This window comes from Streptomyces sp. UC4497 (assembly GCF_054871485.1).
The window spans coordinates 1-57,005 of record NZ_JBTYHB010000041.1 but is presented as its reverse complement, the minus strand read 5'-3'; the positions used below and the strand labels follow the sequence as shown (position 1 = coordinate 57,005).

Annotated in this window: 52 protein-coding genes and 1 tRNA gene (1 of these 53 running past the window's edge); 16 read left to right on the top strand and 37 right to left on the bottom strand. The window is 70.1% G+C overall.

Annotation, left to right across the window (positions count from 1 at the left end; translation table 11 throughout):
* The 23 genes from atpD to ACYSUO_RS35990 all read right to left on the bottom strand — a co-directional run.
* Window positions 1-599, bottom strand: partial view of a F0F1 ATP synthase subunit beta gene (atpD, locus tag ACYSUO_RS36100; RefSeq protein WP_461780428.1) — the 5' end (the start) only. It extends 838 nt beyond the left edge of the window; the window shows 599 of its 1,437 coding nt (coding positions 1-599); the start codon lies at window positions 597-599; its stop codon lies beyond the left edge, outside the window.
* Entirely contained in the window at window positions 599-1,525 is a 927-nt protein-coding gene (locus ACYSUO_RS36095; RefSeq protein WP_426900965.1) for a F0F1 ATP synthase subunit gamma, read from the bottom strand. Before ACYSUO_RS36095 ends, atpD begins: the two co-directional genes overlap by 1 nt.
* A 21-nt stretch (window positions 1,526-1,546) precedes the next feature.
* Window positions 1,547-3,136 carry a F0F1 ATP synthase subunit alpha gene (gene atpA / locus ACYSUO_RS36090; RefSeq protein ID WP_461780427.1) on the bottom strand — a complete coding sequence of 530 codons (1,590 nt, stop codon included), beginning with the start codon at window positions 3,134-3,136 and terminating at the stop codon, window positions 1,547-1,549.
* 120 nt (window positions 3,137-3,256) lie between these two features.
* Complete coding sequence (locus ACYSUO_RS36085; protein WP_266714121.1) at window positions 3,257-4,078, bottom strand: F0F1 ATP synthase subunit delta; 822 nt, start codon at window positions 4,076-4,078, stop codon at window positions 3,257-3,259.
* Window positions 4,075-4,623, bottom strand: a complete 549-nt coding sequence (locus ACYSUO_RS36080) for a F0F1 ATP synthase subunit B (protein ID WP_461780426.1) — start codon at window positions 4,621-4,623, stop codon at window positions 4,075-4,077. The genes ACYSUO_RS36085 and ACYSUO_RS36080 overlap by 4 nt, the downstream gene beginning before the upstream one ends.
* Window positions 4,624-4,664: 41 nt before the next feature.
* Window positions 4,665-4,904: an ATP synthase F0 subunit C gene (atpE, locus tag ACYSUO_RS36075; RefSeq protein ID WP_385762526.1), complete on the bottom strand. Its 240-nt coding sequence runs from the start codon at window positions 4,902-4,904 to the stop codon at window positions 4,665-4,667.
* 76 nt (window positions 4,905-4,980) lie between these two features.
* A complete protein-coding gene (atpB, locus tag ACYSUO_RS36070; RefSeq protein WP_461780448.1) occupies window positions 4,981-5,751 on the bottom strand; it encodes a F0F1 ATP synthase subunit A in 771 nt (256 codons plus the stop codon).
* A gap of 273 nt (window positions 5,752-6,024) precedes the next feature.
* The gene (locus ACYSUO_RS36065; protein WP_426900973.1) at window positions 6,025-6,483 is read right to left on the bottom strand and encodes a hypothetical protein; all 459 of its coding nucleotides are present in this window, start codon (window positions 6,481-6,483) and stop codon (window positions 6,025-6,027) included.
* Between the two features lie 273 nt (window positions 6,484-6,756).
* On the bottom strand, window positions 6,757-8,094 hold the full coding sequence (locus tag ACYSUO_RS36060; RefSeq protein WP_461780425.1) for an MraY family glycosyltransferase: 1,338 nt from the start codon (window positions 8,092-8,094) through the stop codon (window positions 6,757-6,759).
* A gap of 139 nt (window positions 8,095-8,233) precedes the next feature.
* Window positions 8,234-9,520: a serine hydroxymethyltransferase gene (locus ACYSUO_RS36055; protein ID WP_461780424.1), complete on the bottom strand. Its 1,287-nt coding sequence runs from the start codon at window positions 9,518-9,520 to the stop codon at window positions 8,234-8,236.
* Window positions 9,521-9,635: 115 nt separating this feature from the next.
* Entirely contained in the window at window positions 9,636-10,298 is a 663-nt protein-coding gene (locus ACYSUO_RS36050) for an arsenate reductase/protein-tyrosine-phosphatase family protein (RefSeq protein WP_266714094.1), read from the bottom strand.
* Window positions 10,295-10,942, bottom strand: a complete 648-nt coding sequence (locus tag ACYSUO_RS36045) for an L-threonylcarbamoyladenylate synthase (RefSeq protein ID WP_461780423.1) — start codon at window positions 10,940-10,942, stop codon at window positions 10,295-10,297. Before ACYSUO_RS36045 ends, ACYSUO_RS36050 begins: the two co-directional genes overlap by 4 nt.
* Before the next feature lie 74 nt (window positions 10,943-11,016).
* Window positions 11,017-11,856 carry a peptide chain release factor N(5)-glutamine methyltransferase gene (gene prmC, locus ACYSUO_RS36040; protein WP_426900981.1) on the bottom strand — a complete coding sequence of 280 codons (840 nt, stop codon included), beginning with the start codon at window positions 11,854-11,856 and terminating at the stop codon, window positions 11,017-11,019.
* 88 nt (window positions 11,857-11,944) lie between these two features.
* A complete protein-coding gene (prfA, locus tag ACYSUO_RS36035; RefSeq protein WP_426900982.1) occupies window positions 11,945-13,021 on the bottom strand; it encodes a peptide chain release factor 1 in 1,077 nt (358 codons plus the stop codon).
* Window positions 13,022-13,128: 107 nt separating this feature from the next.
* Window positions 13,129-13,350: a 50S ribosomal protein L31 gene (gene rpmE, locus ACYSUO_RS36030; protein WP_100595864.1), complete on the bottom strand. Its 222-nt coding sequence runs from the start codon at window positions 13,348-13,350 to the stop codon at window positions 13,129-13,131.
* A 165-nt stretch (window positions 13,351-13,515) separates the two neighbouring features.
* Complete coding sequence (locus ACYSUO_RS36025; protein WP_461780422.1) at window positions 13,516-14,619, bottom strand: LCP family protein; 1,104 nt, start codon at window positions 14,617-14,619, stop codon at window positions 13,516-13,518.
* Between the two features lie 331 nt (window positions 14,620-14,950).
* Window positions 14,951-17,056 carry a transcription termination factor Rho gene (gene rho, locus ACYSUO_RS36020; protein ID WP_461780421.1) on the bottom strand — a complete coding sequence of 702 codons (2,106 nt, stop codon included), beginning with the start codon at window positions 17,054-17,056 and terminating at the stop codon, window positions 14,951-14,953.
* 400 nt (window positions 17,057-17,456) lie between these two features.
* Window positions 17,457-18,374 carry a homoserine kinase gene (gene thrB, locus ACYSUO_RS36015; protein ID WP_422409827.1) on the bottom strand — a complete coding sequence of 306 codons (918 nt, stop codon included), beginning with the start codon at window positions 18,372-18,374 and terminating at the stop codon, window positions 17,457-17,459.
* A gap of 302 nt (window positions 18,375-18,676) precedes the next feature.
* A complete protein-coding gene (gene thrC / locus ACYSUO_RS36010) occupies window positions 18,677-19,744 on the bottom strand; it encodes a threonine synthase (protein WP_461780420.1) in 1,068 nt (355 codons plus the stop codon).
* A 6-nt stretch (window positions 19,745-19,750) separates the two neighbouring features.
* A complete protein-coding gene (locus tag ACYSUO_RS36005; RefSeq protein WP_327661590.1) occupies window positions 19,751-21,043 on the bottom strand; it encodes a homoserine dehydrogenase in 1,293 nt (430 codons plus the stop codon).
* A gap of 139 nt (window positions 21,044-21,182) precedes the next feature.
* On the bottom strand, window positions 21,183-22,574 hold the full coding sequence (gene lysA, locus ACYSUO_RS36000; protein ID WP_461780419.1) for a diaminopimelate decarboxylase: 1,392 nt from the start codon (window positions 22,572-22,574) through the stop codon (window positions 21,183-21,185).
* A gap of 32 nt (window positions 22,575-22,606) precedes the next feature.
* Window positions 22,607-23,689: an ArgS-related anticodon-binding protein NrtL gene (gene nrtL / locus ACYSUO_RS35995; protein WP_461780418.1), complete on the bottom strand. Its 1,083-nt coding sequence runs from the start codon at window positions 23,687-23,689 to the stop codon at window positions 22,607-22,609.
* A gap of 91 nt (window positions 23,690-23,780) precedes the next feature.
* Window positions 23,781-24,305 carry a response regulator gene (locus tag ACYSUO_RS35990; protein ID WP_461780417.1) on the bottom strand — a complete coding sequence of 175 codons (525 nt, stop codon included), beginning with the start codon at window positions 24,303-24,305 and terminating at the stop codon, window positions 23,781-23,783.
* A gap of 114 nt (window positions 24,306-24,419) precedes the next feature.
* Between ACYSUO_RS35990 and ACYSUO_RS35985 the strand changes: the two genes are divergently transcribed.
* Window positions 24,420-24,491, top strand: a tRNA-Arg gene (locus tag ACYSUO_RS35985).
* A 76-nt stretch (window positions 24,492-24,567) separates the two neighbouring features.
* On the opposite strand, the gene ACYSUO_RS35980 is transcribed toward ACYSUO_RS35985, so the two are convergent.
* Genes ACYSUO_RS35980 through ACYSUO_RS35965 form a run of 4 tightly spaced genes read right to left on the bottom strand, consistent with a single transcriptional unit; the run spans window position 24,568 to window position 28,356 of the window.
* Window positions 24,568-25,029, bottom strand: coding sequence for a MaoC family dehydratase (locus ACYSUO_RS35980; RefSeq protein WP_461780416.1), 462 nt, complete (start codon window positions 25,027-25,029; stop codon window positions 24,568-24,570).
* 5 nt (window positions 25,030-25,034) lie between these two features.
* Window positions 25,035-26,531: an o-succinylbenzoate--CoA ligase gene (menE, locus tag ACYSUO_RS35975; protein WP_461780415.1), complete on the bottom strand. Its 1,497-nt coding sequence runs from the start codon at window positions 26,529-26,531 to the stop codon at window positions 25,035-25,037.
* Window positions 26,532-26,551: 20 nt separating this feature from the next.
* Window positions 26,552-27,427 (bottom strand): amidohydrolase family protein, encoded by an 876-nt coding sequence (locus ACYSUO_RS35970; protein WP_327666120.1) that lies wholly within the window; start codon window positions 27,425-27,427, stop codon window positions 26,552-26,554.
* Between the two features lie 5 nt (window positions 27,428-27,432).
* Window positions 27,433-28,356 (bottom strand): SDR family NAD(P)-dependent oxidoreductase, encoded by a 924-nt coding sequence (locus ACYSUO_RS35965; RefSeq protein ID WP_461780414.1) that lies wholly within the window; start codon window positions 28,354-28,356, stop codon window positions 27,433-27,435.
* Window positions 28,357-28,509: 153 nt separating this feature from the next.
* Between ACYSUO_RS35965 and ACYSUO_RS35960 the strand changes: the two genes are divergently transcribed.
* Together ACYSUO_RS35960 and ACYSUO_RS35955 are read left to right on the top strand one after the other, a co-directional pair.
* Complete coding sequence (locus tag ACYSUO_RS35960; RefSeq protein ID WP_461780413.1) at window positions 28,510-28,971, top strand: MarR family winged helix-turn-helix transcriptional regulator; 462 nt, start codon at window positions 28,510-28,512, stop codon at window positions 28,969-28,971.
* A gap of 228 nt (window positions 28,972-29,199) precedes the next feature.
* On the top strand, window positions 29,200-30,354 hold the full coding sequence (locus ACYSUO_RS35955) for an acyltransferase family protein (protein WP_461780412.1): 1,155 nt from the start codon (window positions 29,200-29,202) through the stop codon (window positions 30,352-30,354).
* 23 nt (window positions 30,355-30,377) lie between these two features.
* On the opposite strand, the gene ku is transcribed toward ACYSUO_RS35955, so the two are convergent.
* Window positions 30,378-31,415, bottom strand: a complete 1,038-nt coding sequence (ku, locus tag ACYSUO_RS35950) for a non-homologous end joining protein Ku (protein ID WP_461780411.1) — start codon at window positions 31,413-31,415, stop codon at window positions 30,378-30,380.
* 83 nt (window positions 31,416-31,498) lie between these two features.
* Here ku and ligD point away from each other — a divergent pair, with 83 nt between their 5' ends.
* Complete coding sequence (gene ligD, locus ACYSUO_RS35945) at window positions 31,499-32,380, top strand: non-homologous end-joining DNA ligase (protein WP_461780410.1); 882 nt, start codon at window positions 31,499-31,501, stop codon at window positions 32,378-32,380.
* Between the two features lie 111 nt (window positions 32,381-32,491).
* Here the strand turns inward: ligD and ACYSUO_RS35940 are convergent, their stop codons facing one another.
* Window positions 32,492-33,295 carry a nuclease-related domain-containing protein gene (locus tag ACYSUO_RS35940; protein WP_461780409.1) on the bottom strand — a complete coding sequence of 268 codons (804 nt, stop codon included), beginning with the start codon at window positions 33,293-33,295 and terminating at the stop codon, window positions 32,492-32,494.
* A gap of 236 nt (window positions 33,296-33,531) precedes the next feature.
* Here ACYSUO_RS35940 and ACYSUO_RS35935 point away from each other — a divergent pair, with 236 nt between their 5' ends.
* From ACYSUO_RS35935 to ACYSUO_RS35915, 5 genes are all read left to right on the top strand, one after another.
* On the top strand, window positions 33,532-34,275 hold the full coding sequence (locus ACYSUO_RS35935; protein WP_461780408.1) for a hypothetical protein: 744 nt from the start codon (window positions 33,532-33,534) through the stop codon (window positions 34,273-34,275).
* Window positions 34,272-35,555, top strand: coding sequence for an ATP-binding protein (locus tag ACYSUO_RS35930; RefSeq protein ID WP_461780407.1), 1,284 nt, complete (start codon window positions 34,272-34,274; stop codon window positions 35,553-35,555). Before ACYSUO_RS35935 ends, ACYSUO_RS35930 begins: the two co-directional genes overlap by 4 nt.
* Before the next feature lie 111 nt (window positions 35,556-35,666).
* Complete coding sequence (locus ACYSUO_RS35925) at window positions 35,667-36,017, top strand: SH3 domain-containing protein (protein WP_461780406.1); 351 nt, start codon at window positions 35,667-35,669, stop codon at window positions 36,015-36,017.
* A gap of 40 nt (window positions 36,018-36,057) precedes the next feature.
* Window positions 36,058-37,470, top strand: coding sequence for an FtsW/RodA/SpoVE family cell cycle protein (locus ACYSUO_RS35920; protein WP_461780405.1), 1,413 nt, complete (start codon window positions 36,058-36,060; stop codon window positions 37,468-37,470).
* Window positions 37,467-38,933 (top strand): penicillin-binding transpeptidase domain-containing protein, encoded by a 1,467-nt coding sequence (locus ACYSUO_RS35915; RefSeq protein ID WP_461780404.1) that lies wholly within the window; start codon window positions 37,467-37,469, stop codon window positions 38,931-38,933. The genes ACYSUO_RS35920 and ACYSUO_RS35915 overlap by 4 nt, the downstream gene beginning before the upstream one ends.
* On the opposite strand, the gene ACYSUO_RS35910 is transcribed toward ACYSUO_RS35915, so the two are convergent.
* Window positions 38,925-40,031: a ferritin-like domain-containing protein gene (locus ACYSUO_RS35910; protein ID WP_461780403.1), complete on the bottom strand. Its 1,107-nt coding sequence runs from the start codon at window positions 40,029-40,031 to the stop codon at window positions 38,925-38,927. The genes ACYSUO_RS35915 and ACYSUO_RS35910 overlap by 9 nt on opposite strands.
* A gap of 168 nt (window positions 40,032-40,199) precedes the next feature.
* Between ACYSUO_RS35910 and ACYSUO_RS35905 the strand changes: the two genes are divergently transcribed.
* From ACYSUO_RS35905 to ACYSUO_RS35890, 4 genes are all read left to right on the top strand, one after another.
* Window positions 40,200-41,138 carry an AurF N-oxygenase family protein gene (locus tag ACYSUO_RS35905; RefSeq protein WP_461780402.1) on the top strand — a complete coding sequence of 313 codons (939 nt, stop codon included), beginning with the start codon at window positions 40,200-40,202 and terminating at the stop codon, window positions 41,136-41,138.
* A gap of 35 nt (window positions 41,139-41,173) precedes the next feature.
* Window positions 41,174-41,899, top strand: a complete 726-nt coding sequence (locus ACYSUO_RS35900; protein WP_461780401.1) for a TetR/AcrR family transcriptional regulator — start codon at window positions 41,174-41,176, stop codon at window positions 41,897-41,899.
* Window positions 41,900-41,969: 70 nt separating this feature from the next.
* Window positions 41,970-42,248 carry a hypothetical protein gene (locus ACYSUO_RS35895; RefSeq protein WP_461780400.1) on the top strand — a complete coding sequence of 93 codons (279 nt, stop codon included), beginning with the start codon at window positions 41,970-41,972 and terminating at the stop codon, window positions 42,246-42,248.
* A 136-nt stretch (window positions 42,249-42,384) separates the two neighbouring features.
* The gene (locus ACYSUO_RS35890) at window positions 42,385-43,539 is read left to right on the top strand and encodes a C40 family peptidase (RefSeq protein WP_461780399.1); all 1,155 of its coding nucleotides are present in this window, start codon (window positions 42,385-42,387) and stop codon (window positions 43,537-43,539) included.
* A 729-nt stretch (window positions 43,540-44,268) separates the two neighbouring features.
* Here the strand turns inward: ACYSUO_RS35890 and ACYSUO_RS35885 are convergent.
* From ACYSUO_RS35885 to ACYSUO_RS35865, 5 genes are all read right to left on the bottom strand, one after another.
* Entirely contained in the window at window positions 44,269-45,525 is a 1,257-nt protein-coding gene (locus tag ACYSUO_RS35885; protein ID WP_461780398.1) for a styrene monooxygenase/indole monooxygenase family protein, read from the bottom strand.
* Window positions 45,526-45,603: 78 nt separating this feature from the next.
* A complete protein-coding gene (locus ACYSUO_RS35880) occupies window positions 45,604-46,233 on the bottom strand; it encodes a GTP-binding protein (RefSeq protein ID WP_461780397.1) in 630 nt (209 codons plus the stop codon).
* Window positions 46,214-46,672: a DUF742 domain-containing protein gene (locus tag ACYSUO_RS35875; RefSeq protein ID WP_403850893.1), complete on the bottom strand. Its 459-nt coding sequence runs from the start codon at window positions 46,670-46,672 to the stop codon at window positions 46,214-46,216. Before ACYSUO_RS35875 ends, ACYSUO_RS35880 begins: the two co-directional genes overlap by 20 nt.
* Window positions 46,669-47,136, bottom strand: a complete 468-nt coding sequence (locus ACYSUO_RS35870) for a roadblock/LC7 domain-containing protein (protein ID WP_461780396.1) — start codon at window positions 47,134-47,136, stop codon at window positions 46,669-46,671. The genes ACYSUO_RS35875 and ACYSUO_RS35870 overlap by 4 nt, the downstream gene beginning before the upstream one ends.
* Window positions 47,137-47,171: 35 nt before the next feature.
* Window positions 47,172-49,964 (bottom strand): sensor histidine kinase, encoded by a 2,793-nt coding sequence (locus tag ACYSUO_RS35865; protein WP_461780395.1) that lies wholly within the window; start codon window positions 49,962-49,964, stop codon window positions 47,172-47,174.
* A 390-nt stretch (window positions 49,965-50,354) separates the two neighbouring features.
* Here ACYSUO_RS35865 and ACYSUO_RS35860 point away from each other — a divergent pair, with 390 nt between their 5' ends.
* Complete coding sequence (locus ACYSUO_RS35860) at window positions 50,355-51,143, top strand: protein phosphatase 2C domain-containing protein (RefSeq protein ID WP_461780394.1); 789 nt, start codon at window positions 50,355-50,357, stop codon at window positions 51,141-51,143.
* A 62-nt stretch (window positions 51,144-51,205) separates the two neighbouring features.
* Here ACYSUO_RS35860 and ACYSUO_RS35855 read toward each other — a convergent pair whose 3' ends face one another.
* Complete coding sequence (locus ACYSUO_RS35855) at window positions 51,206-51,706, bottom strand: MarR family winged helix-turn-helix transcriptional regulator (RefSeq protein ID WP_461780393.1); 501 nt, start codon at window positions 51,704-51,706, stop codon at window positions 51,206-51,208.
* Between the two features lie 210 nt (window positions 51,707-51,916).
* On the opposite strand from ACYSUO_RS35855, the gene ACYSUO_RS35850 reads away from it, so the two are divergent.
* Window positions 51,917-52,759, top strand: a complete 843-nt coding sequence (locus tag ACYSUO_RS35850; RefSeq protein ID WP_461780392.1) for a lysozyme — start codon at window positions 51,917-51,919, stop codon at window positions 52,757-52,759.
* A 90-nt stretch (window positions 52,760-52,849) separates the two neighbouring features.
* Here the strand turns inward: ACYSUO_RS35850 and ACYSUO_RS35845 are convergent, their stop codons facing one another.
* Window positions 52,850-55,648: a M4 family metallopeptidase gene (locus ACYSUO_RS35845; protein WP_461780447.1), complete on the bottom strand. Its 2,799-nt coding sequence runs from the start codon at window positions 55,646-55,648 to the stop codon at window positions 52,850-52,852.
* A 235-nt stretch (window positions 55,649-55,883) separates the two neighbouring features.
* Between ACYSUO_RS35845 and ACYSUO_RS35840 the strand changes: the two genes are divergently transcribed.
* A complete protein-coding gene (locus ACYSUO_RS35840) occupies window positions 55,884-56,903 on the top strand; it encodes a LuxR C-terminal-related transcriptional regulator (protein WP_461780391.1) in 1,020 nt (339 codons plus the stop codon).
* Window positions 56,904-57,005 lie beyond the last annotated feature (102 nt).

Here is a 57,005-nt window from a genome sequence, read left to right as displayed (position 1 = left end):
TCACGGGTGCGCTCGCCGACACCGGCGAACACGGAGACACCGTCGTGGTTGTTGGCGACGCGGTAGATCATCTCCTGGATGAGCACCGTCTTGCCGACGCCGGCACCACCGAACAGGCCGATCTTTCCACCCTTGACGTACGGGGTGAGAAGGTCGACGACCTTGATGCCGGTCTCGAACATCTCGGTCTTCGACTCGAGCTCGTCGAAGTTCGGCGCCTTGCGGTGGATGCCCCAGCGCTCGCCGGTGTACTTCTCGTCGGAGTTCAGCACGTCACCGAGGGTGTTGAACACCTTGCCCTTGGTGAAGTCGCCGACGGGCACCGTGATGGAGGCGCCGCTGTCCACGACCGGGGCCTGGCGGACCAGGCCGTCGGTCGGCTGCATGGAGATCGCGCGGACCAGGCCGTCACCGAGGTGCTGGGCGACCTCGAGCGTCAGGGTCTTCTTCGCACCTTCGAGCGCCGGGTCGGCGACCTCGACGTGCAGAGCGGTGTAGATGTCCGGCATCGCGTCGACGGGGAACTCCACGTCGACGACCGGGCCGATCACCCGGGCGACGCGGCCCGTGGCAACGGCCGTATCAACAGTGGTCGTCATTACTTGTCACTCCCCGCGGTCGCGTCGGCCAGGGCACTCGCGCCACCGACGATCTCGCTGATTTCCTGGGTGATTTCGGCCTGGCGGGCCGCGTTGGCAAGACGGGAGAGGTTGTTGATCAGCTCTCCCGCGTTGTCGGTCGCCGACTTCATCGCGCGGCGCGTGGCGGCGTGCTTGGAAGCAGCCGACTGGAGCATCGCGTTGTAGATCCGGCTCTCGACGTAGCGCGGCAGCAGGGCGTCGAGGACGTCCTCCGCCGACGGCTCGAAGTCGTACAGCGGAAGGATCTCGTCGCCCTTACCGGACGCCTTCGACTCCTCCGCCACCTCTTCGAGGCTGAGCGGCAGCAGCCGACCGTCGACGGCCGTCTGCGTCATCATCGAGATGAACTCGGTGTAGACGATGTGGAGTTCGTCCACGCCGCCCTCGGCCGTCTCCTTCTCGATGGCCTCGATCAGCGGGGCCGCGACCTTCTTGGCGTCCGCGTACGTGGGCTCATCGGTGAAGCCCGCCCACGACTCCACGACCTTGCGCTCGCGGAAGTTGTAGTGGGCCAGACCACGGCGGCCGACGATGTACGTGTCGACCTCCTTGCCCTCGCCGACGAGCTTCTCCGTGAGCTGCTCGGCGGCCTTGATGGCGTTCGCGTTGAAGGCGCCGGCCAGACCGCGGTCGCTGGTGAGCAGCAGAACCGCGGAGCGGGTCGCCGTCTCCGACTCCGTCGTCAGCGGGTGCTTGGTGTTCGACCCGGTCCCCACCGCCGTGACCGCGCGCGTGAGCTCGGTCGCGTACGGCGTGGAGGCCGCCACCTTGCGCTGTGCCTTGACGACACGCGAGGCGGCGATCATCTCCATCGCCTTGGTGATCTTCTTGGTCGCGGTGACGGATCGGATGCGACGCTTGTAGACCCGGAGCTGGGCTCCCATGAGTCAGGTCCCTTCCTTACGTCACTTGGCGGCGGCCGGAGCGTCCTCGCCGAGAAGCTTCCCGTCCGAGGTCTCGAACTGCTTCTTGAAGTCGGCGACGGCCTCGTCGATGGCCTGGATCGTGTCGTTCGACATCTTGCCGCCCTCCTTGATGGAGGTCATGAGGCCCTGCTCCTTGCGGTGCAGGTGCTCCAGGAGCTCCTTCTCGAAGCGGCGGATGTCGGCGACCGGCACCTCGTCCATCTTGCCGTTGGTACCGGCCCAGACGGAGACGACCTGGTCCTCGGTGGCCATCGGCTCGTACTGCGCCTGCTTCAGCAGCTCGACGAGACGCTGACCGCGCTCCAGCTGCGCCTTCGACGCGGCGTCCAGGTCGGAACCGAAGGCGGCGAACGCCTCCAGCTCGCGGTACTGGGCCAGGTCCAGACGGAGTCGGCCGGAGACCTGCTTCATGGCCTTGTGCTGGGCGGAACCACCCACACGCGAGACCGAGATACCGACGTTCAGGGCCGGACGCTGGCCGGCGTTGAACAGGTCGGACTCCAGGAAGCACTGGCCGTCGGTGATGGAGATGACGTTGGTCGGAATGAACGCCGAGACGTCATTCGCCTTGGTCTCCACGATCGGCAGACCCGTCATCGAACCGGCGCCCATCTCGTCCGAGAGCTTCGCGCAGCGCTCGAGCAGACGGGAGTGCAGGTAGAAGACGTCACCCGGGTAGGCCTCGCGCCCCGGCGGGCGGCGGAGCAGCAGGGACACGGCGCGGTAGGCGTCGGCCTGCTTCGAGAGGTCGTCGAAGATGATGAGGACGTGCTTGCCGTCGTACATCCACTGCTGGCCGATGGCCGAACCGGTGTACGGCGCCAGGTACTTGAAGCCGGCCGGGTCGGACGCCGGGGCGGCGACGATGGTCGTGTACTCCAGCGCGCCGGCCTCTTCGAGCGCACCACGCACGGAGGCGATGGTGGAGCCCTTCTGACCGATGGCGACGTACACGCAGCGGACCTGCTTGTTCGGGTCGCCGGTGCGCCAGTTGTCGCGCTGGTTGATGATCGTGTCGACGGCCAGGGCGGTCTTGCCGGTCTGGCGGTCACCAATGATCAGCTGGCGCTGACCACGGCCGACGGGGGTCATCGCGTCGACGGCCTTGTAGCCGGTCTCCATCGGCTCGTGGACCGACTTACGGGCCATGACGCCCGGGGCCTGCAGCTCGAGGGCGCGTCGACCGCTGGTCTCGATGTCGCCGAGGCCGTCGATCGGGTTGCCGAGCGGGTCGACGACGCGACCCAGGTAGCCCTCGCCGACACCGACGGACAGGACCTCACCGGTGCGCGTGACCGGCTGTCCCTCCTCGACGCCGCTGAACTCGCCCAGGACGATGGCGCCGATCTCGCGCTCTTCCAGGTTGAGCGCGAGGCCGAGGGTGCCGTCCTCGAACTTCAGCAGTTCGTTGGCCATGGCCGAGGGAAGGCCCTCGACCTTCGCGATGCCGTCGCCGGCAAGGGTGACCGTACCGACCTCCTCGCGCGAGGCCGCGTCCGGCTTGTACGCCTGGACAAAGTTCTCCAGCGCGTCCCGGATCTCCTCCGGCCGGATCGTGAGCTCCGCCATCTGGGTTCCCTGCTCTCCTTGTTGGGCCCGAAGTGTTCTTGGGGGGTCTGGGGTCAGCCCCCAGGAATCCTCTGCACGGCCCAACTAGGGCCGTAGTCGTACGTGTTGAGCTTGTTGCGGTCAGCCGGCCATGCGGCGGCCGGCCTCCTCGATGCGGTCCGCGATCGAGCCGTTGATGACCTCGTCACCCACCTGCACCTTGATCCCGCCGAGGACCTCGGGGTCCACGTCCAGGTTCAGATGCATCTGACGGCCGTAGAGCTTCGCCAGGGACGCACCCAGACGCTGCTTCTGCGCGTCGCTCAGCGGGACCGCGGTGGTGACGACCGCCACCATGCGCTCGCGACGCTCGGCGGCGAGCTTGGAGAGGGACTCGAGTCCCGCTTCCAGGCTACGTCCCCGCGGCGCGGTCACAAGACGGCCGACGATCCGCTCGGTCGTGGGCTTGGCCCGGCCGTCGAGCAGCTGCTTGACGAGCTCGCCCTTGGCCGAGTTCGAAGCCGACTTGTCGGTCAGTGCGGCGCGCAGCTCGGTGTTGGAGGAGACGATCCGGCCGAACCGGAACAGCTCGTCCTCGACGTCGTCGAGCTCACCGCTCTTCTGCGCCGCGGTCAGGTCCGCGGTGTTGGCCAGCTCCTCCAGGGAGTCGACCAGGTCGCGGGAGGCCGACCACCGGGAGCGGACCAGGCCGGACACCAGGTCGACGGTCTCGCCGCCGACCTGGCCGCCGAGCAGGCGGCTCGCGAGCTCGGCCTTGGCCTCACCGGCCTGCGCCGGGTCGGTCAGGACCCGTCGCAGGCTGACCTCGCGCTGCAGCAGCGCGGTCACCGAGGCCAGGTCGCCGGCGAGCGCCTTGGCGTCGACCGACGTGTTGTCGGTCAGCGCGTCCAGACGCTCACGCGCGGCGGCCAGTGCCTCGCGGCTCGCTCCGTGGGCGGTCATCGTGCAGCCTCTGCCTTCTCCTCGAGCTCGTCGAGGAAGCGGTCGATCGTGCGCGACTGCCGGGCGGTGTCCTCGAGGGACTCGCCGACAAGCTTGCCGGCCAGGTCGGTGGCCAGCTGGCCCACGTCCTGACGCAGCGCCTGAGCGGCGGCCTTGCGGTCGGCCTCGATCTGCGAGTGGCCGGCGGCGATGATCTCCTCACGCTGCCGCTGACCCTCCGCACGCATCTCGGCGATGAGCGCGGCACCCTGCTCCTGCGCCTCCTGGCGCAGCCGCGCGGCCTCGTGCCGGGCCTCGGCGAGCTGAGCCTTGTACTGCTCGAGCACGCTCTGGGCCTCGGTCTGAAGCGCCTCGGCCTTCTCGATACCGCCTTCGATCTTCGCGTGGCGCTCGTCCAGCGTCTGGTTGATACGCGGGAGGAGCTTCTTGGCGAAGACGAAGAAGACGATGGCGAAGGCAAGGGTGCCAATGAGCAGCTCGGGGCCGGGCGGGAGGAGAGGGTTCATCTCCTCCTCGGCCGCCAGCTGTACCAGGTTGGCGATCACATCAGTGCCTTTCGTCGTAAGTGTCAGTCAGTACGCGGTGATTACTGACCGAACACGAACGGCATAACGATGCCGATGAGGGCGAGCGCCTCACAGAAGGCGAAGCCGAGGATCTGGTTGGCGCGGATCAGGCCGGCAGCCTCGGGCTGGCGGGCAAGGGCCTGGGTGCCGTTACCGAAGACGATGCCGACACCGATGCCGGGGCCGATCGCGGCGAGACCGTAACCGATGGAACCGAGGGAGCCGGAGACGCCAGCGGCGAGTTCGATGGACGCGGACATGCCGTTACTTCCTTTTCTTTACGAACCGGTGGGGGTTGGCCACCGGACGACCTGGGGTGGTTGGACGGGGTGGGGCTCAGTGGTGCTCGGCGAGAGCGCCCTGAATGTACGTGCAGGCCAGGAGGACGAAGACGTACGCCTGAACGGCCTGGACGAAAAGCTCGAAGAGGATCATCGCGATCGTCATCACGAAGGAGACGCCGGCGGCCGGGATCATCCAGCTGTTCAGCAGGTACCAGGAGGCGACGGTGAACATCACCAGCATCAGGTGACCCGCGAACATGTTCGCGAAGAGTCGGACCGCGTGCGTGAACGGGCGGACCAGCAGGTTCGAGAAGAACTCGATGAACGAGACCAGCCACTTGATCGGCCCGAGCGACGGGTCGTAGCCGGTGATGTTCTTCCAACCACCCACGAAGCCATGGCGCTTGAAGGTCAGCGGCACCCAGATCAGGTACACGATGGCCGCGAGGACCGCCGGGTAGGCGATGACCGAGGAGACCGGGAACTGGGCGAGCGGGACGACCGACCAGATGTTCATGATCCAGATGAAGAAGAACAGCGAGACCATGATCGGTACGTACTTCTCGCCCTCCTTCTTGCCCAGCGTCTCGTAGACGACGTTGCGGCGGACGAAGTCGTAGCCGGCCTCACCGATCATCTGGATCTTCCCGGGCACGACCTTCGAGCGGCCGAACGCGAAGTAGAAGAAGGCACAGACGACGATCGTGGTGAGCAGGGCGAGCAGCATCACCTTGTTGAAGTAGAACCAGCCGAAGTCGGCAATCGGTTCGAACAGGAAGGAGTGCAGGCCCGGCGCCGGGAAGCCGCATCCGTTGTCGGACATGATCCGACAGCTCCAGTCAAAGGCGAGCTGGGTCGTGTCAGCACTCACCGCGGGCTCCTTCGGCGTGACGCATAAGTACGGCAACCTCGTTGTGTCGGTGCGGCGTGCAGCCGCGGATCGGCACCGGTCTGGTGTTTCGGGCGTGGGGGCGGCGGGCAGGCAGTGAGCCTCGCGATCGTGCAGGCGTCAGCTCTCGTGCCCGCGCCGGCGATGCCGCAGTTGGCACCGGACGATAGCAGCCCGACGAACGGGCGCTTATCCCGGCCCTACCTCTCACGATGACGACCCGGTCTTCTCGGCTTTCTCACCGGTCCCGGTCCCCTTGGAACCGGGCGCCGCCTCGGGGTCGATATAGAAAACCTTGGCCTTCATGTGAGCGCGGGCCTGGGCCGCCATCCACACAACGGTCGAGACGACCAGAGAGACGGCAAAGGTCTTGGGATTGAAGAGAGTCGTGTCCTTGAAAATGGCCACGAAGATCATGAGCAGCAGCAGCTGGGCGACGTAGAGCATCAGCCCCATCGCCTGGAACAGCTGCGGAAGCGATTTTGCCGTGCGGATCAGCACGACCTGCCCGAGGCCCATGAACACGATGACCACAAGAGCACCGACCAGCGCACCGATGGCCCCCTTGCCGCCCGCAACCACACCACTGATCACCGCGGCAATCACGCCAGCGGCGGCGGTGGGTAGGACGGTGTGAAGAAGGGTCCGTGCGTCATTGGACGGCATGGCGGCAACTCCGCTTACTGGTGTGGGGCAGGGTGTCGTCATGGACGAGCGTAGTCCGGGGATTCGGCAGTCCGATTCGGGCCAAATGGCCGTTGCACTAAGGCCTTTCGGCCCTCCCCCTGGCTTCGTGAACGGTATCACAAACTATTTGATGCGGTCTTTACCTAGAAGGTGTGCCAACCGTCACACGTGAGGGGGATCCTGCGCGTCTGTGCACGCGCGAGGCCAATATATCTGGTATTGGGCTCATTTCGGACTTCGTGGCCGCCCGCGTCAACGGGACGTTCCCGCCTTACGCCGGTCCGTGAAGCGCGAACGGCCCCCGATCGCCGTCGCCCCGTTGACCCCCGCCGGGATCCGGTCGCGGTCCGGTTCGCCCCCGGAGGTCTCGGAGCCCTCGGACGGCTCGGCCACCCCGTCGCCCGCCGCGGCCACGGCCGGTCGCCGGTAGCGCGGAGGCACCAAGTGCTGGGCCCAGCGCGGCGCGTGGGGCGTGAAGCGCGGCAGCAGAAGCATGACGAGCCCGACGAAGCTCAGCGCGACGATGGTGAGCATGACCCACATCCCGGACGCGGAGTGCACCGAGTAGGCGACCGCGCCGAAGGCGATGAGGCCCGACCAGAAGTACATGATCAGCACCGCGCGGGAGTGCGAGTGGCCGATCTCCAGGAGCCGGTGGTGCAGATGCCCGCGGTCAGCCGCGAACGGCGACTGCCCGTTCCAGGTGCGGCGCACGATCGCGAGGACGAGGTCGGCGAACGGGATCGCGATGATCGTCAGCGGCATCAGCAGCGGGATGAAGACGGGCAGCATCGCGTGCGTGGTGTCGCGGGTGGAGCCGCCGAGGTTCAGCTTGAGCGCGTCCGGGTCGACCTGCCCGGTGATGGAGATCGCGCCGGCCGCGAGGACGAGGCCGATGAGCATGGAGCCCGAGTCGCCCATGAAGATTCTGGCCGGATGGATGTTGTGCGGCAGGAAGCCCAGACACATGCCCATCAGGATCGCCGCGAACAGCGTGGCCGGGGCCGCGGACTCGATGCCGTAGCCGTACCAGATCCGGTACGCGTACAGGAAGAACGCGGCGGCGGCGATGCACACCATGCCCGCCGCGAGCCCGTCGAGGCCGTCGACGAAGTTCACGGCGTTGATGGTGATCACGACGAGCGCGACGGTGAGCAGGGTCCCCTGCCACTGCGTCAGCGACACCGTCCCGACACCCGGGATCGGCAGCCAAAGGATCGTCAGGCCCTGCATCACCATCACGCCCGCGGCGATCATCTGGCCGCCGAGCTTGATGAGGGCGTCGATCTCAAACTTGTCGTCCAGGACGCCGATCAGCCAGATCAGGGCGGCGCCGGAGAGTAGCGCCCGCGGTTCGTTCGAGGACTCGAAGACCTTGTCCAGATTGGTCAGGTGATCGGCGACGAGCAGGCCCGCGCACAGACCGAAGAACATGGCGATACCGCCGAGCCGCGGCGTGGGCTCCCGGTGCACGTCACGTGCACGGATCTCCGGCATGGCGCCGGCCACGATCGCGAACTTCCGCACCGGGCCTGTGAGCAGATAGGTCACCGCGGCCGTGATGCAGAGCGTCAGCAGGTATTCACGCACGGGCTTCCCCACAGGTATCGCTGGCCATCTCAGCCCCACACCCTAGTCTCGCGTGCTTAGGGTTGGGGACTTCCGGGTAGCGACGATGGTTGCACGGCTGACGGTTCCAGAGGTGCACTGGTGCGGCGCAAGAGGTGTTCTACCGCTCGCCTACCCCGTTCCAGGCGGGGTACGGGGGGAATCTTTTGGCCAGTTGGCGCACTTCTTCGCGGACCGTTCCGGCGTCGAGAACGTCGCGTACGACACCCGACAGGAGCACGGCGATGCGGGCCATCTCTCCTTCGCCCATGCCCTGTGTGGTGACGGCGGCGGTGCCGAGGCGCAGGCCGCGGCCACCCTCGGCCGTGACATCAGCTGCTCCGCAGCGCGGCAGCGCGCATGTGTCGAGGATCATGCCCGCCGAGGCGAGCCTGCCACGTGCCACCCCGCCCGCGACGCCGAGCGGCGCCGGGTCCACGGTCAGCAGATGGGTGTCGGTGCCGCCGGTGGTGACGCCGAAGCCCTCCGCGGCGAGCGCGCCCGCGAGCAGCCGGGCGTTGGCGACGACCTGATGGGCGTACGCGGTGAAGGCGGGGCGCGCAGCCTCCCCGAACGCGACGGCCTTCGCGGCGATGGTGTGCATCTGCGCGCCGCCCTGGGTGAAGGGGAAGACGGCCCGGTCGACGCGGTCGGCCAGCTCGGCCGAGCACAGCAGCATCCCGCCGCGCGGTCCGCGCAGCACCTTGTGCGTGGTGGCGCAGACGATGTCGGCGTACGGGACCGGGTTCGGGGCCGCTCCCCCGGCGACGAGGCCGATGGGGTGCGCGGCGTCGGCGATGAGGTGGGCGCCCACGTCGTCGGCGATCTCCCGGAAGGCGGCGTAGTCGATGTGCCGGGGGTACGAGATCGAGCCGCACACGATGGCCTTGGGGCGGTGGGCGCGGGCCGCGGCGCGGACCTGCTCGTAGTCGATGAGCCCGCTCTCCCCGTCGACGCCGTACGGCACGAAGTCGAACCAGCGGCCGGAGAAGTTGGCCGGTGAGCCGTGCGTGAGGTGGCCGCCGGACGGCAGGCCCATCGCGAGCACGGTGTCGCCGGGCTTCAGCAGTACGGCGTACGCGGCGAGCACGGCCGAAGAGCCGCTGTGCGCCTGTACGTTGACGTGTTCGGCGCCGAAGAGGGCCTTGGCGCGGTCGATCGCGAGGCGCTCGGCCACGTCGACGAGTTCGCAGCCGCCGTGGTGGCGGGCGCCGGGGTAGCCCTCCGCGTACTTGTTGGCGAGCGGGGAGCCGAGGGCGGCGAGGACCGCGGGGGACGTGAAGTTCTCCGCGGCGATGAGCTGGAGGGAGTCCGCCTGGCGGGCGGTCTCCCCGAGGAGGATCTCGGCCAGTTCGGGGTCCTGCCGCAGGAGCTCCGCTGTGGCTGCGGGTTCTGTCATCACCGGCATGGTCGGCTCCGGGCCTCGCGTCGGGGAGGTAAGTGCCTTCCAATGTAGATCCGCCCCGTTGCGCCCGCCCGGCGTCAGGCCACACGGCGCAAACGTTTCGGGGGCCTGGGCGGAGCTACTTCTTGACGCCCGTCAGGGCCGTGACCACCGGGTCCAGGGCCTCGTGGATCTCGCCGCCCACCGACTGGAAGAACGGCAGCGGCGCCCCGTACGGGTCGTACACCTCGTCCGCCTCCACGGAGGGAGCCAGCAGCCACCCGCGTAGAGCCGCCGCCGCCCGCACCAGGGACCGCGCACGCTCGACCACACCGGACTCCAGGGGATCCGGCAGCGTGGCCGGGTCTATGGCCTGCACGAGCCGCGTGAACTCCTTCAGCGTGAACGTCCGCAGGCCCGCGCTGTGCCCCATGGAGATGACCTGCGCGCGGTGGTCGCGCGTCGCGGTCAGGACCAGGTCGGCCCTTATGACGTGGTCGTCGAGGAGCTCACGGCCGACGAAGCCGGAGGCGTCCGCGCCGAAGTCGGCCAGGACCGTTTCCGCGTTGGCCTCCATGGGCGCGCCCTCGTGGCCCCAGGTGCCCGCGCTCTCCACGACGAGACCGCCGGCGAGCGGCGCGCCGAGCCGGTCCGCGAGGGCATGCCTGGTCAGCCGCTCGGTGATCGGCGAGCGGCACACATTGCCGGTGCTGACGTGGAGGATGCGGAAGGTGTCGCCGGGGAGTGCCGGCGTGCGTACGTACCCGTTGCCTATGCCACGCCCCGTCTCAGGGGCTGTCAATTCGCCACCTCGAGGTCGGGTACGACCTTGCGCAGCTCGTCCGCGGTCAGCGCGCCCTCGCGCAGCAGGACCGGGACCTTGCCGGTGACGTCGACGATGGATGACGGGATGTTGCCGGGCGTCGGCCCCCCGTCGAGGTAGACGGAGACGGAGTCGCCGAGCATCTCCTGCGCGGCGTCGCAGTCCTCGGGTGCCGGGTGGCCGGTCAGGTTCGCGGAGGAGAGGGCCATCGGGCCGACCTCGGTGAGCAGTTCGATGGCGACGGGGTGCAGCGGCATGCGGACCGCGACGGTGCCACGGGTGTTGCCGATGTCCCACTGGAGCGACGGCTGCTGCTTGGCGACGAGGGTCAGGCCGCCCGGCCAGAACGCGTCGACCAGTTCCCAGGCCATCTCGGAGAAGTCCGTGACGAGCCCGTGCAGCGTGTTCGGCGAGGGGATGACCACCGGCGTCGGCATGTTGCGGCCACGGCCCTTGGCCTCCAGGAGGTCACCGACCGCCTCGGGCGTGAAGGCGTCCGCACCGATGCCGTAGACGGTGTCGGTGGGCAGCACGACCAGCTCGCCGCGGCGGACTGCGGAGGCGGCTTCACGCAGGCCGGTAGCGCGGTCGACTGCGTCATTGGTGTCGTAACGCCGTGCCATCTAGCGGGCCTCCTGCTCGATGTGCTGGTCTGCGTACTGCTCGAACTCGTCAAACTCAAAGGACAACGCGTCGGTCACGGCAGCGCCTTGCGGGCCGTCGCGAACCTCGGGCGGTTGTTGAGGTCGGGGTGGTCGGCGGCGTCCGCCCAGCCCCGCTCCTCGGTGAAGATCCACGGCACCTGGCCGCCCTGCGTGTCCGCGTGCTCGATGACGACGATGCCGCCGGGGCGCAGGAGGCGGTGGGCGGTGCGCTCGATGCCACGGATCAGGTCGAGCCCGTCCTCGCCGGAGAACAGGGCGAGGTCCGGGTCGTAGTCACGGGCCTCGGGGGCGACGTACTCCCACTCGGTGAGCGGGATGTACGGCGGGTTGGAGATGACGAGGTCGACCTGGCCGTCGAGGTCGGGGAAGGCCTCCAGGGCGTCTCCCTGGCGCAGGTCGACCCTGGACCCCTCGACGTTCTTGCGCGTCCATTTGAGCGCGTCCTCGGACAGCTCCACGGCGTGCACGCGCGAGCGCGGCACCTCCTGGGCGAGCGCGAGCGCGATGGCGCCGGAGCCGGAGCACAGATCGACGATCAGCGGCTCGACGACATCCATCGCGCGCACGGCGTCTATGGCCCAGCCGACGACCGACTCGGTCTCCGGGCGCGGCACGAAGACACCGGGACCGACCTGGAGCTCCAGATAGCGGAAGTAGGCGTGTCCGGTGATGTGCTGGAGCGGCTCGCGGGCCTCGCGGCGCGCGATCGCCTCCCAGTACCGGGCGTCGAAGTCCGCGTCCTTGACGGTGTGCAGCTCGCCCCGCTTGACGCCGTGCACGAAGGACGCGAGCTCCTCCGCGTCGTTGCGCGGCGAGGGCACTCCGGCGTCGGCAAGCCGCTGAGTGGCCTGGGCCACTTCCGCGAGCAGCACGCTGCGGGGGTTTGGGGGTCGCCCCCCAAAATGTTGCTGCACGCTGTTCCTCCGGGCTGAGCTGTCGTACGGGGCGGGCGGTGCGGTTCTACGCGGCGGCGAGCTTGGCGGCCGAGTCCGCGTCGACGCACGCCTGGATCACGGCGTCGAGATCGCCGTCGAGCACCTGGTCCAAGTTGTAGGCCTTGAAGCCGACACGGTGGTCCGAGATGCGGTTCTCCGGGAAGTTGTACGTACGGATCTTCTCGGAGCGGTCGACGGTGCGGACCTGGCTGCGGCGGGCGTCGGCGGCGTTCTTCTCCGCTTCCTCCTGCGCCGCTGCGAGGAGCCTGGAGCGCAGGATACGCATCGCTTGCTCCTTGTTCTGCAGCTGGGACTTCTCGTTCTGGCAGGAAGCCACGACGCCGGTGGGGATGTGCGTGATGCGGACGGCGGAGTCGGTCGTGTTGACGGACTGCCCGCCGGGGCCCGAGGAGCGGTACACGTCGATGCGCAGATCGTTCGCGTGGATCTCGACGTCGACCTCCTCGGCCTCGGGCGTGACCAGCACGCCGGCGGCGGAGGTGTGGATGCGGCCCTGCGACTCGGTGGAGGGCACACGCTGCACGCGGTGCACGCCGCCCTCGTACTTCAGGCGGGCCCAGACACCCTGGCCGGGCTCGGTCGCGCCGTTGCCGCCCTTGGTCTTCACGGCGACCTGGACGTCCTTGTAGCCGCCCAGCTCGGACTCGGTGGCGTCGATGATCTCGGTCTTCCAGCCGACGCGCTCGGCGTAGCGCAGGTACATGCGAAGCAGGTCACCGGCGAACAGGGCGGACTCGTCGCCGCCGGCGCCGGCCTTGACCTCGAGGATCACGTCCTTGTCGTCGGACGGGTCTCGGGGCACCAGGAGGAGCCGCAGCTTCTCGGTGATCTCCTCGCGCTGCTGCTCGAGCTCCTTGACCTCGGCCGCGAAGTCCGGGTCGTCGGCGGCGAATTCCTTCGCCGTCTCGATGTCGTCCCCGGTCTGCTTCCAGGAGCGGTACGTGGCGACGATCGGGGTCAGCTCGGCGTAGCGCTTGTTGAGCTTGCGCGCGTTCGCCTGGTCGGCGTGGACCGAGGGGTCCGCGAGCTTCTGCTCCAGATCGGCGTGCTCACCGATCAGTTCCTCGACGGCCTCGAACATCTCCGGCTCCTGCAGTTACGGGGGATCAAAAGGGGCTGCACCGCAAAGCGCCGGTCCCGGTGCCCCCGCGAAAAACAGGGGCACCGTGGACCGGCGCTGGAGCTCCGCTACTTGTTGGCAGCGGCAGCCTTGCCGAAGCGGGCCTCGAAGCGGGCCACACGGCCACCGGTGTCGAGGATCTTCTGCTTGCCCGTGTAGAACGGGTGGCACTCGGAGCAGACCTCGGCACGGACGGTGCCGGACGAGATGGTGCTACGGGTGGTGAACGACGCGCCGCAGGTGCAAGAGACCTGCGTCTCGACGTACTCGGGGTGGATGTCGCGCTTCAAGGTGTCTCCTAGGTTCATGGAGGGCGCCGGGTCGCTGACGCGGGATGCGGGAGCGTGAACCGGGGCCGACGTACCAGTCTGCCAGGACTGGCCGTATCCCCCAAAACCGAGAAGGGCCCGGATGTATTCCCGGCCCTTCCCGAGGGGGTCGTCGCTGCTTCGCGGCTACTTCACGACGCTGTCGGCGGAGCCCTTGGCGGAGTCCTTCGTGGCCGACTTCGGGATCGTCCTGTCGGCCTCCAGGGCCTTCCAGACCTTCTTCGCGTTGGTCTTGTCCAGGAGTACGCGGTTGGCGTCGTTCGGGTCGTACTGCACGGGCAGCGTCACCATGTTCATGTCGCCGGAGCCGATGCCCTTGAGCCCGCTCGCGAACGAGGTCAGGTCCTTGACCGAGGCCAGCTGCGAGTCCGTCGTCACCGTCTTCGTGGCGGTGTTCGCGAGCGCGTACAGCTTGCTCGGGCTGGTGAAGACGCCGACGCTCTTGATCTGGTCCATCAGGGCCTTCATGAACGCCTGCTGGAGCTGGATGCGCCCGAGGTCACTGCCGTCGCCCACGCCGTGCCGGGTGCGGACGAGGCCGAGCGACTGCTCGCCGCTGAGCGTGTGCGTGCCGGCGTCGAGGTTCAGATGGCTGTCGGGGTCGTTGATCGACTTCGTGGTGGTGACCTTGACGCCGCCGAGGTCGTCGATCAGCTTCTGGAAGCCGCTGAAGTCGACCTCCACGTAGTGGTCCATGCGGATGCCGCTCAGGGACTCGACGGTCTTCACCGCGCAGGCCGCGCCGCCCGTCGAGTACGCGGAGTTGAACATGACCTCGTTCTGCGCCGGGTAGTCGTTGCCGTCCTTGTCGGTGCACGAGGGGCGGTCGATGAGCGTGTCCCTGGGGATGGAGACGACGCTGGCCCGCTTGTGGCCCTTGTAGACGTGGACGACCATCGCGGTGTCCGAGCGCGCCGAGCCCTCGTCGGCGCCGCCGCCGACCTTCTCGTTGTCGCCGGCCCGGGTGTCGGAGCCGAGGACGAGGATGTCCTCGGAGCCGTTGTCCACGTTCTGCGGACGGTCGGTGCCCAGCTGCGAGTCGATGTCGACGCTCTTGATGTTGCCGTTGAGCTGGAAGTAGACGTACCCCAGGCCGGTTCCACCGAGGACGACGACGCCCGCGGCGCTCCACGCCGCGATCCGCAGCGCCTTGCTGCGCCCACTGCGCGGTTTGCGGCGGCTGCCCTTGGCGCCGCGGTGGCGCCCGGGCCTGCTGTCACGTTCCGGCATAACTCCTCGCAGGTTCGTCTGCTTCTGATCCTTCGGTCCGCTTCTTCGTTCACTCGGTGTGACGGCGGACCGCCAAGAAGGGTTGCACAAACACGTGTGCGCATTCCGGGACGGAAGTGCGACGGTACGTAGCGGTACCAACGACCCGCAACCCTCTCACCTGCACTTTCACGCCCATGTGGCACATGCTTCACAGAGGGCACAGATCCTTATACGTGTGGTGAAGGTCTCTGGTCTCCGAGTGCCCTGAAACGTTCCGAGCAGGCACGGAAAAGGGCTGGGCCCCGCCGCACGAAGCGGCGGGGCCCAGCCCTTGAATCCCTGTGAAGCGTCAGTCGTTGCCGTTGCCCGGCGTCGGCGTCGTCTTCTGGATCTGCAGCAGGAACTCCGCGTTGGACTTCGTCTGCTTCATCTTGTCGAGCAGCAGCTCGATCGCCTGCTGCTGGTCGAGCGCGTGCAGCACACGACGCAGCTTCCAGGTGATCGCCAGCTCGTCGCTGCCGAGCAGGATCTCTTCCTTACGGGTACCGGACGCGTCCACGTCCACCGCCGGGAAGATGCGCTTGTCGGCGAGCTTGCGGTCGAGCTTGAGCTCGGCGTTGCCGGTGCCCTTGAACTCCTCGAAGATGACCTCGTCCATGCGGGACCCGGTGTCCACCAGCGCGGTGGCGAGGATGGTCAGCGAGCCGCCGTCCTCGATGTTGCGGGCCGCACCGAAGAAGCGCTTCGGCGGGTACAGGGCGGTCGAGTCGACACCACCGGACAGGATGCGGCCGGAGGCCGGCGCCGCGAGGTTGTACGCGCGGCCCAGGCGGGTGATCGAGTCGAGCAGCACGACGACGTCGTGACCCAGCTCCACGAGGCGCTTGGCGCGCTCGATGGCGAGCTCGGCGACCGTGGTGTGGTCCTCGGCGGGACGGTCGAAGGTCGAGGAGATGACCTCGCCCTTCACCGACCGCTGCATGTCGGTGACCTCTTCCGGACGCTCGTCGACGAGGACGACCATCAGGTGGCACTCGGGGTTGTTCACCGTGATCGCGTTGGCGATCGACTGCAGGATCATGGTCTTGCCGGTCTTCGGCGGGGCCACGATCAGACCGCGCTGGCCCTTACCGATCGGCGCGACGAGGTCGATGATGCGCGTCGTCAGCACACCCGGGTCCGTCTCCAGGCGGAGGCGGTCCTGCGGGTAGAGGGGCGTCAGCTTGTTGAACTCCGGGCGCCCACGGCCGGATTCGGCCGCCATGCCGTTCGCCGAGTCGAGGCGGACCAGCGCGTTGAACTTCTCGCGGCGCTCGCCGTCCTTGGGCTGACGCACGGCACCGGTGACGTGGTCACCCTTGCGCAGGCCGTTCTTGCGGACCTGGGCCAGGGAGACGTAGACGTCATTGGGACCCGGCAGGTAGCCCGACGTACGGATGAAGGCGTAGTTGTCGAGGATGTCGAGGATGCCCGCGACGGGGATCAGGACGTCGTCCTCGGAGATCTGCGGCTCGTTGCCGAAGCCCTGCTCGTCGCGCCCACGACGCCCACGACGGTCGCGGTAACGGCCCCGGCGCCCGCGGCGGCCGCCGCCGTCGTCGTCGTAGCCGTCGTCCTGCTGCTGGTTGTTCCGGCCGCCACCCTGCTGGTTGTTCCGGCCGCCGCCCTGGCTGTTCCCGCCCTGGTCGTCGCCCTTGCCGCCGCGGCGGTCACGGTCGCCGCCCTGGCGGTCACGGTCGCGCCCACCACGGCCGCCCTGGCGGTCGCCCTGACGGTCACGGCGGTCGCGACGACCCTCGTGGTTGCCGTCCTGGCCGCCGTCGCCCTTGTTGCCGTCGCCGCCGTCCTGACGCTCCTGCTTGTCCTGACGGTCCTGCTGGCGGTCCTGCTGCTTGTCCTGGCGGTCCTGCCGCGTCTCGGACCTGGCCTCGGCGGTGACCGTCTCGGGGCTGCCCGCCTCGGACGTGGCACGGCGGCGACGACGCTCGCCGGCCGGCTGCTCGTCACTGGCGCCCTGGCCGGGGATCTCGATCTGCTGCTGGGCCGTGGCCTTCTTCGCCTTGGCGTCGGCCGCCTCGGCCTTCTCCGCCTTGGCACCCGACTTCGCGGGCGCCGCGTCGGCCGCGGACTCGTCGCCGGTACGGGCCTTCGAGGTGGCCCGCCGCTTCGGCTTCGTCTCGGCGGCGTCGGCGCTCTTCGCGGGGGCGGCCTGGGAGTTCCCTCCCCCGGACTGCGCCTCCTTGATGACCTCGATCAGCTGGCTCTTGCGCATCCGCGCAGTGCCCTTGATTCCGAGGCCCGATGCGACCTGCTGCAGCTCGGCCAGCACCATGCCGTCAAGGCCGGTACCGCGGCGCCGCCGGGCGGGCGCGGCGGACGCGTCCGCAGAGGACGCGGCGGGCGCGGCAGCAGAGCTGTCGGCAGTCACGCCCATCAGATCGGTGGTGTCGCTCACGAAGGGTCCTTCCCTGGAGCGGACGTCGGCCTGTCTGGCTCGGCGACCGTGTTGTGCTGTCCGGCGGTGGTCCAGCCTGTACGGACCGTGTGCCGGGGCGGTTGTCCGCCGAAGAGGCGGAAGAATTCGGTGGTGACGGCGTAGCCCGATTCCGCGGGTGCACTGGATTTCTGTGTCACGCGGCTCGGTCACGCCGGTTCCGGAGCGTGCTCGCCACTCTTCAGCGCCACGTCTCGACATGCGAGGACGCTGCACGGAATCGCTGGGGAGGCTCCCGGAAGAATGGTTGTCCCTGACGGGGACACACAGCACCTCGCCATGGTAGGGCCGGGTGCAGACTTGAGGTTAACACTACCGGATCCAACAAACATTCCCCCTCTCGTATTCCGGCAACCGGGTGTCAGGAGCCAAGCGGCAGCACGCTCGCTCCGTCGACATCGAGGTCGAGGCGGTTCGCCGCCCAGCCCTCCCCGGCCAGCCGGGCGACCTTGTCGGCCGTTTCTTCCTCCACCAGAGCGAGGACCGTCGGCCCCGCTCCGGAGATCATCGCGGGCACCCCGTCGGCCCGCAGCCGCTCCACAAGGGCGGCGCTCTCCGGCATCGCCGGCGCCCGGTACTCCTGGTGAAGACGGTCCTCCGTGGCCGGGAGCAGCAGCTCGGGGCGCCTGGTCAGGGCCTCGACGAGCAGGGCCGCCCGGCCCGCGTTGGCCGCGGCGTCCACGTGCGGGACGGTGCGCGGCAGGAGTCCTCGCGCCATTTCGGTGAGGACCGGCTTTCCGGGGACGAAGACCACCGGAACGATGGAACTGGCCGCGTCGAGACGGATCGCGCGGCCCGCGCCGGTCTCCGTCCACGCGATGGTGAAGCCACCGAGCAGGCACGGGGCCACGTTGTCGGGGTGGCCCTCGATCTCGGTGGCGAGTTCGAGCAGCGCGGCGTCGTCGAGCAGGGCGCCGCCGCCTATCGTCACGGCGCGCGCGGCGACCACGGCCGACACGATCGCGGCGGACGAGGAGCCGAGGCCCCGGCCGTGCGGGATGCGGTTGGCGCAGACGATCTCAAGGCCGCGCGGCTGTCCGCCGAGGGCGTCGAAGGCCGTACGCAGGGAGCGGACCAGAAGGTGCGACTCGTCGCGGGGCAGGGTCTCGGAGCCCTCACCGGCGATGTCGATGTTCAGCCCGGAGTCGGCGACCCTGACGACCACGTCGTCGTAGAGCCCCAGCGACAGGCCGAGGCTGTCGAAGCCCGGGCCGAGATTGGCGCTGGTGGCGGGAACGCGCACCCTGACGGCGGCGGCGCGGAAGGCGGGACCGGCCATCGCTCGATGACTCTCCTTGAGCTACGGGATGTTTCGAGAACTTCCGATGTCTTGTGATGCGTCGAAGTCTGGTGGTGCGTGCGTCGACACCCGGGCCGCGATCGACAAAACAGCGGCGGCACCACGGCATATGCGGTGGGCGGGTTCGCTACAGCCTATCGAAGGAAGGTTCAGTGGCGACATAGGGCGCACAGGAGGCGCACGATGCGTGTCGTAAGCCCCCCTGTGCACCCCCTGTACTGAAACGCCCAGTTGACGACGTGTCAGCGTCGCGTAAAGAGTCGCCCGACGAGGCGTACGACTCAGGCGAGACCGAGACGCTCGGCGGCCGCGGCGGAGTCGACCGGCACGGTGACCGGCTGCGGAGCACCGGCGACGGCCCAGTCCGGGTCCTTCAGACCGTTGCCCGTGACGGTGCAGACGATCTTCTGGCCGGGGTCGACCTTGCCCTCTTCGGCGGCCTTCAGCAGACCGGCGACGGACGCGGCCGACGCGGGCTCGACGAAGACACCCTCCTGGGACGCCAACAGCTTGTAGGCGCGCAGGATCTCACGGTCCGTCACCTCGTCGATGAAGCCGCCGGACTCCTCGCGCGCGGCGAGCGCGTGCTGCCACGAGGCGGGGTTGCCGATGCGAATCGCGGTGGCGATCGTCGAGGGGTCCTTGACCACCTCGCCGCGCACGATCGGCGCGGAGCCGGAGGCCTGGAAGCCCCACATCCGCGGCGTACGGGAGGAGATGCCGTCGGCGGCGTACTCCTTGTAGCCCTTCCAGTAGGCCGTGATGTTGCCGGCGTTGCCGACCGGGAGGACGTGGATGTCGGGCGCGTCGCCGAGCGCGTCCACGATCTCGAACGAGGCGGTCTTCTGGCCCTCGATGCGGAACGGGTTCACCGAGTTGACCAGCGCCACCGGGTAGTTCTCGGAGAGGGCGCGGGCCAGGTTCAGGCAGTCGTCGAAGTTGCCGTCGACCTGGAGGATCTTCGAGCCGTAGACGAGCGCCTGGCCCATCTTGCCGAGCGCGATCTTGCCCTGCGGCACGAGGACGGCGCAGACCATCCCGGCCCGCACGGCGTACGCGGCGGCGGAGGCCGAGGTGTTGCCGGTGGAGGCGCAGATGACGGCCTTCGCGCCCTCCTCCTTGGCCTTCGTGATGGCCATGGTCATGCCGCGGTCCTTGAACGAACCGGTCGGGTTGGCACCCTCGACCTTCAGGTGCACCTCACAGCCGGTGCGCTCGGAGAGCATCTGCGCGGGCACGAGCGGCGTACCGCCCTCGCGCAGTGTCACGACCGGCGTGGTGTCGGTCACCGGGAGCCGGTCCCGGTACTCCTCGATGATGCCGCGCCACTGGTGGGTCTGTCCGGTCATGAGCTGCTACTCCCCTTCAACACGCATGATGCTGGCGACACCGCGCACGGTGTCGAGCTGACGCAGCGCGTCCACGGTCCCGGTGAGGGCCGCGTCGGCCGCGCGGTGGGTGACGACGACGAGGGAGGCCTCGCCGTCCTTCCCCGACTGGCGCACGGTGTCGATGGAGACACCGTGCTCGGCGAAGACCGTCGCCACCTGCGCGAGAACGCCGGGCTTGTCGGCCACGTCGAGGCTGATGTGGTACCGCGTCACGACATCGCCCATCGGCGAGACGGGCAGCTGTGTGTACGCGGACTGGCCGGGTCCCGTCGCGCCGTTGAGGCGGTTGCGGCAGACGGCGACGAGGTCGCCGAGTACGGCGGACGCGGTCGGCGAGCCGCCGGCACCGGGCCCGTAGAACATGAGCTGACCCGCGGCCTCGGCCTCGACGAAGACGGCGTTGTACGCGCCGCGCACGGAGGCCAGCGGGTGGGACAGCGGGATCATCGCCGGGTGCACGCGGGCGGTGACGGACTGCCCGTCGGCGGCCCGCTCGCAGATGGCGAGCAGCTTGATGGTGCAGCCCATCTGCTTCGCGGACGCGAAGTCGGCGGCGGTCACCTCGGTCATGCCCTCGCGGTACACGTCGTCGAGGCGTACGCGGGTGTGGAAGGCGATCCCGGCGAGGATGGCGGCCTTGGCGGCGGCGTCGAAGCCCTCGACGTCGGCGGTCGGGTCGGCCTCGGCGTACCCGAGGGCGGTGGCCTCGTCGAGCGCTTCCTGGTAGCCGGCGCCGGTCGAGTCCATCGCGTCGAGGATGAAGTTCGTCGTGCCGTTCACGATGCCGAGGACGCGGTTGACCTTGTCCCCTGCGAGCGACTCGCGCAGCGGCCTGACCAGCGGGATCGCGCCGGCGACCGCGGCCTCGTAGTAGAGGTCCTCGCCGTGCTCCACGGCCGCGGCGTGCAGGGCGTCGCCGTCCTGGGCGACGAGCGCCTTGTTGGCGGAGACGACGGAGGCGCCGTGCTCGAAAGCGGTGGTGATGAGGGTGCGCGCGGGCTCGATCCCGCCGATGACCTCGACGACCACATCGATGTCGCCGCGTTTCACGAGCGCGGTGGCGTCCGTGGTGACCAGCGCGGGATCGATTCCCTCGCGCACCCGGGAGGGCCGCCGCACGGCCACACCCGCGAGCTCGACGGGGGCACCGATCCGGGCGGCGAGGTCGTCGGCGTGCGTCGTCATGATGCGCGCCACCTCTGAGCCGACAACCCCACAGCCCAGCAGCGCCACCTTCAGTGGACGCGTACGCATCATGCGACCTCGTTTCCTCTACTGCTTCCGATACTTCGACGTATCTCTACGTGTATCGCTACGTGTATCTACGGTGGGTCCAGTCTCACCCACCGGACCGGGGTTTCAGCCCCCGGTCCGGATCGTGAGACGTAGATTTCATTTATCCGACGTCGAGACGCAGGAGATCTTCCTCCGTCTCGCGCCGGACGATCACCCGGGCCTCACCGTCGCGCACGGCGACGACGGGCGGGCGAAGTGCGTGGTTGTAGTTGCTGGCCATGGAACGGCAGTACGCGCCGGTGGCCGGCACGGCGATGAGATCCCCGGCAGCGACATCGGACGGCAGGAACGCGTCCTTCACGACGATGTCACCACTCTCACAGTGCTTGCCGACGACACGGACGAGCATCGGCTCGGCGTCAGAGCGGCGGGAGACGAGGGCGACGGTGTACTCGGCGTCGTAGAGGGCGGTGCGAATGTTGTCGGACATGCCGCCGTCGACGGAGACGTAGGTACGCAGTCCATCGAGCGGCTTGACGGTGCCGACGGTGTAGAGCGTGAAGGCGGTCGGGCCGACGATGGCGCGGCCCGGCTCGACGGAGATGCGGGGGGTGCGGAGGTTCGCGGCCTCGCACTCGCGCGTGACGATCTCATTGAGCGCCTTGGCGATCTCGTGCGGCTCGCGCGGGTCGTCGTCGCTCGTGTACGCGATACCGAGGCCGCCGCCGAGGTCGATCTCGGGAAGCTCGATGCCGTGCTCGTCCCGCACCTCGGCGAGCAGCCCGACAACACGGCGCGCGGCAACTTCGAAGCCCGCCATGTCGAAGATCTGCGACCCGATGTGGCTGTGAATGCCGATGAGCTCGATGCCGTCCAGCTTGATGGCGCGCCGCACGGCCTCCGCCGCCTGCCCGTCGGCGAGGGCGATGCCGAACTTCTGGTCCTCGTGCGCGGTGGCGATGAACTCGTGGGTGTGCGCCTCGACGCCCACGGTGACGCGGATCTGCACGCGCTGCCGCTTGCCGAGGCCGTCGGCGATGTGGGCGACACGCGCGATCTCCTGGAAGGAGTCGAGCACGATGCGGCCGACGCCGACCTGGATCGCGCGGCTGATCTCTTCCTCGGTCTTGTTGTTGCCGTGGAAGGCGATGCGCTCGGCAGGCATGCCTGCGGAGAGCGCGGTGGCGAGCTCGCCCCCCGAGCAGACATCCAGATTCAGCCCCTCCTCGTCCAGCCACCGCACGACGGCGCGGCTGAGGAAGGCCTTCCCTGCATAGAAGACATCGGCGTCGGGCCCGAAGGCGTCGCGCCAGGCGGCGCACCGGGCGCGGAAGTCGGTCTCGTCGAGGAAGTACGCCGGCGTGCCGAACTCCTCGGCGAGCCGGGCGACCTCGATGCCACCGACGGTGACACCACCGTCGTCGGTACGGGCCACGGTCTGCGCCCACACCTTCGGGTCGAGGGCGTTCAGGTCGTCGGCCGGGGCGGTGTAGTGGCCCTCGGGCAGGACGTCGGCGTGACGGGGGCCGGCGGGGTGTGCGGAACGGCTCATGGCTGCGGTGGCTCTCTTCGTCTACTTCTGTGTCACAGATGTTCGGGTGCGTCGATGCCGAGCAGGGTCAGGCCGCCTGCGAGCACCGTCCCGACGGCTTCGGCGAGCGCGAGCCGGGCACGGTGGGCGGCCGAGGGTTTCTCCTCGCCTTGGGGCAGTACGGCCGGATGAAGCGAGGCCATGAAGGTGTCGGCGACGCCGACGAGGTGCCGGGCGAGCCGGTCGGGGGCGTGCTGCGCGGCCGCGGTGCGGAGGATGCGGGGGTGGTCGGCGAGCGCGGCGACGAGGTCTTCCAGGCCGTCTGCTGGGCCGGTCGGGGCGGCGGCTTCGGCGGCGAATCCGAGGTCCGCGGCGTTGCGGGTCAGGGCGCGGGTGCGGGCGTGGGCGTACCGGACGCGGAAGAGCGGGTTGGACTCGCGCTGGGCGAGGTGCTCGTGCCCGTCTTCGATGCGGGGTCGGTCGTGGCCCGCGGGGTGGAGCAGGGCCCAGCGGGCGGCGTCGCGGCCGAGCGGTACGGGGTCGGCGGGGGCGGGCACGGGTCGGATGCCGATGCCGCCGTCGGGGCTGCCGACCGCGTCGACGTGGACACCGAGGACGTCGACCCACTCGGGCCGGGGCCGGCCTGCGCAACTGGTCCGTACGAGGACGCCCTGCGAGCGCAACAGACGGGCGACGGAGTCCATGACGACCAGGGCACGCACCTCGTCGGGGGCGCGCAACTGAACAACCTGACCGGTGGAGGCTGTTTCGGCTTCGACGAACCCGTATCGCTCCCCGGCACTCAGGATCTCCGTGACGAGCGCGCCGGAGGCGGACGCGGATTCCGACAGCCTGAAATTGAGGAACCCGGGTCCGGTGACGACGACACCGTCGATACCGGGGCTCTCCCCGAGCCGACGGGACAGGATCTCGGCGACCTGCCGCGGTGGCCGTCCGGCAGGGCGGGCGAGCTGCAGCGCGACGTTGGTGGCGTAGTCGCCCTGCCCGCCGGCCCGCGGCCGCTCGACAAGGATCCGCTCCTCGCCCGCCGCGCACACGGCCGCGTCGAGCTCACCGTCGTCGACCGCGCGACGGACGGCGCGCAGGACGGTGCGGGAGAGCTCGGCGGGGGTCACGGGACAAGCGTATGGGAGGAGGGGGGTGGGTAGGCGAGTCGGTTTCCCGGATGGTCCGGGATACGGACGGGGAGCCGGGCCGGCGGGACGCTCAGGCGTCGGCGGTGCGGGTGGCCTGCTCGGCGTCGTCCGCGGCGCTCACGGGGCGCGCCGCACCCGCCCGGGAGGCGCCTGCGGGACCCGCCCCCGCACGCCCCTGCTCGCTCAACTGCCGTACGACACGCACCAGTTCGCTGGGCTCGAAGGGCTTGGCGAGAAATGCGTCGACGCCGACGTCGAGCCCGCTCTCGACCTCGTACTGGGTGCAGGCGCTGACGACGACGATGGGCAGCGAACGCGTACGGGCGTCGGCCCGCAGCCGGGCGGCGGTGCGCAGCCCGTCGAGCCGGGGCATGACGACGTCCAGCGTGACGACGTCGGGCCGCACCTGGTCGATCACGTCCAAACATTCGGCACCATCGGCCGCGGTCACGACCTCGAAGCCCTCCAGCTCGAGATTGACCCTGATCAGCTGCCGAATCACCTTGTTGTCGTCCACGACAAGGACTCGGCCGGACGCGCCTGGCACAACTCGAGAGTAGGTCGACGCCGGCCACCGCGTCCGGGTTTTCCCCACTTCCGCCCCCTACAGGCGACACGAACCCCGCCGCTCCCCGCCCAATAACCCGTTCCTGAGGACCTCAAAGGAGCTGGTAGTGTTCTACCCGTCGCCACGCACAGCGCGGCGTACGCCCCCGTAGCTCAGGGGATAGAGCAACGGCCTCCGGAGCCGTGTGCGCAGGTTCGAATCCTGCCGGGGGCACCCTGTATGAGGTGCCCGAAGACCCCGTCCTCAGTGGAGACGCTGACGGCGGGGTCTTGTTGTGTTTGCGGGCGGGTCAGGCGTAGAAGCGGGAGACGCTTTGGAGGACGGCGGCCGGCTTTGGGGTGGCCTCTATTTCTATGGTTCCGTCGATGGTGATTTGGGCTCCATCGCCTGACACCTCTTCCACTGATGCCACCCGCGCCGACAGGCGGATGCGGGAGCCCGCCTTGACCGGGGACGGGAAGCGTACCTTGTTGAGGCCGTAGTTGACCTTTGTGGTGACGCCCTGGACGTCCAGGAGGTCGGTGAAGAGGGGGATGAAGAGGGAGAGGGTCAGGTAGCCGTGGGCGATCGGGGCGCCGAAGGGGCCCTCGGCCGCGCGGGCCGGGTCGACGTGGATCCACTGGTGGTCGCCCGTCGCGTCGGCGAACGTGTTGATGCGGTCCTGGGTGATCTCGAGCCAGTCGCTGGTGCCGAGGTCCGTGCCGTTGCTCAGCTTCATGAGTTCGGGCAGGCCGTTGACCGTGAGGGGCATTCTCGTCAGCCGTTCTGTGCGTAGGTTTCCCGCAGGCGGGATTTGATGAGCTTTCCGGAGGCCGTGCGTGGGAGTTCGTCCGTCAGGAAGAGGGACTTGGGGATTTTGTATTTCGCCAGGCGGCCCGCTAGGGAGGCCAGGAGGGTCTGGGGGTCCGGGGTCGTGTCGGCGCGGGGCACCACTACCGCGCGGGGGACCTCGCCCCATTTCTCGTCCGGGACACCTATCACCGCGCACTCCGCCACATCGGGGTGGGCCAGGAGCGCGGCCTCGATCTCGGCGGGGTAGATGTTCTCGCCGCCCGAGATGATCATGTCCTTGAAGCGGTCGACGATCGTGACGTAGCCGTCCGCGTCCACGCGTGCCGCGTCGCCGGTGCGGAACCAGCCGTCGGAGAAGGCGGCTTCGGTCTCCGACGGCAGGCCCCAGTAGCCCGGCATCACGTGCGGGCCGCGGACCACCACCTCGCCCGTCTCGCCGACGTCCACCGGGGTCAGGTCCGGGCCCACCACCTGTACGTCGCTGAAGAAGTGCGGCACGCCCGCCGAGCCCGCCTTGCTCACCGCGTGCTCCGCGTCGAGGAAGAGGGTGCCGGGGGCCGCCTCCGTCATGCCGTAGCCCTGGAGGAAGGTGAGGCCGCGTTCCTGGTAGGCCGCGATCAGCTGCGGCGGGACCGGGGCGCCGCCGCAGGTCAGGAGGCGTAAGGAGGAGAGGTCCGCGGTCGGCCACGCGGGCTGGCGGGTCAGCAGGTCGAACATCGTCGGGACGCCGAACATGAACGTCACACTGTGCTGCCGCACCAGGTCGAACGTGGCCGCCGGGTCGAAGGCGTCGACCAGGACGCATGTGCCGCCCTTGAGCAGCACCGGCAGCGTCAGCATGTTCAGGCCCGCCGTGTGGAAGAGAGGGGCCGAGACCAGGGCCACCTCGTCGGCGATCAGGTCGTGGTCGACCAGGACGTTGATCGCGTTCCACGTCAGGTTGGCGTGGGTGAGCATCGCGCCCTTGGGGCGGCCCGTCGTGCCCGAGGTGTACATGATGAGGCAGACGTCGTCGCCGGCGACCGCCTCGTCGACCGCGTCCGAGGAAGGGGCGGATGCGAGGAGGTCCTCGTAGCCGGCTCCTTCGGCCTCGATTGTCAGGGGGACTGAGAGTGTCTTCGCCGGTTCCCCGTCTCCGGTGTGCAGGAGGACCTTCGCTCCCGAGTCGGCTATTTGGTAGGCGAGTTCGGCTGTCGACAGGCGGGTGTTGAGAGGGACGAAGACCGCCCCCAGCGTGCCCGCCGCGAACAGCGTCTCCAGGTACGAGGGGTGGTTCGGGCCGAGGTACGCGACGCGGTCGCCGCGGCGCACGCCCTGGGCGCGCAGGGCGTGCGCGAGGCGGGTCGTACGGTCGTGCAGGTCGGCGTAGGTGTATGTGGTGCCGTTGTGGATCAGGGCGGTGCGGTGCGGGGTTTTGCGGGCCCGGCGTGCGGGCCATGACCCCAGTCCCTCGTTGCGCATCCGTGCCTCCTACGGGTACGTCACGGCTTGGTCAGGCCCAGCAGGCGTGCCGCGTTCTCCTTGAGGATCTTGGGGCGGACCTCGTCCTTGATCTGGAGTTTCGCGAAGTCCGCGAGCCAGCGGTCCGGGGTCAGGACCGGGTAGTCCGAGCCGAAGAGGACCTTGTCCTTGAGGAGCGTGTTCGCGTACTGGATCAGCTGGGGCGGGAAGTACTTCGGGGACCAGCCGGAGAGGTCGATGTGCACGCCCGGCTTGTGCGTCGCCACCGCCAACGCCTCGTCCTGCCAGGGGAACGACGGGTGCGCCAGGATGATTTTGAGGTGCGGGAAGTCGGCCGCCACGTCGTCCACGTGGAGGGGGTTCGAGTACTTGAGGCGGATGCCGCCGCCGCCCGGGACGCCCGCGCCGATGCCCGTCTGACCGGTATGGAAGAGGGCGATGGTGCCCGTTTCCTCGATCAGCTCGTAGAGGTCGTAGGCGACCGCGCGGTCGTTGGGGAAGAAGGCCTGGATGGAGGGGTGGAACTTGAAGCCCTTCACCCCGTACTCCTCCACGAGGCGGCGGGCCTGCTTCACCCCGGCCTTGCCCCGGAACGGGTCGATCGAGGCGAAGGGGATCAGGACGTCCGGGTGGGCGGCCGCCGCCTCCGCGACCTCCTCGTTCGGGACCGGCTCCGTGCCCGTCGCGGACTCCGCGTCGACCGTGAAGATCACGGCCGCCATGTTCCGCTCGCGGTAGTACGCGGCCGTCTCCTCGAGCGTCGGCTTCCGCTTGCCCTCGGTCTTGAAGTACGCGGACGAGGCCTCGTGGAGGTCGTCGGAGAGGGAGGCCTTCCCCTTGGAGGACACCTCCGCGTGGGTGTGGACGTCGATCGCGGCCAGTTCGTCGATGTTCATCGCGTTCATCGGGCCTCCCCCTCCGGAATCTTCGGTGCCGGGATGCCCACCGTCTGGAGCTCCGCGCCGACCGACGTCGGCCACGCCTCCGCCAGCGTGTCCGGGGTCCAGCCGCCGTCCGCGTAGGCCGACTTGATCTCCTGCGGGTGCGACCAGAGCGTGAGCCGGTCGCCGCCGATGCCGATCGCCTGGCCGGTGACGGAGCGGGCCGCTTCGGAAGCGAGGAAGGGGACGAGGGCCGCGCAGTCCTCCGGTGTGCCGAAGCCCTCGCCCTTGCGCAGGAAGGACGGCAGCGGTTCGCCGCCGTGCATCGCCTCGATGTACGGGGCGAAGGCCGGGATCGTCTCCGTCATGGCCGTCGCGGCGACCGGGACGATCGCGTTGACCGTGATGTTCGCCCGGGACAGCTCCATCGACCACGTACGGGCCATGGCGACGATGCCGGCCTTCGCGGCGGCGTAGTTCGTCTGGCCGAAATTGCCCCGTTGGCCCGCGGGCGAGCCGACGAGGACGAGCGTGCCTCCCTCGCCCTGCTCGCGCATGCGGACCGCGGCGGCGCGGGCGCAGGTGAAGGTGCCCTTCAGATGGGTGGTGAGCACCGCGTCGAAGTCGTCGTCGGTCATCTTCCACAGCACCTTGTCGCGCAGGATACCGGCGTTGGTGACCAGGACGTCGAGGCGGCCGAACTCGCTCACCGCCCGCGCCACCAGGCGGTCCGCGGCCTCGGCCGTGCCGACCGGGACCACCTCGGCGACGGCCGTTCCGCCCGCTTCCCGGATGGACTTCACGGCCGCTTCGGCGACGGCCTCGTCGACGTCGTTGACGACGACCGAGGCGCCGTGGGCGGCGAGGGCATGGGCGTAGGAGAGGCCGAGGCCACGGCCGCCGCCAGTGACGACGGCCGCCTTTCCGGTGAGATCGATGGACACGTGTGGATCCCTTCCTGCCAGCGGTACGGCGATACGTGAGGGCAAGAAGGAAGCTAAGAGCAATAATTGGTGACGTCAATAGTTGTCGCCGACCCGCATGTGCGAGAGACTGTCGCGGCACACCGCAGGCCCGGCCCACCCCAGGGAGACCCCATGACCCCCGCCCCGATCGACGCGCACGAGCCATGGATGCGCGGGCTGCACGCCGACACGGGCTATCTGCTGTACCGGCTCGGCCTGCGCTCGGGGCAGCTGTTCAACGCCTCGCTCCAGGAGTCGGGGCTCCGCCTGCGCCACTACGCGGTGCTGCGCTTCCTGGCCACGGGAGAGGGCGCGCCCCAGAGGGAGTTGAGCGTCCAGCTCGGCTACGACCCGAGCGCGATCGTGGGCCTGGTCGACGACCTGGAGAAGGCCTCGCTCGTCGAGCGGCGGCCGTCCCCCGGCGACCGGCGCACGCGGATCGTCGTGCTCACGGACGACGGGCGGGACTTCCTGCGCGGCACGGACGAGGCGGGGCTGCGGGTGACGAGCGAGCTGCTCGCACCGCTGGACGAGGACGAATGCGAGACGCTGCACGGGCTGTTGCGGCGGGTCGCGGAGGCCGGACTCGGCTGACGAGCACTTTCGGCCGTTGTCGACATCTCGCTACGGAGACCGGTGGCGAACCCGTTTGAGTGATGGTCATTCCTGATCAGGACTGTGAGAGCCGCCACGCGGACTCGATCCAGGTTTACTCGTGCCCCACCGCATGACTACGGTTCGGTCGATGTCTCGCAGCCACTTGAACCTCACGAATCCAGGAAGATGCGTATCCGGTAGCCGGGGTTCCCAACGGGAGGGATCGTGAGCGAACCGGTACAGCTCGCGGCTCATCGGGCCCCGCTGCCCGATCAGCAGGACGCCGTCGCACAGCCCGCGAGCACTCCTTCCAGGAGACAGGCGGCCACACCGGCCACCACCGCGACACCGAAGTCCGGCAAGGCCCGTGACGCGTTCTACGACAACGCCAAGTACCTGGCGATCGTCCTGGTCGCGATGGGCCACTCCTGGGAGCCGCTGCGCGACGGGAGCCGGGCGGCCTCCGCCCTCTACATCATCGTGTACACGTTCCACATGCCGGCGTTCATCGTCATCTCCGGCTACTTCTCGCGGTCGTTCGACGCGAGCCCTGCTCGGCTCAAGCGGCTGATCACGGGTGTGGCGGTGCCGTATGTGGTGTTCGAGGTCGTCTACACCCTCTTCAAGCGGTACGCCGGTGACGATCCCGGATACGACTTCAGCCTCCTCGACCCCTGGTACCTCACCTGGTTCCTGGTCTCGCTGTTCGTATGGCGCCTGAGCACGCCGATCTGGAAGACGATCCGCTGGCCGCTGCCGGTGGCGCTCGCCATCGCGGCGCTCGCCTCCGTCTCCCCCAGCATCGGCGACGACCTGGACATGCAGCGTCTGCTGCAGTTCCTGCCGTTCTTCGTCCTCGGCCTGTGCCTGAAGCCGGAGCACTTCCAGCTGGTGCGCCGCAAGGAGGCGCGGATCATCGCGGTGCCGGTCTTCGCGGCCGCGCTGCTGTTCGCGTACTGGGCGGCGCCGCGGATGACCGCGGCGTGGACGTACCACCGGGACAGCGCCCAGGAGTTGGGCGCGCCCGGCTGGACCGGAATCGTCATGACCCTGGCCATGTTCGGCTGTTCGGTGATCCTCACCGCGTGCTTCTTCGCGTGGGTGCCGGGCCGCAAGCTCTGGTTCACGGCGCTCGGCGCGGGCACGCTGTACGGCTACCTGCTGCACGGCTTCGTCGCCAAGGGCTCCCGCTTCTGGGACTGGTACGACAACGCCTGGATGCACACGCCGTGGGGCCAGGTCGTGGTGACGCTGCTCGCGGGCAGCCTGATCACCGTGCTGTGCACGCCACCGGTGCAGCGGATGTTCCGGTTCGTGATGGAGCCGAAGATGGAGTGGGCGTTCAAGCGGGACGCCGCGAAGGTGGCCCGGGGGCGCTAGCCGCTCCCGCTCCCCCTCACTCGCTAAGCCGACGCCTTCTTACGAGGCGTCGGCTTCTTCTTTGCCGAGGTCGAAGTCGACTTCTTGGTGGTGGACTTCTTGGTCGCGGTCGACTTCTTGGCGGATGTGGTCTTCTTCGCGGGGGCGGACTTCTTGGCGGTGGTCTTCTTGGCCGCCGTCTTCTTCGTGGCTGTGCTCTTCTTGGCGGTGGTCTTCTTCGTACGGGACCGGGAGGACAGCTCCGTCACCTCGGCCACGTCCTCGCCCTGCTCGCCCTCGTTCCGCGCCTTCTTGGCCGCCCGGACGCTGCTCTCCAGCGCCGACATGAGGTCGATGACCTTGCCGCCTCCGCCGTCCGACTTCTTGGGCGCCTCGGCCGGTTCGGTGCCGGAGGCCTTCGACTCGATCATCTCCTCCACGGCGTCCCGGTAGTCGTCGTGCAGGGAGTCCATGTCGACCTCGCCGAGCGTGTCCATCAGGGCGTCCGCCAGATCGAGTTCGGCGTCGCGGACCGTGACGTGGGAGTCGGGGGCGGCGTCCTCGGGGGCCCGGATCTCGTCCGGCCAGAGCAGTCCGTGCATCGCGATGACGTCGTCGACGACCCGCAGCATCCCGAGCCGCTCCCTGCCGCGCAGCGCGAACTTGGCGATGGCCACCTTGTTGCTGCGCTTGAGCGCCTCGCGCAGGAGCGTGTACGGCTTGGCGGCCGGGACCCCGTTGGCCTGGAGGTAGTACGCCGTGCCCATCTGGAGCGGGTCGATCCGCTCGGCCGGCACGAAGGAGACGATCTCGATGGTCTTGGCCGTGGGGATCGGGAGCTGGGCGAGATCGTCCTCGGTGATCGGGATGATCGAGCCGTCGGCGTCCTCGTACCCCTTGCCGATCTCGTCGTTCGCGACTTCCTTGTCCTCCAGCTCGCACACCTTGTGATAGCGGATGCGGCCGCCGTCCTCCAGGTGGATCTGGCGGAAGGAGATCGAGTGGTTCTCGGTGGCGTTGACCAGCTTGATCGGGATGCTGACCAGGCCGAAGGAGATGGCGCCGTTCCATATGGAGCGCACGGTGGACCTCCCGGTTCGCGCCGCGATACACGATATAAGCGACAGAGACGACATAACGGGCTGGGTTGCCAGAGTATTACCGTATGGCGCCCATCACAGAAGTGGAGGGGCGGCGGCTCACGCTCAGCAATCTGGAGAAGGTGCTGTATCCGGGATCCGGATTCACCAAGGGCGAGCTGCTGCACTACTACGCGACGGCCGCGGAGGCACTGCTCCCGCATCTGCGGGACCGTCCGGTCTCCTTCCTGCGCTTTCCCGACGGGCCGGACGGCCAGCAGTTCTTCGCCAAGAACGTGCCGCCGGGGACACCCTCCTGGGTGAAGACGGCCGAGGTGCCGCGTTCGGACGGGGGCTCGCGGCAGATCCTCGTACAGGACCTGCCTACGTTGATGTGGGCGGCGAACCTGGTCACCGAGTTCCACGTGCCGCAGTGGCGGGCGGAGGCGCCGGGGCGGGCGGACCGGCTCGTGTTCGACCTGGACCCCGGGGCGCCGGCCGACATCGTGCAGTGCTGCGAGGTGGGCGTGTGGCTGCGGGAGCGGTTGGCGCGGGACGGGCTGGAGGCGTACGCGAAGACGTCCGGGTCCAAGGGGTTGCATCTGCTCGTGCCGCTGGTGCCGACGGCGTCGGAGCGGGTCAGTGCGTATGCGAAGGGGCTCGCTCAGGAGGCGGAGGCGGCGATGCCGGGGCTCGTGGTGCATCGGATGGCGCGGGGCCTGCGGCGCGGGAAGGTGTTCGTCGACCACAGTCAGAATTCGGCGGCGAAGACGACGGCTGCGCCTTATACGGTGCGGGCGCGGGTGGCTCCGACGGTTTCGGCGCCGGTGACGTGGGGGGAGGTCGAGGGGTGCGGCTCCTCGGGGGACCTGGTTTTTGTTGCGGGGGACGTTGTCGCGCGGCTGGGGCGGTATGGGGATCTGCTCGCGGGGTTGTTCGAGGTCGGCCGGGCCGGGGAGCTGCCGTGAGGCGGATGGCGTTGCGGACGCGGGGCTCCGCCCCGGACCCCGCGGGCTCACGTCCAAGAGCGGGGCTGAAATTGCCGAACCGCCGGCGGGGCTGAAAATGCTCGAAATGGGTCACACCCGCGTCCACGTCCCCCTGTCCCTCGCCATCATGTGCAGCGCCTCCACGTCCGCCGGTTTGAGGAGGCCGGCCGTGTGGGTGAGGGGGGGCAGGTCCGTGTCGGTGAAGAGGCGGACGTCGCGGGGCGGTGTTGTCACCTCGACCGTCGCCGGTTCCACCAGGACCAGGCCCGCGCGGACCTCCGCGGTGAGGGCGAACGAGGCCCGGGACGCGTCGGCCCGGACCCGGCGCAGCAGGGGCTGCCGCTCGCCGCGGCCCGCCGTCACCCAGGGGTCGCCGATCCGCACCCGTTGTCTGCGCACGGGCAGCGTGTGGAGCGCGAACAGGCCGCCGGGGCCGATCAGCAGGTGGTGGATGTGGGAGCCGCCGGGCAGCGGCACCGAGTGCAGCACCCGCCAGCCGGCCGCCTCGAGGCCGTCGAGGACCTCGCCCACCCGCGCCTGCGCGGCGAGCGCCTTGCGCCGCGGGTCGGCGCGCAGCCGGCGCTGCGGGGCCGGGGCGCGGTCCAGGGAGATGACGAGGGCCTCGCCCGGCCGGTTCGGCGCGAGGTCGTCGTCGGGGTGGAGGGTGAGCCCCGCCAGTTCGGCGGGGGTCGGCACCGGGGGCGGTCCCACGGCGACCTGGCCTGCGATGAACGGGCGGAGCACGTCGAGCACATCCGCCCTCCGGGTCTCGCTGAGCAGGTTCACCCGGCCCGCGTCCCGGTCGTACCAGGCGACGTTCGTGCCGTCGTCCCCGCACACGTAGAGCCACTCCTGGCCGTTCCGCCAGGTCGGTATGACGCGCAGTCCGCTCATGCCCCATCACCCCATGACCATGGGAGCAGCAAGCCCGCCGCAGGGCAAGAAGCCCGCAGGCCCGGCATGATGTCCAACGCGACCCGTTCGACCCGGCAGGCAGGAGTGCAGTGACGACAGGCCCTAGGGTCCTTCTGACGGATCAGGCTGGATGCGGGCGGCCGCATACATCCGGCTCCGCGAGCGGGGTCTGGTGCGTGCAGCTGCAAGGCGGAGGAGGGCGTCAACGCGGAGCGTTGGCAACCGACGACAACGCCGCAGATGTGCGTGCCAGGGCCCGCGACTCCAGCAAGATCCGTCAGAAGGGCCCTAGGCGCCTCGGCCGACCCGTCCTCGCCGTGTCCGCCGCCGTACTGCTGGGCGCGTGTGCCGGCTGTGGGGATCAGGGCGGCCTGGAGAGTGCGGGGCCGACCCCGACGGCCGTCGGCCCCGAGCGGCTGTGGCCCACGCTGCCGCCCGCGACCCGCGCCGCCGACGACTACGGCGCCGGGGAGACGGCCGTGGTCAAGGGCGTCGAGGTGCCCGGCGGGAAGCTGCGCGCGGTCGACCCGGTGACGATCGTGCGGGCCCGCGTCGCCGCCGATCCCGACGACTACAAGGACATCGCCGACGACGTCGCGGACTGCCCGTCGTCCAAGGCCTGTCCCGTGCTCGGCGGGTACTACCGGGATCTGACCGGCGACGGCCCGGACGATCTGCTCGTCGCCGTCCGCGCCCCGCACCGCCAGGCGTATCTGCAGGCGTACACGTACCGCGACGGCAAGCTGACCCAGATCATGGACGACAAGGACGCCGTCATCAACGTGCATCTGGCGGGCCGGAACATCGTGGTGCGCGCCGCCGCCGACCTGTCCGGGTACGAGTACCGCACCTCCTGGTCGTACGACACCCACCAGAAGGCGATGCTGCCGACCCGCGACGAGATCCTGCGCACCGGAGCCAAGCGCACCCCTGACCTGCCGTCACCGAGCCGCTCATGAGTCCGCGCATGCCCCGGCTGCCCGCCTGGACCGCGTCGCTGACGTGGAAGGCGACCGTGTTCATCACCGTGATGTGCTGTGCGCTCGCCGCGCTGCTCGGCGTCCTCGTGCACGTCTCGGTCACCGATCAGACGACGGGTCAGGCCCGCGAACGCGCGCTCACCCTCCTGGAGTCCACCACCAAGCGGTACGAGGCCGGGGGCAGGCTCGCGCCGGGCGCGGGCCTCGATCCGCCGGGCCTGCCCGCCGAGTTGCGCGCCCTCGCCGCGCGCGGGGAGCGCGGCACGATGATCGCGCAGCACCCGGAGCGGCCGACGATGTGGGCGGCGGGCCCCGCGGCCACCGGCCGGGGCGACGGGCGGGCGCTCGCGGTGCGGATCGGCTTCGCGCAGGGCCGGCGCACCATCGACGGGCTCGACGGGGCGATCCTCACCTCGTCCGTGCTCGCGATCGGGGCGACGCTGCTGGTCGGTGCGTTCGCGGTGACCCGCGTGACGCGGCGCCTGCACGCGACGGCGCGGGTGGCGCGCCGGATCAGCGCGGGCGACATGGACGCGCGCGTCGACGACCGCCGGACGAAGGATCCGGGGCGGCGCCACGACGAGGTGGCCGATGTCGCGGGCGCGCTCGACAGCATGGCCGGTTCGTTGCAGGCCAGGATCCTGACCGAGCAGCGGTTCACCGCCGATGTCGCGCACGAGCTGCGCACGCCGCTGACCGGGCTGCACGCCGCCGCCGAGCTGCTGCCGCCGGGGCGGCCCACGGAGCTGGTGCGGGACCGGGTCGCCGCGCTGCGCACGCTCACCGAGGACCTGCTGGAGATCTCGCGGCTCGACGCGCGCAGCGAGCCCCTCGACCTGGACGAGAACCGGCTCGGCCCGGTGGCGGAGCGGGTGGTGCGGGCGTCCGGCACGCCCACCGAGGTCGATGTCGTGCGGGACGTCTGCGTGCTGACGGACCGTCGGCGCCTGGAGCGGGTCCTCGGCAATCTCGTGGCGAACGCGCACCTGCACGGTGCCGCGCCGGTCACCCTGACCGTGGACGGACCGGTGATCACGGTGCGCGACCACGGCGCGGGCTATCCCGGCTATCTCGTGGAGCACGGGCCGCAGCGCTTCCGCACCGAGGGCGGCGCCCGCGGGCACGGTCTCGGCCTGACCATCGCGCTCGGGCAGGCCGAAGTCCTGGGCGCACGCCTGGAGTTCGGGAACGCGCCGGACGGTGGCGCGGTGGCGACGCTGACACTGCCGTACGAGGCGACCGAGCCCGGGGCGCCATAGAGGCGATGGCGGAGAGTGACCTTTTGCGCGCCCTGCGTGCCGCTTTTAGTGTGAAACCGGGCATTCAAGGCGCCCGCTCTCGCTCCTCACCCCCGCCTCAGGAGGACTCGTATGTCCCTCACCACCCGCCTCGGTATGGGCATCGCCGCCGTCGCCACCCTCGTCACGACCGCGGCCGTCCCCGCCGTCGCCCAGACCGCCGGTTCCGGCGCCGGCGACTCGCCGCCGGTCTACAAGGGCCGCGTCACCGCCAAGTCCGGGCTGCTGCTGCGCGACGCCCCGACCCGCGGCGCCAAGGTCGTCCGCTCCGAGCCGTACCGCGCGATCGTCCCGATCTTCTGCAAGACCTCGGGCGACAGCGTCGGCGGGAACTCGTACTGGTACCTGCTCACCGACGGCACGTGGGCGTGGGGTTCCGCGAAGTACATCCAGAACATCGGCGCCGTGCCGCGCTGGTGCTGACATGACCTGATATCAGGTACTTGCTTGCTACGTTCCCGGTATGACCGGATCATCGGGTACGTCGGGCGCATCGGGTACGTCGCGAGCCAACGCCTCCTCCGCGGTGCCCGCTGTGCGCGTCCCCCGGCGCCGGGGCACCGAACTGGCCCTGCTGGTCGTCGCCGTGCTGCTCAGCGTCTACGGGTACATCGACGTCGGGCTCGCCAAGGACAGCAGGGTGCCGGGCGGTGCGCTCGGCTACGGCGCCGGGCTCGGGGCGCTCGCCCTCGTCGCGCACCTCGTGGTCCGTTTCCGCGCCCCGTACGCCGATCCGCTGGTGCTGCCGATCGCCGTGCTGCTCAACGGGCTCGGCCTGGTGCTGATCTGGCGGCTCGACCTGGAGACCCCGGGCGACCAGGCGGCGCCGACCCAGCTGATCTGGTCGACGCTCGGCGTGGCCCTGTTCATCCTCACCGTGCTCTTCCTGCGCGACCACCGGGTGCTGCAGAGATACGCGTACATCAGCGTGGTCACCGCCCTGGTGCTGATGATCCTGCCGATCTTCTTCCCGCCGATCAACGGCGCCCGGATCTGGATCCAGATCGGCAGCTTCTCCATCCAGCCCGGCGAGTTCGCCAAGATCCTGCTCGCGATCTTCTTCGCCAGCTATCTCGCGGCCAACCGGCACGCCCTCGCGTACACGGGCAAGCGGATCTGGCGGTTCCAGCTGCCGACGATGCGGGTGTTCGCGCCGATCCTGGTGATCTGGCTGATGACCGTCGGCGTCCTCGTCCTGGAGACGGACCTCGGGACCTCGCTGCTTTTCTTCGGCCTGTTCGTGATCATGCTGTACGTGGCGTCGGGGCGCGGCGGCTGGATCGTCATCGGGCTCGTGCTCGCGGCCGTGGGCGCGGTCATCGTCGCCTCCTTCGAGCCGCATGTGCACAGCCGCGTCGAGGACTGGCTGCACCCCTTCGCCTCCATCGACGCCGGTCAGGGCGCCAGCCAGCTCGCGCAGTCGCTGTTCGCGTTCGCGGCGGGCGGGATGCTCGGCACCGGGCTCGGCCTCGGCCACTCGAACCTGATCGGCTTCGCCGCCAAGTCGGACTTCATCCTGGCGACGGCCGGCGAGGAGCTGGGGCTCGCCGGGCTCACCGCGATCTTCCTGCTGTACGCGCTGCTCGTGGAGCGCGGCTACCGGGCGGGGCTCGCGCTGCGCGATCCGTTCGGCCGGCTGCTCTCCATCGGGCTCGCCTCGATCGTCGCGTTGCAGGTCTTCGTCATCGCGGGCGGCGTGATGGGGCTCATCCCGCTCACCGGTATGGCGATGCCGTTCCTCGCGCAGGGCGGTTCGTCCCTCGTCACCAACTGGATCATCGTCGCGATCATCATCCGGGTCAGCGACCGGGCCCGGAGCCAGCTGCTGCCCGAGTCCCCCGGGACCGCCCCGGAACCCGTGGAGGGCGTCAAGTGACCAAGTACATCCGCCGGGCCTCGGTCTTCTGCCTGATCCTGCTGATCGCGCTGCTCATCAACGCGGCCCGCATCCAGTTCTTCCAGGCCGACAAGCTCGACGACAACTCGGCCAACCGCCGCTCCACGATCGAGCGTTACGGGCAGCCGCGCGGCGACATCCTCGTCCAGGGCAAGTCCGTCACCGGCTCCAAGGACACCGGGGAGTCGCTGCGCTACGAGCGCACGTACAAGAACGGTCCGCTGTACGCGCCCGTCACCGGCTACGCCTCGCAGACGTACGGCACGACGTTCGTGGAGAGCGCCGAGGACGACGTCCTCTCCGGCACCGACCCGATGCTGTCCCCCTTCCCGTTCTGGAACGAGATCTCGCGCGCTCAGGAGCCCGGCGGCAACGTGAAGACCACCATCAATGCCCGTGCGCAGGAGGCCGCGTACTCCGGGCTCGGCGGCAAGAAGGGCGCGGTCGCGGCGATCGACCCGTCGACCGGGAAGATCCTGGCGCTGGTCTCCACCCCGTCGTACGACCCCGGGCGGATCGCCGGCACCGACTCCTCCTCGACCGAGGCGTGGGCCGAGCTGAACAAGTCCGATGAGCAGCCGATGCTCAACCGGGCGCTGCGCCAGACGTATCCGCCGGGCTCCACGTTCAAGGTGGTCACGGCGGCCGCGATCCTGGAGAACAACGTGGTGAACGGCATCAACGCGTCGACCGACACCCCGTCCCCGTACACCCTGCCGGGCACGACGACCCAGCTGACGAACGAGTCCGCCTCCGACGCCTGCACGGACGCGACGCTGGAGTACGCGCTGCGGGTCTCCTGCAACACCGTGTTCGCCAACCTGGGGGTGAAGACCGGGCTCTCGGACATGGTGAAGATGTCGGAGAACTTCGGCTTCAACGACAGTGGGATCAAGGTCCCGATGGCCGCCGCCAAGTCGAACTTCGACACCGACATGAACGACGCGCAGCTGGCGCTCTCCTCGATCGGGCAGTACGACACCGCCGCCACTCCGCTGCAGATGGCGATGGTGTCCTCGGCCGTCGCCAACGGTGGCGCGCTGATGCAGCCGCACCTCGTCGACAAGACCACGACGGACGACGGTGACACGGTCTCGGAGACCGGGAGCGACACGTACAAGCAGGTCATGTCCCCGTACACGGCGACGCAGTTGCAGCAGATGATGGAGGACGTCGTCTCCGAGGGGACTGGCACGGGGGCGCGGATCTCCGGCGCCACGGTCGGGGGCAAGACGGGGACGGCGCAGCACGGCGAGAACAACGAGGGCACGCCGTATGCGTGGTTCATCTCCTACGCCAAGGAGAAGGACGCGGCCACGCCGGGGGTGGCGGTCGCGGTGGTCGTCGAGGACGCGGCGGCCAATCGGGCGGATATCAGTGGTGGGGGTAGCGCCGCGCCCATCGCCAAGTCGGTGATGGAGGCCGTGCTGGGGTCAGATTGACTTGCCCGCCTCCACGGCCTCCTCCACCTCCGCCACCCGCTCCTGCTCCTCCACCGCGAAGCGTTGCGCGTCGAGTTGTTCGGCGATTTCTTCGTCCTGGGCCATGAGCTGGTCGAGGTTGGAGTTGCCCATGTCGAAGACGCCCATGTCGACGTAGGCCTGCTGGAGGCGCTTGCCCCACAGGCCGATGTCCTTGACGCACGGGACGATCCGCGAGAACAGCAACTGCCGGAACATGGCCAGGAATTCGGACTGCTCCGTGTACTTCTCGGCATCGGCCTTGGGGATGCCGAAGTTCTCCAGGACCTCGATGCCGCGCAGCCGGTCGCGCATCAGGTAGCAGCCCTCGATGACGAACTCCTCGCGCTCGCGCAGTTCGGCGTCGGTGAGCTGCTTGTAGTAGTCGCGCAGCGCCATCCGCCCGAAGGCCACGTGCCGGGCCTCGTCCTGCATCACGTACGCGAGGATCTGCTTGGGCAGCGGCTTGTCGGTGGTGTCGCGGAGCAGGCCGAACGCGGCGAGCGCGAGGCCCTCGATGAGGACCTGCATGCCCAGGTACGGCATGTCCCAGCGGGAGTCGCGCAGGGTGTCGCCGAGCAGGGACTGGAGGTTGTCGTTGATCGGGTACAGCATCCCGAGCTTCTCGTGCAGGAAGCGGCCGTAGATCTCCGCGTGCCGAGCCTCGTCCATGGTCTGCGTCGCCGAGTAGAACTTGGCGTCGAGGTCGGGCACGGACTCGACGATCCGCGCGGCGCACACCATCGCGCCCTGCTCACCGTGCAGGAACTGGCTGAACTGCCAGGAGGCGGAGTGCTTGCGCAGCTCGGCCTTGTCCTTGTCGCTCATCTTCGCCCAGTAGGGCGTGTTGTAGAGGGCCAGCGCGTCGTCGGGGGTGCCGAGGGGGTCGTATGGATCGACCTCCAGGTCCCAGTCGATGCGCTTGGCGCCGTCCCACTGCTTGTCCTTGCCCTTTTGGTAGAGCGAGAGGAGACGGTCGCGCCCGTCGTCGTATTCCCAGCTGAGGCGAGCCGAACTGGCGGACGGTACTTGCCAGTTGGACCCATTGGGGGCCTTGGTGTACAGCTCATGCGTCGCCATGCTGGCAGGCTCACACGGTGGTAGACGCGGGGTCAACAAGTCGTGCGGAGTCCTGCGCAAGGGATTGACGGGCTTGCTGACGCGCAGTCTCATAAGAACCGAGGCAGGCGTGACCGCCAGTAACCCGCGATCGCTCGATCAACTCCCGTACGACGAGGTGGGACAGCCATGACAACCATGACGGAAGCCGACGCGCTGGCGGGACTGCGCGACGCGCTCGGTCTGCTCAAGGACCGGGAGCAGGTGGCCGAGCGGCTGCTCGACTCTTCCGCCAAGCACTCCTTCGACCCGGACAAGGAGCTGGACTGGGACGCGCCCTTCGAGGAGGGCAAGTGGTTCTGGCCGCCCGAGCTGGTGTCCCTGTACGGCACCCCGCTGTGGAAGCGGATGGGCGAGGAGCAGCGGATCGCCCTGTCCCAGCACGAGGCGGCGGCGCTGGCCTCGCTCGGCATCTGGTTCGAGCTGATCCTGATGCAGCTGCTCGTGCGGCACGTCTACGACAAGGCGGCGACGAGCGCGCACGTGCGCTACGCGCTGACCGAGATCGAGGACGAGTGCCGGCACTCGAAGATGTTCGCGCGGCTGATCCAGCGCGGCGAGACGCCCTGGTACCCGGTGTCGCCCATCCACCACCACCTGGGCCGGCTCTTCAAGACCATCTCCACGACACCCGGTTCGTTCACGGCGACGCTGCTCGGCGAGGAGGTCCTCGACTGGATGCAGCGGCTGACGTTCCCCGACGAGCGCGTGCAGACGCTGGTCCGCGGCGTGACGCGCATCCACGTCGTGGAGGAGGCGCGCCATGTCCGTTACGCGCGCGAGGAGTTGCGGCGCCAGATGGTGACGGCGCCGCGCTGGTCGCAGGAGTTCACGCGGATCACCTCGGGTGAGTTCGCCCGCGTCTTCTCCGTGGCGTTCATCAACCCCCAGGTGTACGAGAACGTGGGCCTGGACAAGAAGGAGGCCATGGCCCAGGTCAAGGCCAGCGGCCACCGCCGCGAGGTCATGCAGTCCGGCGCCAAGCGCCTGACCGACTTCCTCGACGACATCGGCGTGCTGCGCGGAGTCGGCCGCCAGATGTGGCGCTCTTCGGGACTTCTGGCCTAGCCGGTGGGCCGCATGTGCCGGTTACGCTTCGAGGCATGACCTCGGCTACCGGTACGCCCGCGTACAAGCGGCTCAGCGTCGAGGTGCGGCGGGCGCAGTTGCTGGAATCGGCGCTGTCGTTGTTCGCGCACCGGGCCCCGGAGGAGGTCTCGCTCGACGACGTGGCGGAGGTCGCCGGGGTGTCCCGGCCGCTCGTCTACCGCTACTTCCCGGGCGGCAAGCAGCAGTTGTACGAAGCCGCGCTGCGCTCCGCGGCCGAGGAACTGGAGCAGTGCTTCGCGGAGCCCCCTCAGGGCCCGCTCACCGCGCGCCTGACCCGCGCGCTCGACCGCTACCTGGGCTTCGTCGGCCGGCACGACATGGGGTTCGCCGCGCTGCTCCAGGGCGGCAGCGTGGTGGAGACCTCCCGTACGACGGCGATCGTGGACGGGGTGCGGCGGGCCGCGGCCGAGCACGTCCTCAGCCACCTCGGCCAGGCCGAACCGGGCCGGCGCCTGCGGATGACCGTCCGCATGTGGATCACGGCGGTGGAGGCCGCCTCCCTGATCTGGCTCGACGAGGACAAGCAGCCGCCTCTGGACGAGCTGCGCGACGGGCTCGTCGACCAGTTCATGGCGGTCCTGACGGCGACGGCGGGCCGGGACCCGCAGACGGCGGAAGTGGTGCGGTACGCGCTCGCGCTGGAGTCGCCGGAGGGTCCCGTGGGGGAACTGGCGCGGCGGATACTGCCGGTGGTGAGCGATGCGGCGCGTCTGCTGTGAGCCGCGCGGCGTGACGGGTGTGCGCCGCGTTGCGTGATGGCCGTGCGCCGCGCTGCGTGACACTGGTGGTGTGAAGAGCGAAGACTTCCCCTTTGTCGGCGGGCCCCTCGACGGGCGGGTGCTGCCCGTGTTCGTGACCGCCACCGGCAATCCGCCCAAGGTGTACAAGGTGCCGGTGCCGGACGCCGACGGGGGCCCGGACACCGTGCTCGTGTACGTGCGGGAGGCCGTGGCCGGCGGGAAGCGGGTGCGGCTCGTGGCGCAGTGGCGTTACGTGTTCGTGCCGGACGGGAAGGTCGAGCGGGCGGTCAGGTGGCCGTGGTCGAGGAACCGGCCGCCGCGGGCGTAAAGGCGGCTCGCCGGGCGGGCACCGGACGGGTGGCGGTGTTGCGCCGAAGCGAGCAGCCCGGCGGGTGGGCGGCCCGCCCTTCTGTTCATGTTCACGGTGTGGGGCACAGGGGTTGCCCCGCACCGGAGGTGATCAGGTGTCAGGCAGGCTGGTGCGGTGGGTGTGCACGGTGGCCGTCACGGGAGCGCTGCTCACGCCGCTGCCCGCGAGCGCGGCGCCGGGTCCCGAGCCACGCCCCGGTCCCGGCGGGACGCGCTCCGTCGCCGACCTCCTCTCGGATCTCCAGCGCCTGTACCAGGACGCCGAGGCGGCCACGGAGACGTACAACGCGACGGAGGAGGAGCTCAAGGAGCGCCGCAGGACGGCGGACGGCCTCGCGAAGAAGCTGGCCGCCGCGCGGTCGTCGCTGCACAGCAGCCGGACCGACGCGGGGCGGCTCGCACGCGAGCAGTACCAGGGGCGCAGCGAGTTCTCCCCCTACCTGCGGCTCCTGCTCGCCCGCGATCCCCAGCGGGCGCTCGACGAGGGCCATGTGATGCGGCGGGCCGCGCGGGAGCGGCAGGCCACCGTCGAGCGGCTCACGGGGCGGGAGAAGAAGGCCGACGTGCTGGCGACGAAGGCCAGGGGCGCGCTGGACGAGCAGTTGCGTCTCGCGGAGCGGCAGAAGAAGGAGCGGGACGCGGTGCAGGACCGGTTGAAGGAGGTCGAGCAGTTGCTCGCCTCCCTCACCGCCGATCAACTGGCGGATGTGGCGCGCCTGGAGGCGCAGGGGGCGACGCGGGCGCAGGAGGCGTTCATGGCGTCCGGGGCGCTGAGTTCGACGGGTCGGGCGCCGTCGGAGGCGGGCGACGAGGCGCTCTCCTACGCCGTCCGCCAGATCGGTAAGCCGTACGTCTGGGGTGCGGAGGGGCCCGACTCCTTCGACTGCTCGGGCCTCACGTCGCAGGCGTGGGCCCATGCGGGGCGGGTGATTCCGCGGACTTCGCAGGAGCAGTGGGCTTCGCTGCCGCGGGTGCCGATGAGTGAATTGCGCCCGGGGGACCTGGTCATCTACTTCCCCAAGGCCACGCACGTGGCGATGTACCTGGGCGACGGCATGGTGGTCCAGGCCCCACGCCCCGGCACCCGCGTCAAGGTCTCCCCCATCGCGGCGAACCCCCTCCTCGGCGCGGTCCGCCCGGACCCGGGTGCGCCCCCGATGCCTGATTACCGACCCCCGACCCTGCCCGAGGGCGCGAAGTCCGGGGACGATGCGGGGTACGGGGCGGCGGGGGCGCCGGGGGCCGGGTAGGCGTCACGCGGCCCTGCGGCAGTGGGCGGCACCGGGGCCCCAGCCACACCACGCCGCGCAGCACCGGGGGCCGTGGGCGGCACCGGGGCGGGGCCGCGCCGCACCGAGCCCGCCGGCCGCACCGGGGCCACGCCGCGCGGAGCCGGATACCGGCGCCCTCCCGGGATCGACGCACCAGCCGACGCGTGCCCGGCACCGCCCCCTCCCCGGCTGCACCGCCGCTCCCCGCTCACCTCCCACCCACCCGCCCCCTCCGGGGGCCTCGGTCGTCCCGGGGCCCGGCACCGCACCGGGCTCGATGCCCTGAGCCAAGACGGACGCAGCGTCAGCCGTTTCGCATGGGCGGTCGGCTCGGCAGGCGTCCGCCCCGTGCGGGCGGCCCGGCTGCCGCAAAGGGGGAGCCGGGCTTGGTCGAAGCGAGGCGGGCCCACGTGACCGGGTGGGGTTGGGGATACGGCGTGCCGATCGACAGGCGTACCGGACGAGCCCGCGGAGCGTCACTCGGCGTTCCTGCCCCGCTCACCCTCAGGGAGCGGCAGGGACTGAGGCGTCGCCCCAGGGACCGACCCCGGAGCGGGCGACCGAAGCCCCCGGCCCGGGGGCTTCGGACCTGAGCCCCCGGAGGGGCGGGCGGGTGGGAGATGGGCGAGGGAACCGGGCGTTCGAAAACCGCAGAAGCCCGCCGCCCCCGCGAACCGCGCCGCGCCGATCCCCCGCCCCGCGGAGCGGTTACGCGCCGGTCAGCGAGGCCAGGTACGCCGCCGTCTTCTCCGGCTCGTAGAAGAAGTTCTCGAAGTCGGACGGGTCGTTGAAGCCGTTCGCGAAGCGGTCGGCGGCCGGCTGGAGCTGACCGGCCGCACCGATCAGGTTGAGCACATGCTCCGGCGGAGCCTGCAGCATCGTGTTCGTCCACTTCGTGACATGCTGCGCCGTCTCCCAGTACCGGTCGAACGCCGACTGCATCCACTCCTCGTCGAACGGCTTGTCACCGTGCTCGACGATGGAGGCCAGGTACGACGCGGCGCACTTGGAGGCCGAGTTGGAACCCTGACCGGTGATCGGGTCGTTGGCCACGACCACGTCGGCGACGCCGAGGACCGCGCCGCCGGAGGGCAGCCGACCGATGGGGTTGCGGACCGTCGGGGCGTAGCGTCCGGCCAACGTGCCGTTGGCGTCGGTCAGTTCGACCTTCGTGGCGCGCGCGTACTCCCACGGCGTGAACTTCTCCATGAGCTCCAGCGTGAGCGCCAGGTGCTCGGAGGGGTCCTTGATGCCCTTGAAGGCGTCGAGCGGACCGCCGGGGATGCCCTCCCAGAAGAGGATGTCCGCGCGGCCGGACGTGGTGAGCGTGGGCATCACGAAGAGTTCGCCGACACCGGGCACCAGGTTGCAGCGCACCGCGTCGAAGTCCGGGTGCTCGGGGCGGACGCCCATCCCGTGGACGTAGGCGACGGCGAGGGCCCGCTGCGGCTCGGTGTACGGGGACCGCGACGCGTCCCGGCCGAACATCGAGACCAGCTCGCCCTTGCCGGCCGAGACCAGCACCAGGTCGTACGTGCGCGAGAAGTAGTCGAGGTCGGAGACCGCCGCGCCGTGGATGACGAGCTGCCCGCCGCGCTGCGCGAACGTCTCCATCCAGCCGGCCATCTTCACGCGCTGGTCGACGGACTGCGCGAAGCCGTCGAGCCGGCCCACCCAGTCGATGGCGCGCTGCGTCGGACCCGGGTCGTGCGAGCCGGGCGCGGCCACCGAGACGCCGAGGCCCTCGATCCGCGGGGCCTGCGACTCCCAGAAGTTGAGCTGGAGGTCACGCTCGTGCTGGAGCGCCGTGTGGAACATGCACTGCGTCGACATGACCCGCCCGGAACGGATCTCGTCGGCGGTGCGGTTGGACATCAGGGTGACCTCGTACCCCTGGGTCTGCAGGCCGAGGGCGAGCTGGAGGCCGGACTGACCGGCTCCCACGACGAGTATCTTCCGCGACATATGAGACTGCCTTAACTGCCGTAACTAATGTGTGGGGGGGCGGGGCTTGACCACTATGCGGCCACGGCGGACGCGCGACTACTCGGGGGTCGCGTCCAGGGCGTGGCCGACCAGCGCCAGAAGCGTCTCGATCGCCGCGATACGGCGCCGCGCGTCCATGATCAGCACCGGTACGTGCGGCGGCACGGTGAGCGCCTCCCGTACGTCGTCGGGCGCGAACTCCGCCGTACCGTCGAAGTGGTTGACGGCCACGACGTAGGGAAGTCCGCAGCTCTCGAAGTAGTCGAGCGCCGGGAAGCAGTCCTTCAGGCGGCGGGTGTCGGCGAGCACGACCGCACCGATCGCCCCGCGCACCAGGTCGTCCCACATGAACCAGAACCGCTGCTGCCCCGGCGTGCCGAACAGGTACAGGACCAGGTCGTCGTCGAGCGTGATGCGGCCGAAGTCCATGGCGACCGTGGTCGTGGACTTCTCCGGCGTCGCGGAGAGGTCGTCGGTCTCCTCGCTCGCCTGGGTCATCAGCGCCTCGGTCTCGAGGGGCTGGATCTCGGACACGGCCGACACCAGGGTCGTCTTGCCCACGCCGAAGCCGCCCGCCACGATGATCTTCGTGGCGACGGGGGCCCGGGTTTTGTCGGTCTGCCAGGCCTGCAACTGCTCTTCTTCTATGGGCAGTTCGTCGAGCAGTTCAGAGGCGGCGGAGTCCACTCAACACCCTTTCGAGGAGCGCCCGGTCCGGCTGTCCGGGCCCGTGGCCTGTTCCGTATACACGGATCTTTCCCTGGTCGGCGAGGTCGCTGAGCAGCACGCGCACCACGCCGAGCGGCATCTTGAGGAGCGCGGCGATCTCCGCGACCGTGCGCATGCGGCGGCACAGCGCGACGATGGCGCGCATCTCCGGCATGATGCCGGCGAGCCCGCCCTTGCCCAGCTCGGGGCGGTCCTCAGGACCCTCGATCGCCGCCGTACTGGAGATGAACGTCTCCACGAGCAGCACATGGCCGAAGCGGGTGCGGCCGCCGGTCAGCGAGTAGGGGCGCACACGGGCGGGCCTGCGGTCCGAACCGCGCACGGGAAGCCTGCTCGCGCCGTACGTCCTGCTCGTGCCGTTCGTACTGTGTGCACTGCCTGAAGTGCCCGGTGTCATCGGGTGCCCTCCATCGACTGGCGCAGTTCGCTGCGGAGTTCGGGCGTCAGGACATGCCCGGCACGGCCTACGAAGAGCGCCATGTGGTACGCGATGACACCCATGTCGCAGTCCGCGGAGGCGTGCACACCGAGCAGGGAGCCGTCGCTGATCGACATGACGAAGAGGCTGCCCTCGTCCATCGCGACCATCGTCTGCTTGATGCCTCCGCCGTCCATCAGCTTGGCGGCGCCGATGGTCAGCGAGCCGAGCCCGGCCACGATGGCCGCCAGGTCGGCGCTCGACCCTTTGGGGCCCGCGCTCGGGTCCGTCGCCGGGGCCGCGTCGTGCCGGCCCGGGTCGGAGGAGAGCAGGAGCAGTCCGTCGGACGAGACGACCGCGACGGACTGCAACCCTGGCACCTCCCCGACCAGGTCGGTCAGCAACCAGTGGAGATTGCGTGCCTCGCTACTGAGACCGTTCATTCCCTTTAGTCCGTTGAGTGCAGGGGTGGGCGCAGTCAACTGCTTGCCTCCTCGGCTGTGTCCCCCTCATTTTCACTTCTACGTCCAGGGTTCTCGGCGAACTCCGCCGTCACGTCACGGCGTCCGGCGGTGGCGCCGCGGTGGAATCCGCCGAGCTTGCGGCGCAGCGCTTCCGCGTCCACGGAGCCGGTGCGCGGCTTCGGGGCGGAGGCGGGGGCGGCCACCTTCGGGGTGCGCTTGGGCAGGCCCTTGGCGGTGACGCGCTCGGCCGGTTCGGGCTCGGGCGCGGGTTCCGGGGCGGGCTCCGGCGCGATCCGCTGGTCGAGCGGCTCGGGGTGTCCGGCGGGCCGGTCGTGCTCGTCGTACTCGTCGTGCCCGTCGTGCGGCGCGCGGGGGTGCGGCACCTCGGCGACGGGCTCGGGGGCCGGCGCGGGCTCCGGGGCCCACTCCGGTTCGGGCTCGGGGGTCGGCTCCGGCGGGACCGGCGTGCTCAGCTCCATGGTCGTTTCCGCGGGGGCCTCGACCGGCTCGACCGGCTCCGCCGACTCGCGCACCGCCTGCTCGGCCGCCTCGATCAGCGGGTCACCGTGCGCCGGAAGCGAGTGCTCCGGCTCCGTACGCCCGTACAGCTCATTGGAGTTGGCCTCCGCCTCGGATCCTGCGAAGCGGACCGCGGGCGCGGCGCCGGGCACCAGGACGGCGGGCGGCACCGAGGCGGCGGGCGCGGCGGCGAAGAGCGAGGCGGGCAGCACGGCGACCGCCGCCACCCCGCCCTGCTTCTGCTCGCGCAGCCGTACGCGCACCCCGTGCCGCACGGCGAGCCGCGCGACGACGTACAGGCCGAGCCCGAACCCGTCGACGTCCTCGGGGTCGTGCGCCTCCTCCGCGGTGAAGGAGGAGAGCCGCGTGTTCAGCTCGCGCATCCGCTCGTCGGTCATCCCTATGCCCTCGTCCTGGACGGAGAGCATGACCGAACCGCTCTCCAGGAGCCAGCCGGAGACCTCGACGGAGGCGTCCGGCGGCGAGAACGACGTGGCGTTCTCCAGGAGTTCGGCGATGAGGTGGCTGAGGTCGTCGGCGGCGAACCCGGCGAGGTGGGCGTGCGGCGGCAGCGCGGCGATGCGCACCCGCTCGTAGCGCTCGATCTCGGAGACGGCGGCGCGCACCATGTCGACGAGCGCCACGGAGCCGCCGTGCTGCGGTCCGCGCTCGGTGCCCGCGAGGACCAGGAGGTTCTCGCTGTGCCGCCGCATGACGGTGGCGGAGTGGTCGAGCTTGTAGAGCGTGGCGAGCCGGTCCGGGTCCTGCTCGCGCTCCTCCAGGCCCTCGATGATGCCCAGTTGCCGCTCGACGAGCCCGAGGGTGCGCAGCGCCAGATTGACGAACGTCCCGTGGATCGAGTGCTTGACCCGGTCCAGCTTCCGGGCGGTGTCGGCGAGTTCGCCGCGCAGCCGGTCCCGGTCGTCGGCCATCCGCTGGCGCTCGCCGACGAGGTGCTTGCGGTCGGACTCCAGGGTGCCGATGCGTCCGTGCAGCCCCACGGCGTGCGCGTGCAGGGCGTTGATCGAGTCGACGACCTGGGCGAACTCGTCGTTCCTGCCGGTGAACTTGACCGGGTCCTCGGCGGCGGGGTCGCCTGCGACGCGCGCGGAGCCGATGCGCAGCGCGGCGAGCGGCCGGGTCAGCGAACGGGCCGTCGCCATGGCCACGCCGACGGCGGCGAGCAGACAGACGCCGACGAGCGCGATCCGGATCTCCAGCGCCGTCACGTCGTCGTCGCGCAGCTGCTCCAGGCGCTTGACCCGCTGGTCCCCGAGCGCGGCCTCGGCGCCCCGCATGAGGTCGATCCGGGCGGTGAGGGCGTCCTCGACGTTCTTGGAGTTGTAGCGGAGCTCGCTCGCGCTCAGCGTCGGGGCGTCGGCGAGGTTCTTCAGATACGTCTCGGCGCGCGTGGCGTCCGGGCCCGTGACGGTGGAGTCGTACGCGTTGACCGCCGCGGTCGTCCCCGAGTCGTGGAAGTCGTCGAGCGCGGCCTGCTCGCGGACCCTGGCCCGCTGGCCCGCGGCGCTCAGGGCGTCGCGCTGGCCGCGGGCGGTGGAGGACTCGCCGACGACCGCCTTGCGCAGGCCGGTCGCCGGGTCGATCTCCGTGGTCGTGGTGCGCGGCACGGCGAGCGCGGCGAGCAGCAGGCCGCGCGCGGCGGACGCCTGCTCGACGGCGCGGTCCAGGTCCGCGAGGGCGTACGCCCCCGAACCCGCGCGCACGGGTATGCGCTCGGCCAGATCCTCGGCGCGCGCGTGCAGTTCGCCGATGGAGCGCGAGTACGCGGTGTGGGCCTCCAGGGCGGAGCCCTTGCCGGTGAGGGCGGAGCGGCGCACGGCGGCGACGTCGTCGAGGGTGCGGCGCAGCGCGGCCGGCGCGTCCACGCGCAGCTCGTCGACCTGCCGGTCGACGCGGGCCCCGCGCTCCTCGCTCAGGCCCTGGCCCTTGGACCGGCCGGCGGCGATGAAGCGGGTGACCTCGTCCCGCTCGTCCGCGAGCGCGTGCGACAGGGCGAGCGAGCGCTGGGTCTGCTGGGCGTCGTCGACGAGGGTCTGCGATTCGCCCACGCGGTCGGAGGCGCCGACGATCACCGGCGCCCCGGCGCCGACGACGGCCGCGGCGACCACGGCCACCGCCACGATCAAGCGGCTGCGGACCCGGGCGCGCTTGCCCCGGCCGGAACCCGTGCGGCTCACCTCGGGCGCCTGGTCCGGTGCGACATCACCCGACACACCCAGCCCACTGGCCCCATTACCGCCGGAGGTGTTCCCCACTGATGCTCGCATTCCTGACTCGTCCTACCCCATGGGTCCGGGTGACGCTGCGTCAACACTCGTGACCCTCCTGGCCTGGCCCCTGACCCTTCCAGTGCCGGTGAGCAGGGGGCGCCCATCACCTCGCCCGCCACCCGAAGGAGTGAACATCGAGCGGGAGTTGGGGAGCAAGTTCCCGCGCCGCGATCACCCTCCGTCAACCGCGCGCGGGTTGGACGTCTTCGGCGGCCTTTGGCAGGATGCCCCGCCACACCCCCGACGGAAGTGATCATTCCGTGCAAACCCGGCGCTCAGGGGCTCCTTCGGGCCGCTGCGGGATCTGCACAGAATCCCTACGGAACGGCTCGGCCCAACTCGCGGCGTGCCAGCGCTCCGTGAGGGTGCCTCATGCAGACTGACCGCATGCGCATCGAACTGACCACCGAGCCGGGCGCCGCCGAGCGGCCGAACGAGGACTACGTATCGATGGCCGCACCGGCCGCCGGGCACGGTGGATCGCTCGTCGTCCTCGACGGGGTCACTCCCCCGGCGACCGACGTCGGCTGCCGGCACTCCGTCCCGTGGTTCGCCGCCCACCTCGGCGGCGCACTGGCCGAACTGTCCGTTTCGCGGCGCGATCTGAGCCTGGCCGACGTGCTCGGCGCGGCGATCGCCCGGACCGCGGACGCCCACCGGGACACCTGTGACCTTTCTCACCCGCGTACTCCGCAGGCGACCGTCGTACTCGCCCGCTGGGACGCGGAGCAGGTGGAGCATCTGGTGCTGTCCGACTCGGCGTTGCTCGTCGAGGCCCCCGACGGCACGGTCACGCCCCTGCTCGACGAGCGCCTCGACCGGGTCCCGCGCGCCAACCTCGTGTCGAACGAGGTGGCCGACGCCACGGTGCGCAACAAGGAGGGCGGCTTCTTCACGGCCGCCGCGGACCCGTCGGTGGCGCGGCGCGCGGTGACCGGCACGCTCCCCCGGTCCGGGGTGCGGGCGCTCGCGGCGATGACGGACGGCGTGACGCGCTGGGTGGAGAAGTTCCACGAGGGCGACTGGACGGACCTGTTCACCCTCGTACGCAAGGAGGGCGCGGAGGCGGTGGTGTCGCGGGTACGGGCCCTGGAGGACGCGGATGCGGAGACCCGTACGTATCTGCGCCGCAGTAAGACCCACGATGACGCAACGTTGGCGTACGTAGAGCTGTAACGCCTCGGGGCTCCGCCCCGGACCCCGCGCCTCAAACGCCGGCGGGGCTGTACTTGGCAGAACTATTCGGCGCCGGCGTTCAACTGGTGCAACAACCTCGCCAGCTCCGCGACCTCACGCCGATCCCACCCGTCCAGCTGCCGCACATACCGCATGCGCCGAGCATCCCGCACACGCCCGAAGTGCTCCCGGCCGGACTCCGTGAGCGAGACCAGCCACGCCCGGCCGTCCGCGGGATCCGGCTCGCGGCCGACGAAGCCGAGCTCCTCCAGGGCCCGCAGCTGGCGGCTCATCGTCGCCTTGCCGACGCCGATGTACCCGGCGAGCTCGGTGGCCCGCTGCGCCCCGCACTCCTCCAGGCGCACAAGGAGTCCGTACGCGGCCGGTTCCAGGTCGGGGTGGACCTCGCGGGCCATCTCGCCGGAATTGGCCCGGGCCCGGCGCAGGAAAACGGTCAACTCGCGTTCCAGGGCGAGGAATTCGCCGTCCACAGCCGTCGGCGCGGCGGCGGTTCGCGGCTCGGATTCCGCGCTCCGCCGCCCGCCGTTTCCGTCTTCGCGCACGTCAGCACCTCTGAAAGTTTTCACCCATCACGGTCATCACCGCAGTTCCACCAGTATTTCGCAGGAGTAGACCAACGGCACACACCGGCCCCTCTTCCCGCCACGGGTCTACGTGCGTAGCGTTCTTACCGCTGCCAGTCGTGGCATGCACACACCATCAAGCGCACCGGCGCCACCGCACGTCACCCACGTCGTACTCGGAGGCCGCTCATGCCCGTGCACAGACCTGTCACCACCCGCCGCAGACGCGGCAGCACCCGCCTCGGAATCGCCGGCACCCTGCTCGCGGCGCTCTCCCTTCTCCTTGCCCTGCCGGGCGCGGCGCATGCCGCCGACGTCCCCGCGCGCGGTGAGGCCCACATGGGCATGGGGGTCGCCGCACACGACGGCGTCGGCTCCCTGCCGCCCAGCAACGGCGTCGCCGCCACGCAGACCGAGGGCGTCGACGTCTCCAGCCACCAGGGCAACGTGGCCTGGTCGACGCTCTGGAACAGCGGCGTGCGCTGGGCCTACACCAAGGCCACCGAAGGCACGTACTACACGAACCCGTACTTCGCGCAGCAGTACAACGGCTCGTACAACGTGGGCATGGTCCGCGGCGCGTACCACTTCGCGACCCCTGACACCACGAGCGGCGCCACCCAGGCCAACTACTTCGTGGACCACGGAGGCGGCTGGTCCAAGGACGGCAGGACGCTGCCGGGCGCGCTCGACATCGAGTGGAACCCGTACGGCGCCGCCTGCTTCGGCAAGACGCAGAGCGGCATGGTGACCTGGATCCGGGACTTCCTGAACCAGTACAAGGCCCGCACGGGCCGCGACGCCGTCATCTACACGGCGACCAGCTGGTGGACCCAGTGCACGGGCAACTACAGCGGCTTCGCGGCCAACAACCCGCTGTGGATCGCCCGCTACGCCTCCACCGTCGGCACGCTGCCGGCCGGCTGGAGCTACCAGACCATGTGGCAGTACACGTCGACAGGACCGACGGTCGGCGACCACAACAAGTTCAACGGCGCCCTCGACCGCGTCGTGGCCCTCGCCAACGGCTGAGCCCTCAAGAGCGGACCAACAGTCGAGCAGACGGCGGCCGGGCTCCCCCCTCCGGTGAGTCCGGCCGCCGCCGCGTTCAGGTGGAGCCGGTCAGCACCTGCCGGCCGGCCTGTCGCGCTTCACGAGGTTCGTGTAGCCGGTGGTGCCGTCGAGCCACAGGACGCGCTGCCCCTCGTCGGCGGCGGCGTACGCCTGGTCGCCGCGGTTGCAGGAGACGCGCTGCGTGCCGCCCTTGCCGTCCGGTGCCACCTGGACCAGCTTCGGCAGCGTGTCGTTGGCCCAGTCCGTGGCCGGCGGCAGCGTGGTGACGCTGACCGCGTCGTCCGAGGCCGTCAGCGAGTAGGCGTACAGCGAGCCGTCGCCGGACTCCGGGGTGAGGGTGAGCGGGTTCTTGCCGTCGAGGTCCGCGCGGCGCACCGCGGCCTGCCCGGTGTCGGTGGCGTCGTTGTCCTCGATCCAGAAGACGCCGTCGTCGGTGATCGCGGTCTGGCCGATGCCCACCGTCTTGGTGGCGTCGGCGACGGGCATCGTCGTCTTGGCGCCGGTCGCCCCGTCGAGGACCTCGACGCCGACCGTGTAGTTGCCGTTCGCGTCGGGAGCCACCTTGGCGTAGGCGATCTTGCCGTCCTTGATGGAGGCCAGGCCCGAGATGTTGTACGGACGGCCGCCGTCGACCAGACCGGTGGCGCCGGTCTTCATGTTGACGTACCGGACGTTCGTGACGCCGAACTGCGGGTTGAACGCGGTGTAGGCGAGGTAGTCGCCGTCCACGACGAGCCCGGAGACGTCGCTGCCGATGCCGTCGACCTGCTTCGCGACGCCGCCCTTGACCGGGCGCGCCATGATCTTGATGCCGGTGCTGCTGTAGTCGGCCCACACCACCGTCTTGCCGTCGGTGTCCGCGTAGACGTTGTAGTCGCCGTTGTTGGCGCTCATCAGCTGGGGCGTGCCCTTGCCCGAGGTGTTGCCCAGCCACACCGAGTACGGCTCGCTGCCGTCCTCGTTGGAGTTGGAGACGGCGTACTTGCCGCCGCCCGCGCCGACGCCGGTGTTGTAGATGTTGACCTTGGACAGGATCGTGTCGGTGTCGACGCCGAGCGCCTTCTCCCAGCCGGGGGCGATGCCGTGGGCGTCGAACGACCGCTTCACGACGGCGAGTTGGGCCTTGGTGACGCCCAGTTCCTGCGCGGCGGCGACGACCGCGGCGCGCCCCTCGGTGAAGCCGTCGAGCGGGGTCATGTACGCGGACAGGGCGCGGTAGACGATCTTGTCGGCGAGGTCGCCGCCGAGGTCCTGGCGGATGTCCCACAGGGCGCCGGAGAAGATCGTCGAGTTGAGGTGCACGCCGCCGTTGTCACCGCGGTAGGTGACACCGATGAAGTCCTTGGACGTGGTCTTGCCGTCGTTGAGGTCGCGCAGGGCGCACTCGCGGGGGCTGAGCGTGGTGCACAGGTCCTCGCCGAGCAGGCCCGCGTCCGGGTCGTCCATCGACTGGCCGTTGGCCTCCAGGTCGATGGCGTTGCCGAAGTAGTCGGCGAGGCCCTCGTTCATGGCGCCGGACTGGCCCGCGTAGACGAGGTTCGCGGTGTGCTCGACGACGCCGTGGGTCATCTCGTGGCCGACGACGTCGGTGTCGGCAGAGAAGGTGCGGTAGTCGCCGCCACCCTGGCCGTACACCATCTTGGTGCCGTCCCAGAAGGCGTTGTTGTACGGGCCGCCGTTCTGCGTCACGCCGACCAGGGAGTAGATGTAGCCGTCCTTGCCGTCGAGACCGGCGCGGCCGAAGTGGTTCTTGTAGTAGTCGTAGACCTTGCCGGCCGCCCAATGGGCGTCGATCGCGCCGGAGTTGGTGAAGTCCTCGCCGAGCTCGGGCGTGGCCGACTGGAACGTCTTGATGCCGGTGGGCCAGCGGCCGGACGCGGAGGCGACCTCGCGGCCGCGGGCGTCGTAGGTCGACAGCATGGGGCCCTCGTACGGGGAGTCCGCGGCCCGCCTGCCGTAGTCGATCATCTGGTAGACGCCCTTGGTGTCCTTGTACAGGTTCACCTCGGTCTTCTCACCGTTGTAGCGGGTGCCGGTGCCCTTGACGACGAGCTGGTCGGCGGCGGTGGTGGCCGCGTCCCCGTCCGTGGGCGCCTCGTCGGTGGCGCCGGTCGCCGTGCCCGTGGCGCCGAACGTCTTGATGCCGCTGTACTGGAGCAGCGGGAAGCCGGAGCGGGCGTCGACGTAGACCTCCTGCTTGACCGGCGAGCCGTCGGCCGGGCTGACGCCGGTGACGGTGATGTGCCGGGTGAGCACGCCCGAGCCCTGCGGGAGGATCGTGACGCCGGTGGCCTTGCCGGTGAGCGCCTTGTCCCCCTTTGCCGGGGCGGTCAGCAGGCCGCCCCCGAGCTGCGTGCCGACGGCGGCGACCGCGCGCTGGACGGCGGTCTTCTCGGAGACCTTCGGGTCGACCGTGGCGAGCTTCAGCTCGGTGAAGTACTTGCCGGAGGTGCCGGTGACGGTCCGCTCGCCGCCCTTCTTCTCCATCCGGACGACGTACTCACCGCCGAGCACCGTGACGCCCCGGTACTTCTGCTGGAGCCGAACGGTCTCCCGACCGCCCTCGCTCTGCGTGCTGACGGTCGTCAGGTCCTTCGGCGACGTGTCGGCGATGTGGTACCGGCTCTTCTTCGCCTTGAGATGCCCGCGCGCCGCGTCGGCCGCGCTGCCGCCGCCGGCCGCCTCCTCGTGCAGATCGGTCACGAGGGCCGGGGTGTCCGTGTCGGTCCCCGCCACCACGGACGTGTCGTCGGCCGCGGCGGCGGTGGCCGCCTGGGCGGCCGGCACCCCGGTCACCAGCAGTCCGGCGACGGCGAGCAGCGCCGCGACGCCCTGGCCGACGGATATACCGCCGCTCCCCTGCCCCGATGTGTTGCCGGGTCTGCCTGATCCGCTGCCGGTTCTGCCTGATCTCCTGCGTGCTGCACTCCGCACGGTGCCCCTCCGGTGTCACTGACGCGTGAACGGATATCGGATGCGGCCATGCAAGTACCGGAGCGGGGGTGCGAACAATGCGTTCCAGGTGCCGACTTGTGTACGTGCCCACTTGTGTGGCCTGCACGGATCAACCGAAAATCCCCTGGTGACATCGGCTGGGCACGACGACGCGCAGTGGCAGGCCCTCGGTCTCGGCGAGAGCGAACTGAGGGTCTACGAAGCGCTGCTCGGAGGCGGTGACTTCGCCTCGCGGGCAGCGCTCGCCCGCGCGACCGGGCTGCCCGCGCGCCGCGTCGCGGTCGCCCTCGACCACCTCGCGGAGCGCGGCTGCACGCTGCCGTCGCCGCGCGGCGGCGCCCTCCCGCTCGCGGTGCCGCCCGCCACGGCGCTGCGCAACCTGATCCACCGGCACCAGGCGGAACTGCTGCGCCGCTCGGCCGAGTTGGAGGACCTGACGGGGGCGGTGGACCGGCTGGCGGCCGGGTTGCTGACCGCCACGCCGGCGGACGTCCGGGCGATGGGGATCGAGACGGTGCGCGGTGGCCGGGCCATCGCGGAGCGCGTCGCGGCGATGCTGGCCTCCGCCACCACGGAAGTGGCGCTGCTCGACCGGCCGCCGTACGCCTCCAGCCAGCCGGACGGCATGCCGGCACCGCTCGACGTGGCGGCCCCCGTACGGCGCGGGGCGCGGGTGCGGGTGGTGGTGGACCGGGAGGGCCTCACCTTCCCGGGGCGCGTCCGGGGCCTCAACGACCTTGCCACGCAGGGCGTTCAGATCCGGGTGGGCAAGGACCTGCCGACGAAGCTCTTCACGGTGGACCGCAGGGTGACCCTGCTCCCGCCGACGGACGCGGCGGACCCGACGGCCTCGGCACTCGTCGTCAGCGACTCCCTGCTGAGCCACGCCCTCGTCCCGCTCTTCGACGCGGTGTGGGAGCGGGCGGTGCCGATCGGCGCGGACTCCCCCGACGAGATCACGGACGAGGACCGCGAGCTGCTGACGCTCCTCGCCTCGGGCCTCAAGGACGAGGCGATCGCCCGCCGCCTGGACGTCCACGTCCACACGGTGCGCCGCCGCATCACCCGCCTGATGACGATGCTGAACGCGCAGACGCGCTTTCAGGCGGGTGTGCGGGCGACGCTGAGGGGCTGGCTGTCGGTGTAAACGGACGCCCGCCCCTGCGGCGCTCCAGCGCTTTGAAACGCCCCCCACAGCGCGAGAGACAGCGGCGCCCCGGGCCACTAAAACCCCAGCGGCGAATGTGCA

Coding starts and splice junctions, on each gene's coding strand:
- thrB (WP_422409827.1), bottom strand. CDS start 18,374: ATGGCCGGTCCCGCCTTCCGCGCCGCCGCCGTCAGGGTGCGCGTTCCC.
- ACYSUO_RS36005 (WP_327661590.1), bottom strand. CDS start 21,043: ATGATGCGTACGCGTCCACTGAAGGTGGCGCTGCTGGGCTGTGGGGTT.
- ligD (WP_461780410.1), top strand. CDS start 31,499: ATGGCGCCCATCACAGAAGTGGAGGGGCGGCGGCTCACGCTCAGCAAT.
- atpB (WP_461780448.1), bottom strand. CDS start 5,751: ATGTCCGACAACGGATGCGGCTTCCCGGCGCCGGGCCTGCACTCCTTC.
- atpE (WP_385762526.1), bottom strand. CDS start 4,904: ATGTCCGCGTCCATCGAACTCGCCGCTGGCGTCTCCGGCTCCCTCGGT.
- ACYSUO_RS35900 (WP_461780401.1), top strand. CDS start 41,174: ATGACCTCGGCTACCGGTACGCCCGCGTACAAGCGGCTCAGCGTCGAG.
- ACYSUO_RS35970 (WP_327666120.1), bottom strand. CDS start 27,427: ATGAACATCGACGAACTGGCCGCGATCGACGTCCACACCCACGCGGAG.
- ACYSUO_RS35910 (WP_461780403.1), bottom strand. CDS start 40,031: ATGGCGACGCATGAGCTGTACACCAAGGCCCCCAATGGGTCCAACTGG.
- ACYSUO_RS35850 (WP_461780392.1), top strand. CDS start 51,917: ATGCCCGTGCACAGACCTGTCACCACCCGCCGCAGACGCGGCAGCACC.
- ACYSUO_RS35870 (WP_461780396.1), bottom strand. CDS start 47,136: ATGAACGGTCTCAGTAGCGAGGCACGCAATCTCCACTGGTTGCTGACC.
- ACYSUO_RS35925 (WP_461780406.1), top strand. CDS start 35,667: ATGTCCCTCACCACCCGCCTCGGTATGGGCATCGCCGCCGTCGCCACC.
- atpA (WP_461780427.1), bottom strand. CDS start 3,136: ATGGCGGAGCTCACGATCCGGCCGGAGGAGATCCGGGACGCGCTGGAG.
- prfA (WP_426900982.1), bottom strand. CDS start 13,021: ATGTTCGAGGCCGTCGAGGAACTGATCGGTGAGCACGCCGATCTGGAG.
- ACYSUO_RS36085 (WP_266714121.1), bottom strand. CDS start 4,078: ATGACCGCCCACGGAGCGAGCCGCGAGGCACTGGCCGCCGCGCGTGAG.
- ACYSUO_RS36055 (WP_461780424.1), bottom strand. CDS start 9,520: ATGCCGGTGATGACAGAACCCGCAGCCACAGCGGAGCTCCTGCGGCAG.
- thrC (WP_461780420.1), bottom strand. CDS start 19,744: ATGACCGGACAGACCCACCAGTGGCGCGGCATCATCGAGGAGTACCGG.
- ACYSUO_RS36025 (WP_461780422.1), bottom strand. CDS start 14,619: ATGCCGGAACGTGACAGCAGGCCCGGGCGCCACCGCGGCGCCAAGGGC.
- ACYSUO_RS35920 (WP_461780405.1), top strand. CDS start 36,058: ATGACCGGATCATCGGGTACGTCGGGCGCATCGGGTACGTCGCGAGCC.
- ACYSUO_RS36045 (WP_461780423.1), bottom strand. CDS start 10,942: ATGGCACGGCGTTACGACACCAATGACGCAGTCGACCGCGCTACCGGC.
- ACYSUO_RS35875 (WP_403850893.1), bottom strand. CDS start 46,672: ATGACACCGGGCACTTCAGGCAGTGCACACAGTACGAACGGCACGAGC.
- ACYSUO_RS36095 (WP_426900965.1), bottom strand. CDS start 1,525: ATGGGAGCCCAGCTCCGGGTCTACAAGCGTCGCATCCGATCCGTCACC.
- ACYSUO_RS35905 (WP_461780402.1), top strand. CDS start 40,200: ATGACAACCATGACGGAAGCCGACGCGCTGGCGGGACTGCGCGACGCG.
- ACYSUO_RS35885 (WP_461780398.1), bottom strand. CDS start 45,525: ATGTCGCGGAAGATACTCGTCGTGGGAGCCGGTCAGTCCGGCCTCCAG.
- ACYSUO_RS35865 (WP_461780395.1), bottom strand. CDS start 49,964: ATGCGAGCATCAGTGGGGAACACCTCCGGCGGTAATGGGGCCAGTGGG.
- ACYSUO_RS35940 (WP_461780409.1), bottom strand. CDS start 33,295: ATGAGCGGACTGCGCGTCATACCGACCTGGCGGAACGGCCAGGAGTGG.
- ACYSUO_RS35960 (WP_461780413.1), top strand. CDS start 28,510: ATGACCCCCGCCCCGATCGACGCGCACGAGCCATGGATGCGCGGGCTG.
- ACYSUO_RS36065 (WP_426900973.1), bottom strand. CDS start 6,483: ATGCCGTCCAATGACGCACGGACCCTTCTTCACACCGTCCTACCCACC.
- lysA (WP_461780419.1), bottom strand. CDS start 22,574: ATGAGCCGTTCCGCACACCCCGCCGGCCCCCGTCACGCCGACGTCCTG.
- ACYSUO_RS35860 (WP_461780394.1), top strand. CDS start 50,355: ATGCGCATCGAACTGACCACCGAGCCGGGCGCCGCCGAGCGGCCGAAC.
- menE (WP_461780415.1), bottom strand. CDS start 26,531: ATGCGCAACGAGGGACTGGGGTCATGGCCCGCACGCCGGGCCCGCAAA.
- ACYSUO_RS35930 (WP_461780407.1), top strand. CDS start 34,272: ATGAGTCCGCGCATGCCCCGGCTGCCCGCCTGGACCGCGTCGCTGACG.
- ACYSUO_RS35980 (WP_461780416.1), bottom strand. CDS start 25,029: ATGCCCCTCACGGTCAACGGCCTGCCCGAACTCATGAAGCTGAGCAAC.